Genomic DNA, 57,671 nt, shown 5'->3' with positions numbered 1-57,671 from the left:
AAAGTGTTGAGTTCAATGATGAAGCCGCTGCTGTCAAGACAACAAAGTTAATGAAGGCTGCTGCCCACTTGATACCAGCCATTTGGAAGACCGTTACGAACGGTGATTCATTAACTGGAAGTTTTTGCCATGGGAAGATAGCCATGAGGGCAATGAGGGCACCCACATAGAAGATGACAATACGAATCGGAATCTCCTTTATTGCCTTTGGTAAGACCTTACGTGGATTCGCTGTCTCAGAAGTTGTAATCCCTACAAATTCGATGGCTTGATAGGCAAAGAAGACCATTTGGAAGGTCATAACAAAGCTTACCCAACCTTTAGGAAACATCTGGAAGCCGTGTGTAATATTGGCAAGGCTAGCATGTCCAGCAGGCGTTTCAAAGTTGGTTGCTACCATGAAGATACCTGTTGCGATAAGAGCAAGAATGGTGATAATCTTGATCATCCCAAACCAAAACTCAACTTCCCCGAAAATCTTAACCGCAATCAGGTTAACCGAGCTCAGGATAAGCAAGAAGATAATCTGAATCTGCCAGGCAGGCCAACTTGGGAACCAATATTGGACATAAGTTGATACGGCCGTAATTTCTGCCATTCCAAGGAAAATAAGTGATACCCAGTAAGACCAACCCGAGAAGAATCCCCAGCCCTTACCAAGGTATTTGGTAATAAAGTTGATAAAGGTGTGCTGGTCAGGATCCATATAGAGCATCTCACCGATTGCTCGCATCATAAGATACATGAAGATACCAGTTAGTATATATACTAAGATGATTGAAGGTCCTGTTAGGGAGAGAGAACGCCCTGCCCCGAGGAAGAGACCTGTACCAATCGTACCAGCGATGGCAATCAGCTGGACGTGACGGTTTTGAAGACCACGTACCATCCCATTCTCAGTCTGGTTGTCGTCGTCTTTATGATGTTGCTTTTGCGACATTTTTTTCACTCCAATTCTATTGAGCACGACTCATTGAATCATGCCATTTTTTAACATAACTTATATTTTACCATTTTTGAAATAATTGGTCAATTTTTATACAGAATATTCAGAATTTTATACTTCAAAACAAGGGCTTGGAAAACTTCCAAACCCTTGTTCATCGTTATTATGATTCAGGATCATCGAGACTACGGCCATGCAAACCTTTTTCACGTTGTATTTGACGTAGTTTTTCAGGTGTCACATCGTTACCCTCTTCGTCAACCACTTTAATTCCTTCGATATGGTGACGAACTGAGCGACGATAGCCCTCAATGTATTCTTCACGAAGTTTTGCTTGCTCCACTGCTTCTTCTGGAGTCAAGCCTTCTGTTTTTTTCTTTTTGGCAAGCTCATTGATACGAGCAATTTTTTCAGGTGTCATAATAAAACCTACCTTCTACCTGTCATCAGTAATTATTTTGTGTTCAATTGGTTGAAAGCTGCAACAGCGTTGGCTTTAGCTACAAGACCTGCAAGAAGGGCCAAACGGTTGTTTTTAACTGCCTCATCTTCTGCCATAACCATAGTATTGTCAAAGAAAGCATCAATGACTGGGCTAAGAGCAAAGAGTTGAGCCAATTTGTCACTAGCTGAACCAGTCAACTCTAGCTCTTCAATCGCTTTAGCAAGAGCTTTTTCTTGATCATTTTCAAAGAGACTAGCATCGACTGCTACTGAAGCATCTGCTTTTTCTGCCAAGTTGAAGGCACGAGAGAGTGATTCAACAGCTGCTTTGTAACCATCAGCCTTAGCAGCTTCTGAGAGGGCATTAGCTGCTTCAAGCATATCAGCCACGACAAAGTTTGAACCAGCAAGAACGGCTTCTTTGATATCTTTTGGTGTGCGTCCCATCATCTTGTCCACACGCGCTTTGATGAAGTTGATGACTTCTGCTTGATTGTCATATGAAAGACTATCAAATGAAAGGGCGTAAAGGCTGTCGATCAACTCATCCATAGGGATATGCCAGCCAAAGGCATCCAAGATACGAACAATCCCTTGTGTTGCACGACGAAGCGCATAAGGGTCATTGGAACCTGATGGAATCAAGCCAACTGAGAAGAATGAAAGGAGGGTATCCAATTTATCTGCAAGCGCAAGGATAGCACCAACCTTAGTCTCTGGAAGGGCTCCGTCTGCTGAATCAGGAAGGTAGTGCTCACGGATAGCTGTCGCAACCGCAGCATCTTCACCTGCAAGGAGGGCGTATTTTTCACCCATAATCCCTTGCAATTCATCAAACTCTCCGACCATACCCGTCAAGAGGTCAAATTTGTAGATTTCAGCTGCACGAGCGACGGCTGCCGTTTCTTCTGCAGTCAAACCAGCTTGCTCAGCCAATGACGCTGCAATAACACCAGCACGGGCCATGTGTTCTGAAAGAGAACCAATTTTTTCATGGAAGGTTACGTTCGCCAATTTAGCAACGAGGTCTCCAATCTTAAGTTTTTGGTCTTCACGCCAGAAGAATTCACCATCTTCAAGACGTGCAACCAATACTTTTTCATTTCCTCGGATAACATTTTCCAAATGCTCAGCGTTACCATTACGGACTGAGATGAAGTTTGGTTTAAGTTTACCATCAAGGTCACGTACAACAAAGTAACGTTGGTGCGTTTCCATTGAGGTCACCAAAACTTCTTCTGGAACATCCAAATACTTAGTATCAAAACTTCCCATGAAGGCAGTTGGGTATTCGACCAAGTTCAAGACTTCATTCAAAAGTCCTTCTTCGATTTGAACTTGAACACCTTGTTCTGCTTCGATAGCTTTGATTTGCTCACGAATCATGTTTTCACGTTCTTTGCTATCCGCAATCACGTAAACGGTACGAAGGTCTTCTTCATAAGAATCCGCATTGGTGATTTCCACTTCATGTCCAAGGAAACGGTGTCCACGGCTCACACGACCTGACTTGATATCCAAGAAATCAAGGTCAAGCGCTTCGTCGCCCAAAAGAACTGTCAAGGTGTGAACTGGGCGAATGTATTCAAATGTGTTGTTAGCCCAGTGCATGCTGACAGGGAAGGTCAATGAAGCAAGTACTTCTGGAACGCCAGCCAAGACTTCTTTAGCTGGTTTTCCAGCTTCATGCTTAGTGACATAAACGTACTCTTCACCTTTGACTTCACGGAATTCGATATCATCAACAGTCAAACCTTTCCCACGGACGAATCCTTGAGCCGCTTTTGAGAAGTTTCCATCTGCATCCAAGGCGATTTTCTTAGAAGGTCCTTTAAAATCTTCGGTCAAATCAGATTGTTGATCAGCCAAACCAATCACACGGACTGCCAAACGACGTGGTGTTGAGAAGGTTTGAATGCTTTCGTATGAAAGACGGTTGTCATCCAAGAAGGCTGCCATTTTCTCACCGAGTTGTTTTTCACTTGGTGTGACAACGTAGGCTGGCAACTCTTCAAGTCCAAGTTCTACTAATAAGTTTTTTGTCATGTTTTTTCCTTTACAAAATTCTTCTTGTTGATAGGCACCTTAGGTACTGGGGACGTTGCTAACTAACTTTGTGAGGCTGTAGGGAAATCTTCTGTCTTCTCCACATCGATTTCCAATAGTCTCATCAAAGTGGATTTAGCCAACTGATTTTTGAACCTAACGTTTCAAAAATCCCCATATACCAGTACGGCGGTGCCTATCCCTTTAGCAAGTCTTCGACTTGCCTCTGGGTAGCCATGTGGGCTCACTTTGTTTGCCCATTTTCCATTCTTATAACTCTTTTTTATTCTTCCTCTTCTGCTAGGAGTTTTGCGCGTGTGGCTTCGTCGAGAAGTGGGTAACCAAGTTTCTTACGTTCTGCAACAAAGGTTTTGGCTACGACACGGGCTAAGTTACGGATGCGGGCAATATAACCGGCACGTTCTGTAACGGATACAGCACCACGAGCGTCAAGCAAGTTGAAGGTGTGTGAACATTTCAAAACGTAGTCATAGGCTGGGTGAACAAGGCCCAATTCCAAAGCACGTCCTGCTTCTTTTTCAAATTTTTCGAAGTTTTCAAGAAGCATATCTTGGTCAGAAACTTCAAAGCTGTATTTTGAGTGCTCGTATTCTGGTTGAAGGAAGATTTCTCCGTATTTAACGCCTGGAGCCCACTCGATGTCGTAAACAGAATCTACTTCTTGGATGTAAGAAGCCAAACGTTCCAATCCGTAAGTGACCTCAGAAGTTACTGGACCAGTTGCCAATCCACCAACTTGTTGGAAGTAGGTGAACTGAGTGATTTCCATACCGTCAAGCCAAACTTCCCAACCAAGACCAGCTGAACCAGTTGATGGGTTTTCCCAGTTATCTTCAACGAAACGGATATCGTGTTCCAAAGGATTGATACCCAATTTTTCCAATGACTCAAGGTAGAGTTCTTGGATGTTTGATGGTGATGGTTTCATAACCACTTGGAATTGGTGGTGTTGGTAAAGACGGTTTGGGTTTTCCCCGTAACGACCATCCGCTGGACGACGAGATGGCTCTACATAAGCCGCATTCCATGGCTCAGGACCAATGGCACGAAGGAAAGTGTAAGGACTCATGGTTCCCGCACCTTTTTCATTATCATAAGCCTGCATGAGCATACAACCCTGGTCATTCCAGTATTGTTGCAAAGTCAAAATAATTTCTTGAAATGTTAATTTCTTAGACATTAAATACTCCTTGATTTAAATGATTTCTTGCGACACGAGTCTGCCTCGTCGATTTTACGAGGCAAGACGAGTTAGTACTGCGTTTAGCTCAGGCACCCTAGTGCTGAGCGTGGGGCAGTCCGACTATAAGGAGGTCTCTACCACTGACGCAGTGGAAAGTCAATTTTTTAGACATTATTTACTCCTTATTCATAAAGTTTCTTGTGACTCAGGATACAAAAAGAACCGTGTCTCTGCTCCTAAGTCAAACGACCTAGGGGCGTCAGAAACGCGGTTCCACCCTAATTTATTACTTCATTTTATCTGTTTGTCTTCAGCTATTTGCTGAGAGAAAGCGCCACTTGCCTACTTTGCTCTACTTGGCTTCCACTGTCCCAAGCTCGCTAGAAAAACGCCATAAGCCCTTCTTTCTTGTCAGTATTATAGCAGAAATAGAGAAACTTGTAAAATAAAATTCTAATCCTTCTTACTAATCCCCATTTCCTGACAAACATGTGCATGGGAGTCTTCATGGAGAATATCATTATCAAGAATTGAGGCTTCTCGAAGTTCTTCGGCCTTTTTCTTGTCCCGATGGGTCAAGTCTTGATTGGGATCATAAGCTTTCTCAACGATAGACAAGAGATGATTTCGAATTTCCTTTTCCTTACGAATCTTAGCTTTTTTGCGGTAGCTAGCCACAACCAGCACGATCAACATCAGCATCCCCAGATAACCGATAATAGGATACATAATCGCTACCAGTTGACGGAAGCCCATGAAGGAAATAGCAAAACCAGCAAGGGCAAATGCAGCCACGAAGAACTTGAAGCGTTTCTCACTACCTGCTGAAAAGCGTTTACCAAGGGCATAGTAGAGACTAAAGACGGTATTAAAAATCAAGCCAAAGATAACTAAGGCGTAGAGCGTCGCAAAGATAGGATTCACTTCCTTAGCAATAGCCAACATAGGAACATCTGAGCTAGCAATCTTATCACTGTTAGCAAAGAGGATCAAGGTTGTGACGAAGAAAATCACACCAACCATAAATCCTCCCCAGGCTCCACTCTTTTCGGCTTCATTGATTTTGAGAATAGAGCCACCCATGACAAAGGCCATGGCTATGGCTGACATGACACAAACGGCAAAATAATTAACCACAGACAGCCAAATACTTGGGAAGGGAGATTGAATGGTTTGCGACACCTTATCCATCTCAGCAAAATCCCAATGACGTCCTAAAACATTGGTCACGAATATCATGGCAATCATAACCAAAATCATAGGGGTAAAAACTCCAATAACACCTATGATTTTTTTGAAATCTAGGAAACTCACAAAGATTGTCAGAGCTGTACACAGGAAGGCACCTACCCAAATCGGAAAGCCGAACTGTTGGTTTAGGTTAGCCCCTGCCCCCGCTGTCATAACAAAGCCAAACAGGAAACAAGTGATAATCAAAGCGATATCCAAAATACGGTAGATAACAGGATGACTGATTTCTGCCAGGACTACTGAGTGATTGTCTGAGCGATAATAACTTCCCAGAGCAATCATGAGTCGCCCAAAGCCAACATGCAAGATTCCTAGAACTATGACACCTATCAGTCCCCAGGCTCCAAAACTAACAAAATACTGTAAGAGGTCCTGTCCTGAAGATACCCCTGCACCAATCATTACACCAACATAGGCCAGGGCAATGCTCCAAATACGTTTTGACATATTACCTCCTGTAAAATACAAAGTATTTCTATTTTACACTACTCTAACACCTTTGTAAAAATCAATAAAAAACAGCACCTTCATAAGAAAGTGCTACTCATACTCTTATTTTTCCCAACCTTTTCGTCCATCAACAAAGGTTGCCTGTAATTCCAAGGAGTCATCTAATACAATAAAATCAGCTGGTAAACCTGCTTTTAGGCTTCCGCAAGTATTTTCAAGCCCAACCGATTTAGCTGGAACACTAGTGGCCATTTGTAAGGCTTGAGCAACTGTCACAAGTCCCCAATCAACCACATGTTTGACACCGTCTTTAAGTTGTAAGATAGATCCAGCTAGATTACCACCTTCTTTGAGGCGGGCGGTACCATTTTCAACAATAACAGGAAGTTCGCCTAACATATAGTCGCCGTCCGGACAGCCTCCCGCTGACATACAGTCTGTAATTAGGGCAACTCCTTGAGGTGTCTTTTGCTTGATAAGAACCTTACAAGCTGCAGGGACCACGTGATGACCATCTGCAATCAGTTCACCAATAGTTTCAGGACTATCGAAGGCTGCACCAACCATACCTGGCTCACGGTGGGTAAAGCCACGCATCCCGTTGTAGACGTGAACCCAAACGGACGCCCCGGCTTCCACTGCTGCCATGGCTTCTTCATATGTGGCATTGGAATGACCTAGAGCAATAGTCACGCCTTGCTTGGTTGCTTCTTGGATAAATTCAGCTACTCCCTCACGTTCAGGGGCAAGAGCCAATTTAATCAGTTTTCCTTGAGCCGCCTCCTGCCATTCCTTCAATTGTTCCACACTTGGATTGCCCATATACTTAGGATTTTGAGCTCCCTTGTAGGTTTCAGTGAAATAAGGTCCTTCAAAGAAGAGCCCTTGAATTTTGGCACCAGTCTCCTTACCAACCGTATTAGCTGTTGTTTGGCAAATAGCCTTCAACTCTTCAAATGGCGCTGTTAAAGCTGTCGGTAAGAAGGAGGTCACACCTGCTGAAAGCAAGGCCTGACTCATGCCTAGAAGACTTTCCTCAGAATTATCCATGACATCATAACCCGCAAATCCATGAATGTGAGTATCTACAAGACCCGGAGAAATCTGATAATCACTGTAATCTAGCACCTCTGCACCTTCTGGTACATTTTCCGTCCAGTCACCAAAACGGCTATCCTCAACCGCTAGGTAGCCACCTTCCTTGATTTTATGTTCAAAATAAAAACGTTTGGCTGAAATATAATAGGTCATAGGACCACCTCTCATCATTTTTCTATGTTTTTAATACGCTTTCATTATAACAAAAAAGCCGAGAAATTTTCTCGACTTTCTCTATTAAATCACACCTTCTGTAACCTTTTCAACAAGGTTAATCGCATGGTCTGCGATACGTGTGTAATGTGAGAGGTAATCAACATAGTTGATACCTGCTTGCGCAGTACACTCACCATTGTTAAGACGTTTGGTATGTATTTTACGCAATTGTTTTTCAAGTTTTTCCAACTCTTCATGGCGAAGGATGACTTGACCTGCAAGTACCTTATCGTCATCTACAACAACACGAATACTATCAAGGGCGATACGGTGAGTACGGTTGTAAACATCCGCAAGCTCAGCCTTGGCAGTATCAGAAAATTCAATTCCCTTATTATGAATGTGTTGTGAAAGGTTTGCACTTGCAACTGCAAGGTCACCAATACGCTCCAAGTCACGAACAGAGTCAAGCACACTTGCCAACACTTCATTTTCAGAAACGCTTAGAGATTCGTTAGAGATGTCAATCAAATAAGTTGTCAACTCTTCATCAATACTATTAACTGCTGTTTCATACTTCTCAACCTTATCGAAGTATTTTTCATCTCCCTTAGCAAAGAAAGCATAGGAAGCTTCCAAAGACTGGATGGCGTACGATGCCAAGTGCACCAATTCTTTCTTAGCATTACCAAGGGCGATAGCTGGTGCTTGTGTGATAAGCAAACGGTCCAAGTAGAGTGCTTCGTACTTGTTAATCTCATCTTCACCAGGAATAATCTTAGTCACAAGGTAAGCCAAGAGTCCGATGAATGGGAATTGAACAATAGTATTTGCGATGTTAAAAGTACCGTGAGCAAAGGCGATAGTCATCTCAGGTGTCAAACCCAGCACAGACTTAAACCATTGAATCAAGGCTGTGAATGGTACCAAGAGAATCAAACACAAGACCGTCCCAATGACGTTGAACAGTACGTGAGCCCCTGCCACACGTTTAGCTGCAATGTTTGAACCAAGAGCAGCTAGAACCGCTGTGATAGTCGTCCCGATATTATCCCCAAAGAGGATTGGAAGGGCACCTTGCAGGTCAAGCAAACCACCTGAATAGAGACTCTGAAGAATACCGATGGTCGCTGCTGACGACTGAATCAACATGGTCAAGCCAGCACCGATGATAACCCCCATGACTGGGCGATCACCCAAGGTTGCCAGGTAATCCTTAAAGACTGTAACTGACTTCAAAGGCTCAACCGCATCTCCCATAAGGTTAAGGGCAAAGAAAATCCCCCCTACACCAAACAAGATACGACCTAGGTTATTGAGCTTCTTATTGCTTGTAAAGAAGAGAAGCGCAGCTCCCAGGAAAATCACTGGAAGGGCATAGTCACCAAGCTTGAAACCAATCATGAAGGAAGTTACGGTTGTCCCGATGTTTGCCCCCATGACAATACCAATAGCCTGACGAAGACTTAAAAGCCCTGCCGAAACCAGACCGACGACAATAACGGTAACCCCTGAACTCGACTGAATCAAGGCCGTCATGACAATACCAATCAAAACCCCTAAAAACGGGTTACTGGTATACTTATCGATGTAAAAACGCAACTTATCTCCGGCTGCTTGTTGAAGACCATCTCCCATGTACTTGATACTAAAAAGGAAAAGCCCCAAACCACCGAGGAAAGAAAACGCAATATCTTGCCAATTTACTGACACATTTTTGTCCTCATTATTTAAAATTTTTCGGTAAAACCGACCTTTCTATTGTATCGATTTATTAGGGAATAAACAAGGCTTTTCCACAAAATAATAGAAAGATCAGAAGAAAATCTGACCTTTCTAGATATCTCAATTAATCCACTTGAACATAACGGCGAACACCACTATAGCTGATGTAAGAAATCCAACTATGACCATCTTGAGTAACCTTCATATCAAAGTTAATCTGATCACCTGCTTCTAAGTAAAATTCAACTGGAGCCTTATCACTAGGAGTATTTTTGACAGCCGTACGTTTGGTAAGCTTGTAGCTGCCAGATTCTGCTATACCACCATCAATTGGAAGTTGATTGTCAGTAACTGTCACGTCTTTAGGTAGCGTCATATTATCTGATTCTTTTAAGTAGACCTTTGTTCCTCCAGTACTGGTTACTTGAATGGTATCTTGTTCGTAGCTTGGACCAGAAATAGCTGCTTTTTTAGAGACAAAGCTAATATCTCCAACGATACCAGAGGTGTCCCCCCTATCTCTTGAGAGGGTAGCATCATACTTACCTGAGCCCTCTTGATAATCATCTTTCGGGTGTACATAATTATGAACTGTCGCTTGGCCTTGTGCAGTTATATCTCCTACTAGGCTAGTATTGTCAAAGACCAAACGACTGCCATCACTAGACTTCCAAGTTCCGGCAATACTATCAAACTGACCACGCGCTACCGCACTCACATCCATATCTACAGTGGTCACTTGCGTATCCGTTTTAGCTTGAGCTTGGCTGCTAGATTGACTACTTGAAGCTTGACTATCACTTGAGCTCTTTGGCGCTTGGGATTGACTGGCTGAAGACTGACTCTCGTTTGAAGATTTAGGAGCCTGTGACTGACTGCTTGAGGGAACTGATGAACTATTTGAAGATGATGACTGAGTCTGACTACTGCTTGAACTTGGTGCAGAAGACTTTTTACTATTTGGTGCACTTGAAGATTCAGTATTTGAACCAGAAGACTCCTTGACTTTAGCACTAGGCTTGCTGGTCTTACCACTATCTTTATTGGATGATTTAACTCTACTTGATGAGGTCACCTGGCTACTCTTAGGCGTCTTATCTGCTGAACTCGATTCCTTATGGCTGGAACAGGCCGTCAACAAAGCCATTGAGGAAAGGGTAACCATGGAAAGCACGATTGCTTGGGAAAATTTGTTTTTCATAATTATTTCCTCATTTCTAGTCTATCGTAAAAAGTAAAGATAGGACCTATGTCACAAGGCAACATCGGGTTCTCTCTACTTTTAAGGAACAATCTTTTCTACACTTTTATTATATCACTTTCTAATGTAAACGCTAACATATTAGGGCTGTAAATTCTAAAAAAGAGATGAAAATCTCTTGAATCCTTGTGATATAATGGAGACAAAAATTGAAAGTTATATCATGACAATCTATCTTCTAGCACAAGTATTCTCAGCCATCGGTGCCCTATGTGTCGCCATATCTTCTTTTGCAAAATCAAAACATAAAATGCTGGTCTGGCAAATTACCGACTACATTTTTACTGCTATAGCCAACCTCTTATTGGGGGGCTATACCGGTGCTTTAACCATTAGTATTTCCATCATTCGTAATAGCTTGATGGTCAAAAAGAAGATGACCAAGGCTATCTTGACCATCCTTATCATTATTCAAATCATTGTAGGAACCTATCTCAATCAACTTGGACTTATTGGCTATCTGCCAATCATCTCTTCAGTCTCTTATAGTTTAGCCATTGCCATCACACGAAACCTTCAGTGGCTTCGCTGGGTCATCATTGAGAATATGTTACTCTGGCTAATTTACGATTTGACCATTAAGGCCTACCCAGCTGCCGTCACTGATGTCACCATCACACTGACTACTCTTGTTGCCATTATTAAAAATCGAAAAACCTTTAGCAGATAGAAGCTAAAGGTCTTTTTCTTATAAAGCCCAAGTACGAATAGCGTGGGCTACGCCTGCCTCGTCATTTGTCAAGGTCACATACTTACACAACTCTTTAATATCGTCACTAGCATTACCCATGGCAACACTTTGACCGACGAATTTAAGCATTTCAAGGTCATTAGCAGCATCACCCAGAGCCATGATTTGATCTGGAGCAATTCCAAGTTTTTCCGCTAAATGCTTAAGTCCACTGGCCTTAGTTGCCCCCTGTGGCATGATTTCAAAGATATAGTCTTGGCTACGAACTGTGCTATAGCTTTGACTAAGTCTATCTTGCACAGCGTTTTGGAAGGCGTCCAAAGGTTCAGAATCAGCCATATACATGGCTTGGAAAATCACTTGGCCTTCCACAAAGATCTCTTCCAAACTTCTAGCCTTCGCTTCTGTGAAAACAGTGCTAGCATCATATGCTACTAGCTCAGGCACTTCATCGCCCACAACATAGTAAGTCTTCTCACCAGTAAAGGTTAGAGCCACCTCTGGAAAGCCTTCGCAAGCCTGCAAGAGTTCTTCCATCTCAGAGCGAGATAAACTTTCATATTGAAGCAAGTTCCAATTTTTTGTCTCATAAGTTGAACAACCATTGTTCATGATAATGTACTCTTCTTCACTCAGTCCTAATTTCTCAAAATGGGGAAGAATACCTGAACGTGGGCGTCCTGTACAAAGGACAATTTTGATACCTGCCGCAGCTGCTTCTTGAATAGCCTTAATATTCTCTACAGGAATCTCTTTTTGGCTATTTAAGAGCGTCCCGTCCATGTCAATTGCAATGAGTTTCACTTGGTTCTGATTCATTTTACTCTCCTTCGACCCTAATAAGTGTCATAAATGGTTAACTGGTATTGTTCAATGATGCTGTTTAATTTGTCGCCATAGGTTGTGTCCGTAGCGTAGACCCCTGTTAGGGCAGCTGTCGCATCCTTATAATTCTTAGTATTGGAACGGTGCACCCCTACATAGTAGCTTCCCTCAAGGAAATCCACATAGTCCTGTAAAGAATTTTCCACAGAGCCATAAGAACGAAAAGCCGCATCAATATAGTAAGGATTACCCTTACCATCATCCTCCCAAGTCGGTAGGGTCACACTTTGACCATTGTAATCCCCCTTAATCCCAAAGAAGTTATAGGACGGCTTCTGACTCAAAGTAGATTGTCCAGAGTCGGATTCCAAGATGGCCTGAGCTATCATAACAGATGCATAAAGATCATTTCTAGCTGCCAAATAGCGCGACGTCTCTCCAATCTCGGCAATAAAAGCAACTGTCCTCTCATCTGTAGATGTCATGTTCTTTTCCATAGTCAACTTTGGAAAATTTAAACTAGCTAGGAGTCCCAATAAGGCAAATAGGCCAATAAAAATCAGACTCCACTTTTGGAAAAATTTAGGAAAGAGCAAGAAAGACTTCTGTTTCTTTTTAGTTTTCTTAGGTCTAGCTTTAGACTTACTTTTCTTTTTTCCTTTTGCCAATTGGTCACCCCCTCAATCATACTAACTCCTCTAAGTATATCAAAATTCACTAAAAAAGACCCAAACCAACCGGTTTAAGCCTTCATTATATTAAATGGCGTCTCCACCACGTTCACCAGTACGAATGCGGATAACATCATCAATAGGAACAATAAAAATCTTCCCATCACCAACTTCTCCTGTCGCCACGGCGCTCCGAATGGCATCAACAACTTCGTCAACCGCCATATCCTTAACTACAATTTCAACCTTAACCTTAGCTAATAAGGTAGGAACAATGCGCTGTCCACGAACAAACTCTGCAAAGCCACGTTGATTACCATAACCCAGAACTTGACTTACAGTCATCCCCTTGGCCAAACCACTACCAGTCAAGGCATTTTTCAAATCTTCCAATTTATCCGAACGAATAATCGCTTCTACTTTTTTCATCTGTATTCTCCTACGAATCTAAGCCCATAAAGGTTGGATAGGCTGTTTCCTTGTGTTCACAGTCATCAAGACCAATAGCTTCATCACGGTCACTAACACGCAAAGGCATATAATGAGCAATTACTTTAATAATACCATAGGTCACAAGAGCAGACCAAATAGCTGTAAAGATAATAGCTAAAATAGTCACTATAAACAGATGCGCCTTTCCATAGATCAAACCAATATTAGCCTTATCTAGAGCTAAATCTGGTGTCGTAAAAATCGCAGTAGCCAAACCACCAAAGATTCCTCCAACGCCGTGGCAACCAAAAGCATCCAAAGCATCATCATAGGCAAAACGTTTCTTCAAGACAGAAATAGCATAAAAACAAATCGGACTAACCATAAGACCAATTAGAATCGCACTCCAAATTGAAACAAAACCAGCCCCAGGTGTGATTGCAACCAGACCTGCCACCAAACCGGTTGAACCACCAACCAAGGATGGATGTCCTGTGACATGTTTTTCAATTGCCAACCATGAAAACATGGCTGCAGCTGCTGAAACATGGGTGGTCACTAGCGCGTGAACTGCCAAGCCATTAGCAGCCAAGGCTGATCCTGCATTAAAGCCAAACCAACCAAACCATAAGAGACCCGCTCCCAATAGAACAAAAGGAACATTATGAGGACGGTGTTCTAAAATGGCAAAATCACGACGTTTACCAACAACGATTGCCAGAACCAAGGCCGATACACCAGAGGTAATATGAACCACATCACCACCTGCGAAGTCAATCGTCCCCCATTTAGCAAGGAGCCCTTCGTCCCAAACCATATGTGCAAATGGATAGTAGACAAGAAGTAACCAAAAGACAACAAAAATGGCTAAAGGCGTAAAGCGCATCCTTCCTACTACTGAACCCGTCAAAATCGCCACACAGATAATCGAAAACATCATCTGAAAAGCAGCAAACAGCATATCAGGAATGGTTAGACCACGACTTGAAGCCGTTTCAGACACGCCATTTAAAAAAAGGTGACTGAAATTACCGAAGAAGTTCCCATGACCGCCAAAAGAAAGCGAGTAGCCAGCAACAATCCACAAGAGGGAAGCTATAGCTAAGGGAAGAACAGACATCATCATGGTATTGATAACATTCTTACGACGTCCAAGCCCACCATAGAAGAAGGCCAAGGCCGGTGTCATCAAACAAACCATGGCTGAACAAATCAATATAAAGGCACTGCTACCTGTATCCATGAAACCACTCCAATGCGTAAATTATTTTATGTCAGATAATATAACACAAAATTACGAGGCATACAAGTTTATTTGCGGAATTTTTTGATAATTCTTTCTTTTCTAACATCTTATGTTGCCACAAAAAAAAGAGCCTCTTAAACCCCATGAAAAAGGTTATAAAGCTCTTGTCTGTTCATTTTTCGCTCTTTAGCAACGGTTTTTATAGCCTGATTAGGTTTCATTCCAGAGGCAATTAAAGCTTCTATAGCCTCTACCGGGGTAACATTTGATGTTAGATTTTCTTCCTTATCATTTTCAGAAGCTCCAGCCACAATCAGTAAACATTCACCCTTGAGAGGATTACTAGCAATATAATCTAAAACTTCTGAAATAGATCCTCGTTGGTACTCTTCATAAAGCTTGGTCAATTCTCGAACTAAAGTTACTTGACGGTTGCCATAGACCTCATGCATATTTTCAAGAGTATCCGCCACACGGTAAGGTGACTCGTAAAAAATCTGTGTCTCAGGATAAGATACTTTTTCTTTAAAGAAATCAATCTGCTGTCCTTTTTTACGGGGTAGGAAGCCATAAAAAATATGAGGTTGAGGTGCTAAACCACTGGCAATCAAGGCTGTAATACCAGCCGATGCTCCCGGTAAGGCCACCACTGGAATATCCTCTGCAATGGCAGCTTTGACCAAATCATGCCCAGGATCCGAAATAGAAGGCATCCCCGCATCAGAAACCTGAGCCAAAGAAAGACCTGACTTCAAGCGCTCCAGTAAATCTGGAATTTTCTCATAAGCATTGTGCTCATGAAAAGAATACTGCTTCGTTTCAATCTCAAAATGCTTGAGCAAGAGACCCGTATTGCGCGTGTCCTCCGCACAAATAAAATCCACCTCTTTCAGGATTTGCACACTACGAAAAGTCATATCCTGCAAATTCCCAATAGGTGTGGGAACCAGATAGAGGGTACCGTAGCTAGATTGCCCCTTAAAACTCTTTTGAACCTGCATGTTTAGTCTCCGTACAACAATTCTGCACAGAAGCCACAAGCTTCATTATTATCACGACGTTGGCCGTAAAAATCTGGACAAATATGGAATCCATCATCATAAATAGCCTCGAGGTTCACCTTACCATGAGACATTTTAGTCCCTGTCTCCTCTTGAACCACTTGACTCAAGTGCTCACGCAACTTGTCGTTTTCCAACTTGAGGGCCGTATTTTCATCAAGAATCCCTGAGAAGTTCGCCTTAATTGCTTCCACTTCTGCCAACATCGACATCAAATTTTGTGATAATTCCTCGAATTTATCATACAATTCACGCTTTTCCATTTAGCTGAACTTCCTCCACTCCATAAGTTAGGGGCGCACGCCCTTTTTCAAATACAACCTTAATGGTCCCTGCAATTACATCAATGGCAACGACCTGACCTGTGCCATCCTTGGTTTCAATGTCATCACCCAAGTCAGGATAACTAGCCTTGCTATCTCGGTAAAAGTCATCTTCATAACTGAGACAACACATAAGTCGACCACAGACCCCATTCATCTTACCAGAATTCAAAGATAAACTCTGATTTTTAGCCATCTTAATCGATACTGGTGGGAATTCACCCAAAAAACTAGAACAACAAAGTGCTCGGCCACAAGGTCCTAGGCCACCATAAATCTTTGATTCCTCACGACTCGAAATTTGGCGCAACTCAATACGTGTCTTAAAGTAAGAAGCCAAATCTTTGAGCAATTGACGAAAATCTACCCGTTTTTCAGCAACAAAACTGATTAGCACATAAGAGCAGTTTAGCGGAAAGACAATGTCAACCACCTTCATTTCTAGCTGATTTTGAGTAATTAAATCAGCTACTACTCCCATACTCTTTTCAGCCTTCAAAAGATTTTCATCATATCTAGCGAAATCTTTCTCTCCTGCCAATCCTTCAACCCGATTCAAATCCGCAGGCAAACTAACCTCAGGAAAATCTGTGTTTTCCATGACAACCTGGGCTAGGCGTTTATCTTTTTTCTCCAAAACGACTACAAAGTCATCTTTGGCATAATTTTTATCAGGAACAACATATTCTACTGCTCCAGTTTCTTCAAATTTTATTCCAATGACTTCTGTCATGATAATACCATATACTCCATCGCATTTTGAAAGCTGACATTAGCTAGCCACATTTTTCGTGCCTCATAAACTAAGCCTAACCATCGTCTTACTTGTGGATTTTGTATATCCTTCCCCAATTGATAAGTTAAAAAAGCCCAGACCATCTCTTGTTCCGACTTTTCACTACACTGGACAGCCAGTTTTGCAACATCCAAATAAAGCAGGTCCTGATTAGATAGCAGGGACTGTGTGAAACGCTCTACTGTATTAATCAGATCAAGAATCCTATTATCCTTAGCTAAGTCTAAAGCCTGAACATCATCTTTGGCAAAATCCGCCAACACTTTGGCTTGTGTCAACAACAAGCCTTCCTTCTGCAGCAATTCTTCCAGATAAGCCCGATTCTTAGGAAAATAAAAGAGTTGAGCTCGACTTTTAATCGTCGGTAACATACGACTATCATCAGCTGTCAAAAGAAAAATATAAATCTGACTTTGAGGTTCTTCAATAAACTTTAATAGACTATTGGCAGCATTGACATGCATCTTATCTGCATCACGAATGATAAACACCTGAGCCTGCCCCTCAAAACTCGATTGACTAAACTCTCTGGTCAACTGACGAATCGTGTCCGTCTTAATAATCTGTCCTTGTGGCTCTACTAATTTAACATCAGAAAAGTCCCCCTGTGCAATCAAGCGACAGGGACGACAATGACCACAAGGTAGACTATTCTCAGGAGTCACACAAAATCGACTCTGTGCTAGCCAAATAGCCATGTCGAGACTTCCAAAATCACCCGAAAACAAATAAGCATGACTCAAACGATTTTCCCTGATAATTTGTGAAAACTCTTCAAATAGTTTGCTTTGACTTTCAGCTAACTTCATCTTGCTCCTTATAAATAGCCTTTAATTACTTTCCAAGCGTCCTCTACAACATCTTCAAAAGCCTGTGAGGCATCGATTAGCTTGATACGTTCTGGTTCAGCCTGTGCTAAATCTAAATAACCTTGACGTACACGCTGATGCAAGTCAAGCTTCTCTAAATCCAACCGATTGACTTCACGTTCACCGCTGGCTGCAATGCGGGCCAAACCAGTCTCAGAATCCACATCAAACAATAGAGTCACATCAGGTTTATGCCCATCAGTCGCATAGGCATTTAACCAGGCAATCTCATCCTGATTCAAGCCACGACCAGTACCTTGATAAGCAACTGATGAATCAATAAAACGATCCATGATGACCATGTTGCCTTTTTCAAGCTCTGGTAAGACCTTCTCAACCAGATGTTGACGGCGAGCCGCAATATAGAGCAAGAGCTCTGTCTTAGCATCCATAGCCGTATTATCCACATCCAAAATAACCTCTCGGATTTGCTCTGCAATAGCCACTCCGCCTGGTTCACGTGTCGTCACGACTTGATCTGGATAAACCTCTCTTAAACGAGGCAAAAGAGCCTCCAAAACTGTAGTCTTTCCAGCACCGTCTGGCCCTTCAATTGAGATTAATAACCCTTTTGACATGATACTTCCTTCTGATTTTTTTCATCTTCTATTTTATCAAATTTTAGCTTAAAAGCACAATCTCAATTGAAATATAGGTTATCTAAAAGGATAAGAAAAAAGATTCCTAAAAATCTCTTTTTACTATCTTAATACTTCTGACCATGCCGATTGCAGGTTTCGAACCTGTGACCTACGCGTTACGAGTGCGTTGCTCTACCAACTGAGCTAAATCGGCTGACACAGTCATTCTAGCACTATGTCCTAAAAAGTCAAGTTCTGTATGAAATTTAGAAAAAAGAACTTGGACGAACCAAGCTCTTTCTTTTCTTACAATGATTTGTAAAGTTGACTTGCATTTTCAACAGTGAAACCATATTCTTTAAAGATACGGTCACCAGGTGCTGAGGCACCCCAAGTATCAATAGTAAGTGTCTTACCTGCAAGACCAACGTATTTGCCCCAACCAAAGCTAGTTCCAGCTTCGATAGCCAAACGTTTTGTCACAGCTGCTGGAAGAACTTCTTCTTTATATGCAACATCTTGTTCATCAAAGAGATTTTGTGATGGCATTGAAACAACACGAACATGCACGCCTTCAGCTTCAAGAGCCGCTTGAGTATCAAGAGACAATTTCACTTCAGAACCAGTCGCAATGATGATACCATCAAGGTCACCTTTAGCTTCTGAGATGATGTAAGCCCCTTTATTGACACCAGTTTCAGCATTTTCAGCTGTACCCTCAAGGACTGGCAAGTTTTGTCGTGTCAAAACTAGCATTGTTGGACGTTCAGTCTCAGCCAAAGCACGTTTCCATGCAGCATTAGTTTCATTACCATCTGCAGGACGGATAACGTTAAGGTTAGGCATTGAACGCACACTTGCCAATTGTTCGATTGGTTCGTGAGTAGGTCCATCTTCACCAACTGCTACTGAGTCGTGTGTCATAACATAAGTTACTGGCAAGTTTTGAAGAGCTGCCATACGTACTGCTGGAAGCAAGTAGTTTGAGAAGACGAAGAAAGTACCACCATAAACACGAGTACCACCATGAAGAGCAATACCATTCATCGCTGCAGCCATAGCAAACTCACGCACACCAAACCAAATATTACGTCCAGCATAGTTGTCTGCTTGGAAATCAGACTCAGCCTTAACCATAGTATTGTTAGAAGCTGAAAGGTCTGCTGAACCTCCCCAGAATGAAGGAACTTGTTCAGAAATCTGTTGGATAGCTTGTTGACTTGATACACGGCTAGCTACTGCTGAACCCAATTCATGAGCATTCAAGTTAACGTGTACAGGTTCATTTGCAAAGGCAGCCTTGTATTCAGCAGCCAATTCTGGGTAAGCAGTTTCATATTCTGCAAATTTAGTTTGCCAAGCATTTTCAGCAGCTTCACCACGGAATTTAATACCAGCTTCAAAACGACGAGCAACTTCATCTGGAACTGTAAATGCCGGTGCATCATAACCGTAAACACCTTTTGCGTGATCAATGCCATCTTGACCGATTGGAGCACCGTGGACAGCTGATGTTCCTTGTCCTTCAGCTCCATAACCAATGATTGTCTTAACTTCAATGATAGATGGTTTATCTGTCTCAGCCTTAGCTTCTTCGATGGCTTTAGCAATAGCTTCCAAATCATTACCATCTTTGACAAGAATGTGTTGCCAACCATAAGCTTCAAACTTAGCCTTAACATCTTCTGTGAAAGCCATTGAAGTTGGTCCATCAAGTGAGATATCATTTGAATCGTAAAGAAGTACCAACTTACCAAGTTTAAGGTGACCAGCAAGACTGGCAGCTTCTTGAGAAACACCTTCCATCAAACAGCCATCGCCATGTAGGGCATAAGTATAATGGTCAACAATATCAAAACCAGGTTTGTTGAATTTAGCAGCCAAATGCGCTTCAGCCATGGCCATACCAACAGCATTAGCAATCCCTTGACCAAGAGGTCCTGAAGTAGCTTCAACACCATCAGTATGATTAACTTCAGGGTGTCCTGGAGTCTTAGAGCCCCATTGACGGAAATTCTTCAAGTCGTCCATTGTCACATCATAGCCAGAAAGGTGCAATAGACTATAAAGCAAGGCAGAACCATGACCAGCAGAAAGAACAAAACGGTCACGGTTTGTCCAGTTACGGTTAGTCTTTGGATTAACATTCATCACATGGTTCCAAAGCACATAAGCCATTGGCGCTGCACCCATAGGAAGACCTGGGTGCCCAGAATTCGCAGCTTGAATTGCCTCGATCGAAAGTGAACGAATAGTGCTGACCGCCATTTGGTCAATTGCATCAAAAGTCATGATTCTAACTCTCCTTTTTGGAAAAAAATGCGGAGCATACAGACTATTAGCGTCTGAGCTCTAGTTATACTATTCTAATTATAGCATATTATCTATCTCTTTGGGCAATCCAATTCTATTTGTCAAACCCTAAACCTATAAAATAGAGCACCTAAAGCGTTCGTTTTTACAAACCTGCACCATTTGTCTTATCCCAAGCAATTATTTATAAAGCTATTCATCAAAAAACAAAAAAGCCGAGGAAAACCCCGACTTTATGTAAAATCATTTAACGAAGTCAAGCAATGCCAAGAAGCTTTCAGCTTCAAGTGAAGCACCACCAACAAGAGCTCCGTCAACGTCTGGACAAGCCATGTATTCAGCAACGTTTTCAGGTTTAACTGATCCACCGTATTGAACACGTACTTTGTCAGCAACTTCTTGACCAAAGTCAGCAGCTACAACGTCACGAACAACTTTACACATTTTTTGTGCGTCGTCTTGTGAAGCTGATTTACCAGTACCGATAGCCCAGATTGGTTCGTATGCGATAACTGTTGAAGCTACTTGTTCTGCAGTCAATCCAGCAAGAGCAGCTGAAACTTGAGCACCTACGAATTCTGCTGCTTTACCAGCTTCGTAAGTTTCAAGTGATTCACCACAACAGATGATTGGAAGCATACCGTTAGCAAAGATTGCTTTTGCTTTTTTGTTGATGTCTTCATCAGTTTCGTGGAAGTAGTCACGACGTTCTGAGTGACCGATAACAACGTAGTCAGTACCGATTTCTTTCAAAACTTGTGGGCTAGTTTCACCAGTGAAGGCACCAGCATTTTCAAAGTAAGTGTTTTGTGCAGCAACTTTAAGGTCTGAACCTTTAGCAGCGGCAAGTACAGCTGTCAAGTCAACTGCAGGAGCTGCGATACCAGCTTCAACAAGATCTGATGAAGGAAGTTTTGATGCTACAGCTTCAACGAATGCTTTTGCTTCTTCTGGATTTTTGTTCATTTTCCAGTTACCAGCGATAAATGGTTTACGTGACATTTAACATACCTCTTCTTTTATTTATTTACTCGTTTATTTTATCACAAATCCCTTACTATTACTAGGATTTTAGGAAAATTCCGAAAACTCGACTTGCTTTATGACTTTTTATCACTATCAAAACTTAGCTTAAGCACCTTAAACAGTTAAAAAGTATAGAATCACAAGTATTTTTAAACACCAAAAAGAGCCGAGTAAACTCGACTCTCTCAATTATTGTCTGACGAATAATTGTATTGGGAACTTAATATTAATTAAGCTTCGATTTCAGATACGATACCTGAACCAACAGTACGTCCACCTTCACGGATAGAGAATGTTGTACCTTGTTCAACGGCGATTGGGTGAATCAACTCAACGTCGATAGTCACGTTATCACCAGGCATAACCATTTCAGTACCTGCAGGAAGTTCGATTGAACCTGTTACGTCAGTTGTACGGAAGTAGAACTGTGGACGGTAGTTGTTGAAGAATGGAGTGTGACGTCCACCTTCTTCTTTAGAAAGGATGTAAACTTCACCTTTGAATTTAGTGTGTGGGTTGATTGAACCAGGTGCAGCCAATACTTGACCACGTTCGATTTCATCACGTTGGATACCACGAAGAAGGACACCGACGTTATCTCCGGCAATACCTTCGTCAAGTTGTTTACGGAACATTTCAACACCAGTAACAACTGCTTTTTGGATTTCTTCTTTAAGACCAACGATTTCAACTTCGTCATTGACACGAACAACACCACGGTCGATACGTCCTGAAGCAACAGTACCACGACCAGTGATTGAGAATACGTCTTCGACTGGAAGCAACAATGGTTTGTCAGTGTCACGTTCTGGTTCTGGAATGTATTCGTCAACAGTGTTCATCAAGTCCATGATGATGTCTTCGTATTTAGAATCACCTTCAAGAGCTTTAAGAGCTGAACCTTGGATAACTGGAATGTCATCACCTGGGAAATCGTATTCTGAAAGAAGGTCACGGATTTCCATTTCAACCAATTCAAGCAATTCTTCATCGTCAACCAAGTCAACTTTGTTCATGAAGACGATAAGGTGTTTAACACCAACCTGACGTGAAAGAAGGATGTGCTCACGAGTTTGTGGCATTGGTCCGTCAGTAGATGCTACTACAAGGATCGCACCGTCCATTTGAGCGGCACCAGTGATCATGTTTTTAACGTAGTCCGCGTGTCCTGGCGCGTCGATGTGAGCGTAGTGACGTTTTTCAGTTTCATACTCAACGTGTGCAGTGTTGATTGTGATACCGCGTTCACGTTCTTCTGGAGCAGCGTCGATTGAAGCGTAGTCTTTTGGTGTGTTAACTGCGCTAGGAAGACGACGAGCCAATACAGTTGTGATAGCAGCTGTCAAAGTAGTTTTACCGTGGTCAACGTGTCCGATTGTACCAATGTTAACGTGTGGTTTACTACGATCGTATTTTTCTTTTGCCATTTAGGAAAAGCCTCCAATAAAATATATTTTATAGATAGACAGTAGGCAATACAGTCTAACTTTACTCTACTATTCTATCAAAATGTCATAGAATTGCAAGTATTTTATATAGTTTTCAGTTTTTCTTTAGAGTAATTACAAATATTACTTTCAATAATTCTATTTCTACTGCTCCTATTAGTTTTCACTATCTTCATACTACTGCCTAACACCATCTAACGAAAAAAGAAGCCGTATTAACGACTTCTTCTTAAAGGTACGATTTTTTCATCTTGATTTTCCAATTCTTGAGTCTGAGATAACTCATCCTCAATCGCTTGAACAATATTATCACGCTTTTCATTAGCAGCGATGTTCAAGACAAAGGCTATCCCAACTGAAGTCACTAAAAGAGAGTTACCTCCTTGCGAAAGGAAGGGGAAGGTAACCCCTGTTGATGGAATTAGCCCTGAGATTCCTCCGATGTTAACGAAGACCTGCATTAGCATTAAGGCACCTACACCCAATGCCATCATAGAGTTAAAAGGATTTCGTGCCTTGACTCCCACAATCATAATACGAAGAATGAGGAAAAAGAGAAGGGCCAGAATCAAGCCAGCTCCGATAAGACCTAACTCTTCAATTACAATTGAAAACACAAAGTCTGTTGTAGCTTCTGGGAGATAACCAGTTTTTTCAATCGAATTTCCAAGTCCAAGACCGAACCAGCCCCCATTACTCATAGCATAGTAGGAATGAGATAGCTGGAGACCAGATCCAGTCAAATCCTTGAACGGATTAAAATATGCTGCAAAACGCTTGGCAACATAACCGAAGATAGGTACCTTAGCCATGGTTTGAACCCCAACCAAGGCAATTAAACCAAGGAAGGCTGATGAAATCCCTACAATGCCGGCAAATAAGGCCGTGAACCAACGGTAGCCAACACCAGAAATTGAAAACATCACTACTGTAGTCAACACAATGATAGCCGCATTACCCAAGTCAGGTTGGATAGCAACCAAACCAATCATTACAAGCAAATAAACACGCCAGTCATTAAGTTCCTTACCATTTCTAGGAATCCATCTATTCTTCGTCAAGGCTTGATAGTCATAACGTTCTATAGCAGACTGTTTTTTTGAAAAAGTGTGTGCCAAAAACCAGACAACAATGATCTTAAGGTACTCCGCTGGTTGGAAAGACAAGGGACCAAGCACAATCCAACCATTGGCACCATTAATTTCCCTAGTGAAAAATTTGGCAATGACCAAAAGTAAAATCTCAAAGGCAATAACAACACCCAAAAGCTTATCTTTCCTGAGAAAGTTCAATTTCAGTCGGTAGATGAAAAAAATAGAGAACAAGGATACCAACCAAAAGGCTCCTTGGTTTATAACAGATGCGAAGGGATTGGCTCCCAAGGCTACTAAACGAGCACTTGTTGTTGAATACACTACTATTAAACCAACTATGGATAAGATTAAATAAGGTATCAAGATGGTGTAATCTAAAAGATGCTTCTTTTCAATTTTCATATCTTTAAAAAACTCATACTTTCTATTACGTTACTCTACATTTTCTCTTAAAATATAAAGCTAACAGCTTATATTATAACACTTTGATACCTTAAACTAAAGTAAAAGCTAAATTAACCGTTTTCAGGACTGGAAATTTGATTTTTTATCTTACCTTCAGATAGGTTTTACAATGAGCTTTCTTTGATAACTTTGCTACTTCTCATGTTTTCTTTTACGATAAATAAAAAACGGGACCAAAGTCTCGTTTTTTGTTGTCTTATTTTGTACCGACACTGATACGATTAAGTGCTCGACGGAGAGCAACCTGAGCACGTTGAACTTCATCAATACGGTCAGATTTAGTTGCTTCTTCCAAGTCACGTTCGGCACGTTGCTTGGCACGTTCGGCACGAGAAACGTCAATGTCGCGTTCACGTTCTGCTGAATCGGCAACGATAGTAATAAAATCATCTTTAACTTCGATGATACCACCGTTTACGGCAATCCAATCGACGTGACTCTCGTCATCCACACGACGAACCTTGAGTTCATCCACTTCAAGTGGCGCAATCAAGTTAATATGGCCTGGCAAGATACCAATTTGACCATCTTTAGTAACCGCGTGGATAAAGCTGGCATGGTGGTCATATTTCAGACCATCCGGAGTTACCACTTGTACGGTCATTTGTGCCATATCTTCACCTCATTAGTAGCCCATAGCTTTAGCTTTAGCTACTACATCCTCAATTGGACCTACGCTACGGAAGGCATCTTCTGGAAGATTGTCATATTTACCTTCAAGGATTTCTTTAAAGCTACGAACGGTTTCAGCAACTGGAACATAAGAACCTGGTTGACCTGTAAACTGTTCAGCAACGTTAAAGTTTTGTGACAAGAAGAATTGGATACGACGAGCACGTCCAACCAATGTTTTTTCTTCGTCTGACAATTCATCCATACCAAGGATAGCGATAATATCTTGCAATTCACGGTAACGTTGAAGCACACGTTGAACTTCAGTCGCAACAGCATAGTGTTCTTCACCAACAATTTCAGGTGAAAGGGCACGTGAGCTTGATGCCAATGGGTCAACGGCTGGGTAAATACCCATTTGTGTCAACTTACGTTCAAGGTTGGTTGTAGAATCCAAGTGAGCAAATGCTGTAGCTGGCGCTGGGTCAGTATAGTCATCGGCTGGAACGTAGATGGCTTGGATTGATGTAACAGAACCTTTTTTAGTTGATGTGATACGTTCTTGCAATTGACCCATTTCAGTAGCAAGTGTAGGTTGGTAACCAACGGCTGATGGCATACGACCAAGAAGGGCAGAAACCTCAGAACCTGCTTGAGTGAAACGGAAGATGTTATCGATGAAGAGAAGCACGTCTTGACCTTCGACATCACGGAAGTATTCCGCAATTGTCAAACCAGTAAGAGCAACACGCATACGTGCTCCAGGTGGTTCGTTCATTTGACCGAAGACCATGGCTGTTTTCTCAATAACGCCAGATTCTTTCATTTCCCAGTAAAGGTCATTACCTTCACGTGTACGTTCACCAACACCTGTAAACACGGAAATACCACCGTGCTCTTGGGCAATGTTGTGAATCAACTCTTGAATAAGAACGGTTTTACCAACACCGGCACCACCAAAGAGTCCGACTTTACCACCTTTAAGGTAAGGGGCAAGCAAGTCGATAACTTTAATCCCTGTTTCAAGGATTTCAGTAGATGTTGACAATTCATCGAAAGTTGGTGCTTTTTTGTGAATTGGTTCACGCTCTGCATCTTCTGCAAAAGGTGCTTCCAAGTCAATGGTATCACCAAGGACGTTAAAGACACGTCCAAGGGTATCTTTACCAACAGGAACGCTGATTGGACGACCAGTATCCAGAACTTCTAGTCCACGAGTCAATCCATCAGTAGATTCCATGGCAATGGTACGAACCACACCTTCTCCAAGTTCAAGAGCTACTTCGAGCACGATACGTTTAGACTTTTGTTCATCAGTATAAACGACCAATGCATTGTTAATCTCAGGGAGTTTATCACCAGCTGCAAACGCTACGTCTACAACAGGACCAACAACCTGAGCAATTTTGCCTGAGCTCATTGTTTTCTCCTTATGATAGTTTTTTGGATGACAATCATCCCTTTTTCATGTGTGTCTAATTAAGACAAATCTCTAGCTATTCAAGTGCACTTGCACCACCAACAATTTCAGTAATTTCCTGAGTGATGGCAGCTTGACGCGCACGGTTATATTGGATTGTCAAATCGTTAATCACATTCTTAGCATTATCAGTGGCTGTCTGCATTGCAGTCATACCCGCTGCGTGCTCAGCTGTTTTGGCATCTACGATAGCACCGTAGATAAGACTCTCCGCATATTGTGGTAAGAGTTGATCCAAAATAGTGTCACGATCTGGTTCCAATTCAAACTTGGTCAACACATGACCTTCTGATTCATTGGGATCCAAATCAGCGATAGGAAGCATTTGTTCCACACGAACTTCGCTAGACAAACTGTTAACATGGTGGTTATAGCACACATAGAGTTCATCAAAAAGTTCATTTTGATACATTCCTACAGCTTTAGAAATGATTTTTCCGACTTGATCAAAACTAGGTTGATCTTCAAGGCCACGAAGTTCAAAAGCAACATTCATGTTACGAGCCTTGAAGAAATCTGAACCTGTTCCACCAATAGAAATGATAGCATATTCATCTTCAGAATCATGGTCACGTCTAATCATGTCCAACACAGCTTTAAGAATTGTTGAGTTATAACCTCCAACAAGTCCTTTATCTGAAGTAATGACAATGTAACCTGTCTTACGAACTGGGCGTGCATCCAACATTGGATTTGACGAACCATTAATCAATTCTGAATGTAGAAGATCTGTTGTGATCTGTCTAATTTTTGAGGCATAGATTTGGAAATCTTTAGCAGCTTGCTCAGAACGTGTCAATTTTGAGGCAGAAACCATCTGCATGGCTCCTGTGATTTGACTCGTTTTCTTAGTTGAAGCAATCTTTGCTTGGATTTCTCTTAGAGAGCCTGCCATATGCTGTCCTCCCTATTTCTATTTGTATTCTGACTGATCTTTGAAAGCTTGGATAGCTTCATTAAGTACAGATTCCTCAGGAATATCCTTAGTTGTACGAATAGTTTCAAAGATATCCTCATGGTGACTATCAAAGTAGTCATAGAGTGCTTCTTCAAAATCCAAGATTTGATCAACCGGAACACTATCCAAGAAACCATGTGTCAAAGCGTAAAGGATAACAACTTGTTTCTCAACTGGAAGTGGTTTATGAAGCGGTTGTTTCAAAACTTCGATTGTACGACGACCACGGTTCAATTTCGCTTGAGTCGCAGCATCCAAATCTGAACCAAATTGCGTAAAGGCTTCAAGTTCACGATATGAAGCCAAGTCAAGACGAAGTGTACCAGCAACCTTCTTCATCGCTTTAATTTGTGCTGATCCACCTACACGTGATACGGAAGAACCCGCATCAATGGCTGGACGAATACCTGAGTTAAACAAGTTTTCTTGCAAGAAGATTTGTCCATCTGTGATTGAGATAACGTTTGTTGCGATATAAGCTGAGATATCTCCGGCTTGTGTTTGGATGATTGGCAAGGCAGTAATTGAACCACCACCAAGATCATCTGAAACTTTAGCTGAACGTTCCAAAAGACGTGAGTGGAGATAGAAGACATCCCCTGGGTAGGCTTCACGACCTGGTGGACGACGGAGAAGCAATGAAAGTTCACGGTAGGCCACGGCTTGTTTAGACAAATCATCATAAACAATCAAAACGTGTTTTCCGTTATACATGAACTCTTCAGCCATTGCAACACCAGCGTAAGGCGCAATGTAAAGCAATGGTGATGGTTGTGATGCAGAGGCAGTCACAACGATTGTGTAATCAAGAGCACCGTGTTTACGGAGAGTTTCTACTTGTGTACGAACTGTTGATTCTTTTTGACCAATAGCCACATAGATACAAATCATATCTTGACCTTTTTGGTTCAAGATAGCATCAATGGCTACTGAAGTTTTACCAGTTTGGCGGTCTCCGATGACCAACTCACGTTGACCACGTCCAATTGGAACCAAAGCATCAATGGCCTTAAGACCAGTTTGCAATGGCTCAGAAACTGATTTACGTTGCATAACACCTGGAGCAGGTGTTTCAACTGGACGGAAACCTGTTGTTTCGATGTCACCAAGACCATCAACTGGTTGCCCAAGTGGGTTTACTACACGACCAATAAGGGCTTCACCAACTGGAACTTCCATGATTTTTCCAGTACGTTTAACAATATCGCCTTCACGAATTGCTACGAAATCCCCCAAGATAATGATACCGACATCATTAGATTCAAGGTTTTGGGCCATACCATAGGCACCATTTTCAAATTCGAGCAACTCACCACTCATGGCATTATCAAGACCACGAGCACGTGCGATACCGTCACCGATATAGGTAACGACACCAGTTTCAGTGACGTCAAAGTTTGGCTGGAAGTTTTCAATTTGCTTTTTAATTAAAGCGCTAATTTCTTGTGCGTTAATTGCCAAAAGTCACACCACTTTCTATTTCAAATTCGTTTTAAAGGTTTGCAATTGACTGCGAATTGACGTGTCAACAACCTTATTTTTTGCTTTGATGACGAATCCTCCGATGAGGTCCTCATCAATTTTTTCTACTAAACGACGTGTCTTAATCTCAAATTTTTGTGAAACAATCGCCAAAAGTCGGGCTTTTTGTTCCTCAGACAAGGGACTTGCTGATGTCACTGTGACATCGTAAGTATTGTCTTCTTGATCAAAGAGCTCAAGGACCAATTTCAACACATCATAGAGAATGTTGGCACGGTCATTGAGTAAGATTACCTCAAGAAAATTGTTCATATACACTGAACAAGACTCTTGAAACAAGCTCAAACTTTCTTTTTTAGCTTCACTTGTCACATTTTCCTGCGACAAGAAGGTTTTTAGATTTGTTTCAGCAAAAACTGTTAGGATTTGCCTTACTTCTTCTTGGATTGTTGACACGGCGTCTTGTTCAAAAGCGACTTCTACCAGACTTCTGGCATACTGCTCAACAAGAGCTTGTGTTTTCTTATCCATTAAGCATCTCCTAATTGATCAAGATAGCTATCAATCAAGTCAGATTGCGCTTTAGCATCAAGGTTTTGTTTCATAACTTTTTCCGCCAAGAGGACAGTCAAGTCTGCAACTTCACCTTTAACTCCAGCAAGTGCTTCCACACGGCTTTGGGCGATGTCTTGATTTGCTTTTTCTTTCAAGCGTTTAGCTTCATCATGTGCTTCTGCAATGATTTTTGATTCTTGAGTTTTACCAGTTTCCTTGGCCCCATCAATAATTTGAGCTGCCTCAGTGCGAGCACCTGCCAACTCATCTTGACGTTTTTGTGCCAAGCTTTCTGCTTCTTGACGAGCATTTTCAGCACTATCAATATCTGTGGCAATTTTCTTTTCACGAGCAGCAAAGATTCCTGTAATTTGATCCCATGCGAATTTACGGATGAGGTAATACAAGAGAAAAACTGAGCCGAGTGTGATAATGATATTACCAAGTGTCGTACTATTAATCAGTAATGACATTTCATTTCTCCCTTTCTTAATTATTCTTCGTTGACTTTATCACCAATATAGTTTGAACTTAGGATAATAAAGACATAGGCTTGGATAAAGCCGATAAAGGCTGAAAAGGCAACCCAGACAAGGTTCAAAGCAAAGGATACTGGTGCTGCAAAGGCAGACCAGGTCATCAATTGAAGAATCAAGCCAGTAAGTACCTCACCAGAATAAATATTACCAAACAAACGCAAGGCCAATGAAGCAAGGTTGGTTAATTGTTCCAAAATGTTCATTGGGAGCATAGCTGGGTATGGTGAAAGGTAGCCCTTTAGATAGCCTTTAAACCCTTTTTTACGGATCCCCTCAATATGACTAATGAGGGTAATAATCAAAGAAAGAGTGATAGTAACACCGAAGTTCGATGTTGGAGAAGTCCAAAAATTGTAATGCTCACTTTTTACAGACACAAGCAAACCTAAGTTGTTTGCTGTAAAAACAAAGGTGAAAATTACAAACAAGAGCAAACTATAATTCTTCGTGAATTTCCCAAGACTTTGAGAAATGGTACTGTTCACAAACTCATAGATGAACTCAAGCACATTTTGTTTTCCCTTTGGTTTAATGGTCATCTTACGACTTGACCAGAAAACCACTCCAAAAACGATAATTACTGTCAAGAGAGACATGGCAAGGACAGTCAAGTCAAAATCAATCCCAAATAATGAGACGGTTGGATTACTTGTAGTTTCCACTGCTCATCCCTCCTTCATCTTTTATTTGTCTATTAGACAATGTAGCTAAGGGCAAACAATACGAAGAAGGTACCTTCGATAAAGGCAACACCAGTAAACATCAATGTTTGAAGTTTGCTAAACATCTCAGGTTGGCGAGCTGCAGCTTTAGCGATATTGGCAACGAGGATACCCTCACCAACAGATACACCCATAACGGCCAAACCGAGGGCTAAGATAGTTAGATTCATAGTAGAATTCTCCTTTTTAATTATTTTTACCCTGCTATTTTAGTCCTATTTTCCACGAAAGTCAATGAATTGACGGTTTTTTAGACGTTTTCACTGACTTTGCCTAACGTTTTCATTTTACTTACACAAGCGTTTACTTTTAATGAAAAACTTTCTGTTTATTTCATAAAAACAAGCCTAACTATGGTAGGTTAGACTTGTTTGGGAAATTTATGAAAAAAAGAAAGTTTCACTGTCTGACTCAGCGTCAGAGGTGTGAGATCTACCGAACCATGTTCAGCAATACTTATTAGGATGGTCATAGTATAGCTTGAGTTACTTAAAGAAAGCTGAAGGGGGGAATTATTTATAAAATATGAAAATAATTATTTATTCTTCGCCACCCATCCGATAGCATCTGATGGAGGATTATCAATATCAATCCAGATAAACTCTATACCAATTTCACCGTTTCTGAATTTGCTGAGACGAATACCATTGATTTCTAATTCGTCTAAACGTTGGGCCGTTAGGATTTCTCGTTCAGCAAGTTGAAAGACCCCTCTCAAAATCCAATTCCCAAGAATATCCTGTTTATCTATAGACTGGATTGCTTTCCCAGATTCTTGGTTAATATAGGCATCAATAATATCTCCAGATGGTAAAAATTTCAACTTAAACGTTCGATTTTCTTTTGAAAGAGCGAGCTCCTTTGTTCCAGGTTTAAACGTCCCAATATTCTTTCCAAAAAAATCTGGTCTCTCGGCATGAAAATGGTTTGATTCTGGGATTGGAATATAAACCTCGCTCACAGGTCGGTAAACCAACTTTTCAATACTCTTGATTAAATCTTGATTATTCTTTGAATAAGCAAAATCTACTAATTTCTCACGAATAATCTTCATTTGATGTTTTTCTTCCTTAGTCTTCCAACTCTTTAATAAAATCTCCTCTAATGAATATATCGCAAAAGCCATTTCCTCTGAGGATAACTCGTTTTTAAAGCGATTCTGAAATTTTATAATACGTGGTAAACGGTCTTTCTTAGCTAACTTAGATCCGCCATTAAAGCCATTAAAACCAGAATTTTCTTCTACATTCCCATTTTTATCTGTGATTACCCAAGAAACAGTTTCTAAAATATCAGGAGCTTTCTTATCTGCTGTCAATAAATGAAGATTCTCAAAAAGATAAAAGGGGTCTTCGACATACTGTACATCCCAAGTATCGACAATAATTTCCTTATTATTAAAAGTCATATGTAGCTGACTATCTGCAGCAGTATACTTGTAATCATGATGACCGTCAGTAAACCTAAAATTCGTTGGATTTTTCAGATTGGTCGACCCTTTGATTTGTAAGTTATCCAAATCAACTGGTAAATAAGATGTCTCGCCCACATGAATTTGAGGGACGCTACCTTTTGGTGTCGGCATTAATACATGATACACAGCCTCCACATGAGTTGAATCTGACTTAAAACCCTTAATCAATGCTTTGGAAGATTCAATTCGTTGATTCCGTAAAGTTGCAATTTTTCGAGCTAATTTTTCATATCGCTCATAATTTTCCCTGTCTGCACTTTCTTTATCAGGAGAAATCTCAGCATAAAAAGTAATTTCACTTAGTAATTCATTCCAAGACTGTGAGTCTTTCTTAAACTGAGCAATCTTTTGGTCGCCTGAATTAAGACCAAATGATTTGATTCCGACGAGATATTTGTGCTTCTCATCAACGACAACCGAAGCATCATAGGAGGTATTTGCAATATCCTCTCCAACTGCTTGAAAAGCTCTTTGAAAAACAGTTTCCTGAAATTTAGAATTAACAATTGGAGCTACAAAATCTTCGGTGCTATTCTTTTCATCTGCTTCTGCTTTTTGTGAAAAGGCCTCACTCAGACTAGCAAAATTGGTAATGAGAGTCTTGTATTTTTCTTTTTGTTCTTGTTTTAAGTGTTCCCACATCAATCAATCCTCACTTCTTGCTTAAGTATATCAAAAGAAGACTAGATTTTCACTAGTCCTCTTTCTTATATAATTCGTTAAATAATGATGTAAAATGCTAAATTGCTACGATTTTCAGATAACCTAACATAATTTTAGCTGGAAAAAACGAAACGTATAGATTCATTATCTATTTATGGACAGCATATAAAATTCTTTACTTCTTTTATTACGAATCAACGATCTATACTGTTCATCAGTAATAACTTCAAGATTGCCATCATATTCTTCGTAAATTTTTTTGTATGCTTCTGCTTCATTATTTACAAAATCTTTAACATACGACTCGCCTTCAAATTGTCCATTCATCTTGATATAGATAATTGCGATATTTCCTGAACGGTTATGGTGAGATTTACCTATCCCCTTGTTTAAAGCCTTGGCAACATTTTCCGCAATGCGTTTAATTACAGGGACAACTACACTATTTCCAGCTTGTTTATATAGTTGACCATTTGAAACACCCTCAGGTAACTTAAAGGTCTTTGGATAACCTTGTACATTGAAGGTTTCCTTTGGTGTTAATTTACGAATCTCACCACTGTCTGTCAGAATCAACGGAACGTTATGTCCACCTGTTCCCATATTAGCTGTTAAAGTAGGAACAACGCCGTTTTTATTTTCACGGACATACTGACGGCGCCATTGGTAAACTGTATCCTGACTAGTCACACACTCTTTTAATTCATCATAGAATCTTTGCTTACCTTCTCGGTAATAGAATGCTTCACCAGGTGTCGCACCAAAATCAATCACATCACTCAGAGAAGTTGTCAAATTGACTTCTTCAGGAAATTCAAAAATATCATAGGCTTCTTTAGTATCAAAGCCAACAATATAGATACGCTCACGGTTTTGTGGGATATTTCCGTAGTCTTTCCCATTGAGAACCTTCCACTTGATGAAGTAGTTGTTCTCGGTCAAGGCTTCACGAATAACCTTGAAAGTATTGCCATGATCATGCCCGACCATGTTCTTGACGTTTTCGATGAAGATAGCACGAGGTTTTCGTCCCTCAATCATGCGTAGCAATTCGAAGAAAAGATCACCACGATCATCATCAAAGCCCTTGCGATAACCCGCAATACTAAAAGCTTGACAAGGAAAGCCTCCCATAATCACATCCACACGTTCAGCTGGAATGTCCTTTGGTTGAACATAGTGAATATCACGACCATCCAAATAGGTATCTGGATGGTTCAACTGATAGGTCTCACGCGCATACTTATCAAATTCATTGGCATACACCACTCTGAACTCGTTGGTTTGTTCAAATCCCAACTCAATTCCCCCAACACCTGAGAAGAAAGCTGCAATATTATACTTCTCAGATCGGTTCGAACTTACAGAATTTGTCATGTAGTAACCTGCTTTCTAAAATGTTGACTTTTCTAGTATAACATAAATAAGAAAATAAATAGGAAAGTAAGGAAATAAATGTCAAATCATAGATTAAACTCTTTCTTAATATTAACAATCGTAATTAAGAATGATGACTCTAATAGTTTAACTTCCGCATAGTTAAACTATTCTTTCTTAAAAAGAATACCTATTTCCATTAGCAGGTGAGACGGATTTATTTTTGGAAATTGTATAGAAAAATAATCTGGATTATAGGGTGCTTATTACTTTTCATTCTCCTATCTACGGAAAACTAGCAATTTATATATCTACCTTTTAATTGATTATACCAAAAAACACGGCATGAATCCGTGTTTCTGAATTTAATAAATCAATTTGTTTATTTCATTGAGGGGGCAAACGATTAGCTTATAGAATTATGCTGCTGTGTTGACGTTAGATATAGAAAGTTCAGATGCATGGGATCTTTTTACACACATTCTTAGACTTTTATTTTAATTCTTTTGAACGATTAAATAATCCTATTAAGTTCGTTGTATCTGTAACTTTTTCAGGGAATACTGATTTATAAGGCATATTTTTTTGTCGAAAAATTAAATATTTTGCTTTTTCTGCTTTACCGTATAAACTTTTTGTAATTGTTTTTATATCAGTATTCCATTTGTATTTATTTTCAATTATTTCTTCACATTCTATTGAAAGATCAAAGGAAGAATCGATAAGGTTTTCTGCATTATCCTTTACGTCAGAAAAGCTCCAAATTGCTTTAACTATAACTTTTACATTTAAATTTTTCAATCCCTTTTCCTTTAATTCAGTTGAGCAAGGAAAATATTTACCATGAATATCTTCTTCTGAACCATTAATAAAATAATGATGGAGAGCATTTTTTAGTGAGGTTCCTCCCATGATATTATCGACCAATATCACAATTTTCTTAATTTCTCTTTCGTTATAGTAAAATTTATTATTTTCAAGACGTACTTTGCTTTGGTCGAAATCGGTTTGTGTGATTGGTTGCTTTCCGCCTAATGATATGGAGATTTCACCAATGTAATTATCCAGAGTTGTATCTTGCATCTTTTCTTTTCTAAATACAAGATTGGAATCTTCACTAATCATTTCCTCTATAGATTCATACCATCTTTCAACTATATCTTTATATTCTAAAGCACAGCCAGTATAATGCCTATTTAATACCAAATCTAAAAAGCTATTGATCTGTTCAGATTTCCACCCCATAATTACAAAGTGCCACAGTAACTTATACCACAATATGCTTTCAGCTTCTTCCATAGGGCTTACACTGAAAACGTCATAGTTTATTCTGTCTAACTTAATAGCGGCTATTAGATCAATTATAGATTTAAGGGAAGTATCACTTTTACTTTTTAGTACTTCGTACGTTAAATAGTATTTTTCTCTTGTTTGATTGAAGTTAATTAACTTTTTAGCAACTGCAGTCAATTGTCTGTCATAATATAAAACACTATTTTGCTCATCAAAAAAGCCTTCTTTAATGCTCGACGGCACGTTTAAATTATCTATATCATATGAATTTAATATATTTTTTTCAATATCTTTGATTACAACTTCTTTGCCATTTACTTCAATGCATTTTTCTAATCCACGATTAGATATTTTAAACTGACAGAATTCCCCTTGGATATCTTCGAGTCTATGTTTATATAAATAACAGACATCAGAAAAACAATCAGGAGCATAGATTTTATATGGAAAAATTAGTTTCATCTCATCATTCATTATACTGTCGATTTCGTTTAAGTTAAAAACATTGTATTGAATAAAATCTAAATAATTTAAAATTCTGTCTTCGTTGAAATATCCACCCTTCTCCAAAAACTGTTTAAAAAAAGAGTTTTGTAAAAAATCTGACTCTGAGATTTCATCGGATTCTAAATTTATAAGTCCCTTATTCAAACTAGTAAGTTCACTAAAAAAGTCTAGTGTAAGAATATCAAATTGTTTTCTACTAAAAATTATAGACTGCCTTAAAGAGTATTGCTTATCGGAATCATTCAACAAATTATAAAAACCCTTTTCATTATTATTATATTTTTCATATTTTTTGCTAGCAGGTACAGGTATCAGGATTTTTTCGTCTAAATGTCCGTATGGGTTTAGAAACTCATACTTATGTGTTTGTTCATTTAAATATATAGCATCTTTATAGAAATTATTAAAATGCTCTTTTTTATATAATTTTTTGATGAATTCAAATTTTTCAGAATTAGGTTCAGCTTTTTGCAAAAATTCAGTTAAACTAAAAAACTTTCTTTCACCTGGTAGAGTACGCTCAATGAAGTATGCAATTATATTATTTTTTGAATCTCTCTCTTTTTCAATTGACTCCTCAGAGCCAAAATAAGAATTCTTGGTACTCCTAATTAATACTTTTTCATTATGACGGAAAATCATTGTTCCGTTTTCATTAACATTTTGAGAAGATAATAATTGTTTTCCACCATTACGAATATACTCTAGACATTTTATATTATATTTTTCACTTATTCCATCAATTTTTTTCAATATTTCATCATCATCATTGATTTCATGTTCAACATAAATTCGTAATAAAAAAGATAAATTAAATAAAGTCTTGTCATCAAAACAGTTGGTATGTATAACCTCATTCATAATTTTACCTAAAGGGTATAAAAACTCATCATTTTTTTTAAGTGAAAAAATCCAATCGACATCAGTGATATCTTCTCCCAATAGTTCATACACTTTGGCAGAATTAGAAGTATCGTTATTACTTAAATTATATAACAATCTAAAAAATTCATATTCACCACAGATAAAAGAGTCTTTTTGTTCTGTAGGAATTTGTGTTACAGCAATAGAAGCAATAAGTTCGCTGATTCTATTGATTTCGATTTCAGAAAGTGAATACTGATGTATTTTTAAAATATGGAAAAATGTTTTAGAAATAATTTCCAGTTTCTTTTGTTTATCTTCATCTGAAAGAGACCAATAAATCTCTTTAAACTTCTCTAAGTAAACCTCCTTTACAGTTGAACGTTCATTAATAGAGACTGTATAATATAATTCATCAATAGTCATTATTCAACCTTTCCAAAATAACATTAATTATTCTTTGTTCATAATCATCTGTAGCAATTATTTTTAAAAAATCAATAAAGTCACTAAATTCATCTCTCATAATATCCGATAAACTAATGACTTTATTAAGTTTATAATATAAACTAACTAAGAAAACTTTAAAATTTAGCGAATTTTTAGGGATTTTTTGGTAATCAGTATTTATAAAAAAACTAATTGCTTGCTTTGGATTCGTTAGTATTATTTGATAGAATTTATAAAAAATACTTCCCCTTCCAATTTCTGAACACAGGATATTATAGTAGTTTTTTGATATATAATATCTAAGTAACTCAGTATCAATATGGTCTCCCAATAAAAAATTAGCATTTTTTATATTCCATTCATTATTATTTTTGAAATACTTATCAAATAATTCAAAAATCTGAAATTGATCATCCTCGGATAAATAAGCAACGTCTTCCAAACTTTGTATCATATAATTTTTGTAGATATCATCAAAAAAAGCTTCTTTAGTTCCAGTTGTTAAATTTTTTATCAGTCCATAATTAAATGTTTTTTCTTCATTTAAATTTAAACCGACACTTAAAAAAAGCATATTTATTTCTTTTAAAAGAAAATCCCCGTCATCAATATTTTTATATATAATAAAAATATCATCTACATATCTAAATAATCGAATAATAGATTTATCATTTCTTGACTTATATTCTTCAATGAAATTACTTAAAAGAGTAGAAAGGAAAAATTCTGCTAAAATACGTGCATAGGCTGGCCCCTGTGGCACACCCTTTGTTGTTCCATTTAATTTCATTTGAAGACTTGAATTAAAACTCGATAAAAAATTAAAAATATTCTCTAGCTTTCCTCTATCTTTTTTTGATTTTTTATTAATCATTTCAATTAATTGATCATTAATTGAATGTATATAAATATTATCATAAAATGACTCTAAATCTAACTTCATAATGCTATAATCATCAAAAATATCAAATTTCAAATACAAACTAACATCACTAACATATCTTTTCCATGAGGAATAAAAAGGAAAAAATAAAAATTCATCCGACCAAAAATTTATATTATAACTATAAGAATCGAATTTCCACTTTAATAAATTTACAAATTCATAGCTTAATCTAGTGGTTAATAGCCTGTCAATTGTGGTTAATGATACTAATGTTCGTTCTCTCACTGTTCCATTTTTATTTTCTTTCCTAATATAAGGATAAAAAGTATCTAAATATTCTTGATCATTCCACTGTATTTTGCCATTTATTATTTCTGATGCCCTATTCTCAATTCTTTCAATATCGTAATTAAATATATTATTAAGACCATGAAAAATATGTGGTTCTAAAATTTCATCATTATATTGAAAATAATTCTTTTCTTTTTCCAAAATATAGTGTGTGATTGTTTTTGACTCACTTATTGCGGACGGTAAACTGATTGGTTTTAAAGCTAGATTCTTTGAAATGAATTCAACCACGGTTAGATTACCATCAATATAAACCTCTAAATTTTCCCTATATAGGTCATATAGATAAAACATTGTAATAGGGTATAGACTATTCTTCAGCTTTTCAATATAGCTTATGGTTTTTTCAGCATTAAAATTATTTTGACTACTAAAAATATACATCAGTAAATCTTTGCTAAAATGAGAAAAAGTACCTACCAAAACCAATCTGTCTAGATGTGTAATGCACCCATTTTGGACTCTGTCCCATAATTTTAAAAATACAATAGAATCACTAGTTTTCTCAATTAATTCATTAAAGTCTATTTCTATATCATTAAACCTTTGAGTTTTGTATTTTTGATATGTTTGGCTTTCCTCAGCAATTCCCAATGTTTTAAATAGAGAAATACTATTTTTCTTATATCCAGAAATTATCTCTTCTTGTTTTTGAAAATCTATTTCTTTTTTACTAGAATTTATATCTTGTATCAATGATGAATTTAACTCAGATTTGGTCAAAAAGTATGAATGTTTATTGTTATTTTTTTTATGAGCAGACAAAGGTAATTTTACTGCTTTTCCAAATTTATTTTTTCCATATCGTGTAGCTGGAAACCTATCAATAGCATAAATATCTAACAGTCTTTCCTCATAATGGACTTTATCTAATATTATATCCATTAAGTCATATCCAAGCTGTTTCTCAAAAAAGGAGTCAAAAATAATCCATACATGAATTCCACGACGTCCAGAAAATTCAACTAAATAATTAATATCTAAAGTATCTAAAACTTCACAAAGTGGATTAACCATCAAATTTGCTAATTCCTCAATACTTCCTTTCTCCTCTTGATTTTTTAATATATCAAAATCAAAACAGACCCATTTTATCTGGCTAGAAAAAGGTTTCTGTTGATAAACTGCTAGCGAGGATTTTTTAACAAGCATTTGATGAAATAAAGTGAAATCATAATTGATTATTTGAGGAATATAATTGCCATCGGGCATTTGCATTGCAATTACATTTTGATTGGCAACGAAAAGGTTAAATAATTTTCTAGCTAGTCTATATAAAATGTCATCCATTCAAAATTCTCCTTATATTAAAAAATAAAAATTAGTGTAAGCGTATCTAAAGTCCATTATACCAAAAAAAAACACGGCATTCGGCCGTGTCTCTTTGTTTATTTCACCAATTTCTTCATCTCATCAATACGCACTACTGTCGCATCGTATTTAGCCTGGTAATCTGCTTGTTTGTCGCGTTCTTTTTGAACGACTTCTGGTTTGGCATTGGCTACGAAGCGCTCGTTAGAGAGTTTCTTACCGACCATATCGAGTTCTTTTTGCCATTTGGCCAATTCTTTTTCAAGACGAGCCAATTCTTCTTCAACATTAAGAAGGTCAGCGAGTGGCAAGTAGATTTCTGCGCCTGTGATGATGCTTGACATAACCAAGTCAGGCACTTCGACATCTGCTGCAATTTCCAAGTGTTCTGGGTTTGTGAAGCGTTTGATGTAGTTGACATTATCATTGAAGAAGACATCAAGCTTGCTGTCGCTTGTCTTGATCAAGATAGTGATTGGCTTGCTTGGTGCTACATTCACTTCTGCACGTGAGTTACGGACTGAGCGAATCACATCTTTAAGCGCTTCAACGCCGGCTGCTGCTTCTTCGTTTTCAAATTCTGGACGAACCACTGGGTATTCCGAAGTCACGATTGTTCCTTCAGAGATTTGACCGTAGATTTCCTCAGTCACAAATGGCATGATTGGGTGAAGGAGACGCAAGATTTGATCCAAGGTGTAAAGAAGAACAGAGCGTGTGATGACTTTTTCGTCCTCATTGTCGCTGTACAGCACTTCCTTAGTTAACTCAACATACCAGTCCGCAAACTCATCCCAGATGAAGTTGTAGAGGATGTGACCAGCCACACCGAATTCAAACTTGTCAAAGTTTTCAGTGACTTTTCCAATAGTTTCGTTGAGGTTGTGGAGAATCCAACGGTCTGTCACGTTACCTGCTTGACCAGCAGCCACTTTAGCCACATTTTCACGCGCTGCATCCAAGGTTAAACCTTCATTGTTCATGAGGATGTAACGAGAGATGTTCCAGATCTTGTTAATGAAGTTCCATGACGCATCCATTTTCTCGTAAGAGAAGCGCACGTCTTGACCTGGTGCAGAACCGTTTGAAAGGAACCAACGGAGGGCATCAGCACCATATTTCTCGATAACATCCATTGGGTCAATACCGTTACCGAGAGATTTCGACATCTTGCGTCCTTGCTCGTCACGGATAAGGCCGTGGATAAGGACATTCTTAAATGGTTGGCGTCCTGTGAATTCCAATGATTGGAAGATCATACGAGACACCCAGAAGAAGATGATATCGTAACCTGTTACCAAGGTTGAAGTTGGGAAGTAACGTTTGAAGTCTTCTGCTTCCACGTCAGGCCAACCCATAGTTGAGAATGGCCAGAGGGCAGAACTGAACCAAGTATCCAAGACATCTTCGTCTTGTTTCCATCCGTCACCTTCTGGTGCTTCTTCGCCAACGTACATTTCACCCTCAGCATTGTACCAAGCAGGGATTTGGTGACCCCACCAGAGCTGACGAGAGATTACCCAGTCGTGAACATTTTCCATCCATTGAAGGAAGGTATCGTTGAAACGAGGTGGGTAGAAATCAACCTTGTCGTCTGTGTCTTGGTTTGCGATGGCATTTTTCGCCAATTGATCCATCTTAACGAACCATTGTGTAGACAAACGTGGTTCAACTGGCACACCTGTACGCTCTGAGTGACCAACTGAGTGAGTCATTTTTTCAATTTCGACAAGGGCACCGATTTCTTCCAATTTCTTAACAACAGCCTTACGTGCTTCAAAGCGGTCCATACCGTTGAATTCACCAGCCAATTCATTCATAGTACCATCATCGTTCATAACGTTGACTTGTGGCAAGTTATGACGTTGACCAACCAAGAAGTCATTAGGGTCATGGGCAGGAGTGATTTTAACAACCCCAGTACCAAATTCAGGGTCTGCGTGTTCGTCCCCAACGATTGGGATTGGCTTGTTCAAGATTGGCAAGATAACATTTTTACCAATCAAGTCTTTATAACGGTCATCATTTGGGTTAACCGCTACTGCAGTATCCCCAAACATAGTCTCAGGACGTGTTGTTGCTACTTCAAGGGCACGTGAACCGTCTTCCAACATGTAGTTCATGTGGTAGAAGGCACCTTCGACATCCTTGTGAATAACCTCGATATCAGAAAGGGCTGTACGGGCTTTCGGATCCCAGTTGATGATAAATTCACCACGGTAAATCCAACCTTTTTTGTAAAGCTCTACAAAGACTTTACGAACCGCTTTTGAAAGACCTTCGTCAAGAGTGAAACGCTCACGAGAGTAGTCTACAGAAAGACCCATCTTACCCCATTGTTGCTTGATAGTTGAGGCATACTCGTCTTTCCATTCCCAGACTTTATCAAGGAATTTTTCACGACCAAGGTCATAACGAGAGATGCCACTTTCAGCCAAACGAGCTTCAACCTTGGCTTGGGTAGCAATACCTGCATGGTCCATACCAGGAAGCCAAAGCGTATCAAAACCTTGCATGCGTTTTTGACGAATAATGATATCTTGCAAAGTTGTATCCCAAGCGTGACCAAGGTGAAGTTTACCAGTTACGTTTGGTGGTGGAATGACGATAGAATAAGGCTTAGCCTTTTTATCGCCTGACGGCTTGAAAACATCTTCGTCAAGCCATTTTTGGTAACGACCAGCCTCAACCTCGGCTGGATTGTATTTAGGTGAAAGTTCTTTAGACATGTGTGTGTCCTTTCTAGTTAATATCTTTAATCAATTTTGGAGGATATGATTTGGAATTCTGATTTATTCCTTTAACTAAATAATTATCATATCCAAATTTAAATTTTTGTTCATATTCCCGACCAAGAGCATCAGTGAATTTAATTTTAAAAATCAAGAAATACAACTGTTTTGCTTGTTGGTTAATCTCACTCAAGCTAAATGAGATTGATTCATTGGGGATAGCAAAATTCTCACTAAAATAATTATAAAAAGCATGAGTAGCTTTTCCAGAAGATGGCGACTGATCAAAATAAATAGGATTCCCAGATAAATCATTATAAACAGGACAAGTCATTATATTGGTTGCTGTACCTCGACCAACATTAGTCAAATAGATTTCAACAATCAGCTGGTGATTAACACTAAAAATACGAGATTTAGTGCGATTTAAATGAAAATAAGGAATTAAATCAGACCGGTTCTGTAAGTTAAATTGCAACTCATCAGTAGATTGTTTATATATTGAAAATTCTTTTTGAAAATCCTGAAATTCATCTAACTTATCTTGAGTTTCCCTTTGGAATAGTTCTTGTTGACTTTCTTTTTTATCTTCCCTCCGATTATTCCAAACTTGTATAAGTATAGGAAGAATAATACTGATAAGCAAGGCTAACAAAGCTATTTTATCACTTGGTTTAGAATTGATCACAAAATTAATTATCTTTTCTATCATATTCCTTTACCTCCCCCACTCACTCTTCAGCAAGCCATATCTCAACTCATCACAGCGATTGCCTTGGGCATCTTTGCGGTCTCGGATGCGAGCTTCAAGAGTAAAGCCAAGTTTCTCAGCGACACGTTGACTTTGGACATTGTAGCCAAAGCAGACCAGTTCAATCTTGTGAAGACCCAAATTTTTAAAACCTAGGTCAATTAAGGCACGCGCTGCTTCTGGTACATAACCTCGGCCCCAATAGTCTGGGTGCAAGGTATAGCCAATTTCAAGCACATCATCTTCGTGTCTATGGTTGAAATCAACGGAACCGATCACTTTATCAGTCCCTTTGACCACAATGCCGTAACCAGCTGGAAGATTGTCCTTTTCATTGCGATTGGGAAGGATATGCTCTAGGTAATAGATCTCGTCTTCCAAGGTCTTGACGGGTGGAAAGCCTGCTGGGTAAGAAACTTCTGGAAGACTAGCGTAAGCATGGATATCTTCTGCATCCGCCACTGTTCGGACTCGTAAAAGAAGACGCTCCGTTTCGATTCGTTCTGGCAATTCAGCTCTTGTCATCCTTCTTCCTCGCTTTCTTGATGAAGCTTCCCATGGGGTCGACTCGATCATCTAGATAGCGATAGACACGCTTATGACCATCACCCATAAAGTAAGTCGGTGCAAAGCGGTCATTTTTAAAATGGCCCTTATCATCCAACAAATCAGATTCAGCCAGACGGTCTAGAATCTTAGCAAAGATATGACAGATACCATCTTCCTCAATAATTCTGTCAACTTCGCAATCCAGAACGACTGGACAAGCATCCAAAATAGGTGCTTGTGTCAGTTCAGAAAGTCGGAAATCCAAGCCAAGTTTAGCAATCTTCTCACGATGACTAATAAAACCAGCCTGTTCCATCTCTAGCATGAGATTTTCGTCAGGGATATTAACCGTAAACTTCTGATAATGTTTAATCTGATCTGCCGCATTTTCCTCGCTACCAACCCCGATGACCAGCCAATCTCCTAGACTATAGGAAGAACTACAAGTCGTCACATTATAGCCATGTGTCTGGTCCTGGTAACCCAAGATAAAAATGGGGAAACCATAATACAATTTACTGGTCTCAAAAGATTGCTTCATGTCACCCTCCTTTGGTAGGAACGTAGACCTCGCTTTCGCTCCGTCTGCATCAATATCTCTAAATTCACCTGCGACCTTCGGTCTTGGTTCTTTAAAAGATATAAAAAATCCCTGCCATAACTATGACAGGGACGAATGTGTATCCGCGGTACCACCCAGTTTTGAGTGGTAACCACTCACAGCTTTTTTGATTCAATTTGACCATCAGCAACCAGCTTTGACATTTGTGCGGATTTCTCAGTACCACCGCTTCCTGTGACAAATGGGCTTCAAAGCACCTCTGAATGGTCTTATTCTATCACATTTTTAATCTCAAGACAAATGAAATTGTGGTGGAAATCTTATTGATTTTTGAATTTGAAAATACTTCCTCTGTCTTACTTTTCCTCACAATTTTCAATGGCTACTATTACCTTTCATGACAAGTTCTAACTTTGCTTGGCTTTCCAAATATCTCTTACGGTAAGTTATTGCCATCGTTTTATACTCTTCGGAGGACATTTTATAAAAATCTGCTTCTTCTTTGTAAGATTCTACAAACTTTTTGTAATAATCGATATCTTTTATCGGATTCTTAATAATCTTATCTATCAACACATAAATCCCTAAAAATACACCACCAAGAATCATCCCAAGAAAATAGGGCGCCACAAGAAATGATTTAATTAACTCCATGAAGTTCACCATCACTTTCCTTCAAAATCCTTCTGAAAATGTTCTTTATGAACTTTTAATTCAAGCCCACAAACATCTTTGAGCTTTTTCCCAGCTGCAACTCGTCTTTGATGTGCTCTTATTAAAACATGTTCGGACTGTGTATGACTAATAAAATAACACAATAGCAGGTAAGTAACTATACCCCCTAACATCATAGTAATTATCCTAACCACCAAGAAAATCATCTCTCTACTCCTCTCTTAAGGAACTTGCTGAAACCATTGTAACAAAACATCGGCTAAAATCGAGACCTTTTTCACAAGAAACGGCTCATTTATCATAAGTAAAAGCATTTATTTTATTTTGAGTACATAAATGATGGTATTATATATATTTCAAGACAGATAATCTACATTCTAGATAACTTTATTTTCTATTAGAAAAATCCCTGTCTTCCGACAAGGATTTCATCTTATTTTTCTTCCTTAGCTCTTTCTTCTTTTAGCCATTTTTCATAGCTTTCGAGTAGATTGATAGCCATTTGGGTTGCCAAGGCTAGTGAGAAGGCTTCTGTACCTTCAGTTGTTTCGTCTTGGACTTCCAATTTACTTTCTTCGTAAATGGCTTTGAGAGCCTTATTGCTAAGCGTGTCTTTAAATGCTTGGAATTCTTTCATGGTCAAAGCCTCCTTGATTCTACGGCAACATCTACAGCTACTGTTACCGTTTTCACTTTAAGTTTACACCATTTCAGAGAAATTGCAAGGATTTTCCTTAATAATAAGGAGAGCTTTCACTCTATCTGCGACCTACTGAGCAGGAGTCGCAGCCCCTGTGAGATACTCAGTCGTATAGGCTACGATAGCTCCCGAATCAGCATTTACCGCGTATTTATAACGTAGACCGCTAGCAGCATAGTCAAAGCTGATATTGTAGACCTTACCATCTCCTTCAGTCTTCAATTCCGTTTTCAAGTTTGTCACAGAACCTTCAGCTAGGCCAGCATGGTTAAGAGCTGTTGTTTGCGCAGTCTCTTTTGATACAGCTGTCTCTTCCTTGCTTTCACTAGGTTGAGTCTCGTCTTTAGGTTCTTCACCTTTTTGAGCGTCATCCTCATCCTTAGTTGTTGGATGGTCACTCTTATGTTTCAAAATAGATCCTGACTGACCATCAATTGTATACTCAAAATGGTTGTCTGACGTTGTGAAACTAATCTCATAACTTCCGTGAAGCCCAGAACGTGCTTTCGAAACTGTTGATTGAGAAATCTCAGAAGTTTTGACACCTGCATTTTTGTAAGCAATGTCTGCCGCATCTTGTTCTGACAAGCGATAACCTGAACCGTTAAAAATAAACAAGGCTGCAGCGATGGCAACTGGGATAGCGAGCAAAATCAGATAGCCCACTAGCTTTTTCATTTTTCGCATAAAATTCTCCGCTATTTTAATCTAATACTACTATTATATCTTAAAGTTCTAAAATTGTCAGATAAACTTGTCTCATTTTTAGGACAACATCATAAAAAGTTCCCGATAGCTATCAGGAACTTCTACGAAATGTTACTATTTGGCCAGTTACAAAGACTAGTATGGCCATCCAGATAAAGAGGAAGCCTTTCAACTCTCCAAAGCTGACCGTCTCACCAAAAATGAGGATGGCTACGAGAAGTTGAATCGTTGGATTAAGATACTGGATGAAACCAATAAGGTTAAGCGGTGCCCTTTTGACTGCTTCTGAGAAGCAAAGCAAGGGAACAGCCGTCACCACACCGGATATGGCTAGGAGAAACATTTCCATGCTCGAATAGGAATAAAATGATTCTGGAGAAAAGAAAACGAGATAGATAGCTACAAAAGGTAGTAGCAAGCCACTTTCTACTAGCATGGCTACGTCACTGGATAGCCTAACCCCTTTTTTGATTAGACCATAGAAACCAAAGCTCAGAGCTAACCCCAATGAAACCATGGGAAGTTTTCCTGTATTGGCAACAAGAACCAATACTCCTATAAAGGCCAATACTACTGCTACCCACATGGTCCTACTCAATGATTCACGAAGAAAAATAAGGGCAAACAGGATAGAAACAATAGGCATAATGTAATAGCCCAGGCTAGCCTGCGTCGCTTGACCATGACCCACAGCATAGATATAAATCAACCAGTTAGCTGCTATAAGAAAACTAGCAAGTAGCATACGAAGCAAGGCTTTCTTATCCTGCCAAAGTTCCACAAGCTCCCCTTTGAAACGTGTATTTTGCTTAGCGACTAGGGCGTAAGTCAACATAGTCACTACAGTAAAAATAATCCGCCATGAGAAGGTGTTGTAAGCCGAAACACCTGCTAAAAGCTTCCAAAAAAGGGATAAAAATCCCCATTGAATATAGGTGGCTAGACCAAAGAGTAGCCCTTGATTTTTTCTAGTCAACGACCACACCTGCTTTGTCCACAGATAGGATGAAGGTTTCACCATCTAAACCAAGACCATCTATTGCCGTTTTAAGAGCCTCAGCCTGATCATTTGGTGTCAAGGTCATAACTGTTGGGCCAGCGCCTGAAAGATAGGTCGCATAAGCACCGTATCGACCTGACAATTCCTTAATAGTCGCAAATTCTTTAACCAATTTTTGACGGTAGCGTTCGTGGAACATATCCCCTTGAATAGCATGTCCCGCCTTAACCAAATCGCCTGCAAAGAGGGCAGCTATGGCAACGTTTGCAATAGATGATGCAGCTACAGCTTCTTTGTAAGACAGGTCACTTGGAAGAACCCCACGTGAATCAGACGTCTTAAGTTCATAGCTCGGAATGAAGGCTACAAAGGCACACTCTGGAAAGTCTGTCACGATGCTATTAACATGTTCATCCACATAAGAGGCTACAACAAGATTCCCAAAAATAGCTGGGGCAACATTGTCCGGGTGACCTTCAATCTTGGTTGCAATATCAAGTTTATCATCGTCTGAGAGCTGCAAGTCTGCCAATTGATTGGCCAACTCGATTCCTGCGACAATAACAGAACTTGAAGAACCTAACCCACGCGCCAAGGGAATATCTGATGTCATCACCAATTTATGGGGCTGCAAATCAGACTTAACTTGCAAGGCAGTTGAAATGAGGAGGTTATTTTCATCTGAAGGAATATCGCCCAAATCATGTTCGATATGCCATGCATCCACTGGTTCAAGCACCTCGACTGTCAAATATTTAGAAACGGCAACACCCACAGAGTCAAAACCTGGACCAATATTGGCAGATGTTGCTGGAACAGTAATTTTCATAATAATACACCAAAAGGAGGAAAGCCATCAGCGACTTTTCTCCTTGAATACCTTTCTTATACGCACCAGTATGGGATTATCAATTAGTTAGACAAAACTTTCAATGTGTTGACAACTGTGAAATCTTCTGCTGCTTCAAGTTTTTCAGTAACAGCTTTAAGTTGTGTCTTAGACATAGCATGTGTAATCACAACGATACGAGCTGTTGTGCCATTTGCTTTTTGTTGCAAGACTTGTTCAAATGAAATATCTTCTGAGTTGAAGATTTCAGACAAGTGAAGGATTTTACCTTTTTCGTCTGGCGTATCAAGGGCAAAGTAGTAGTTGCTCTTAACATCTGCTGGATTAGCCAATGGCAAGTCACGACGGAACTCATTAAATGGTTTACCAACATTGCCATCTGAAAGACGACGAGCAATACGGATAATATCTGCCAAAACAGATGTTGCTGTTGGTTTTTGACCAGCACCTGGACCGTAGTACATTGATTCGCCAATACCGATAGATTCAACAAAGACTGCATTCATGACATCGTTGACGCTAGCAAGTGGGTGATTTTTTGGCAAGAATGTTGGGGACACTTCTGCTGAGATACCTGATTCTACTTCACGCACATCACCAACCAATTTGATGACATAACCCAATTCTTGAGCAACAGCTACATCATCAGTAGAGATGTTTGTAATCCCCTTGTGAGTCACATCGTCGAAATCAATTGTGGCACCAAATCCAAATTGGCTAAGGATAACAGCTTTATAAGCAGCGTCAATACCTTCAACGTCGTTAGTTGGATCACTTTCAGCATAACCAAGTTCTTGGGCAGTCTTAAGAGCGTCCTCATATGACCAACCTTCGTCAACCATCTTAGTCATCATAAAGTTAGATGTTCCGTTAAGCACACCAAGGATACGTGTCACCTTATCAGACGTCAAAGAGTTAGCCAAAGTACGCAAAATTGGAATACCACCAGCAACAGCAGCTTCATAGTAGAAAGCCACTCCCTTATCTTGGGCAAGAGAAATCAACTCTTTTCCATGAGTAGCAATCAAGTCTTTGTTAGCAGAAACAACGTTTTTACCTGCTTCAAGTGCTTTTGTGATGAAGGTACGAGCTGGCTCGATACGACCCATCAATTCAACAACGATTTGAATCTCTTCATCATTAAGGATTTCGTCAACATTTGTGACAAAATTGTAGTCGTTTCCGGCAGCGATAAGACGATTTTTTTCCTCGTCATCTTTAACCAAAACTTTGGCAATTTCGAGTTGGTCACGTGAGGCTGCAAGAACCTTTTCACCATTTTCCTTCAAGAGGAAAGGAATACCGCTAGCTACTGTACCAAAGCCAAGCAATCCAATTTTAATAGACATTTACGATTTCTCCTTAAAAACATACATTTTTTTAATTGTACCACATTTCTATCGGAATTGACAGAATATTGTTGCCATTTAAGGAGGCAAGTATTCTTTTTACTGAAAATTCTGTGCATTTCCATCCCATTTTTGTTAGAATAATAGCTAGACCTATTTGAAAGGGGATACAATGACTTCTCAAAAGAAAAAAACAACCCAAGCTAACAGAAAGAAACTGAACCTTCTTCTGCTTTTCCTAAATATTGTCCTTCTTGGCTTACTAGCAGTCTTTATGCTTAACCGACCAAATCAGTCGAAAAGCAAGCAACAACAGGCTCAGACCAGTCAGTCTAAGACGACAGCTAAATGGAAAACCTATGACGATCCTGTCCAAATCCCTATCCTGATGTATCATGCCGTACACGTCATGGATCCATCTGAAGCTTCTAACGCCAACCTTATCGTTGACCCAGACCTCTTCGAGGCACAAATCAAGGCCTTGGCGAAGGCAGGATACTACTTCCTAACGCCTGAAGAAGCCTATAAAGCCTTCACTGAAAATGCCCTACCTGCTAAGAAGGTTGTCTGGCTGACCTTTGACGATGGTAACGAAGATTTCTACACCATTGCCTATCCTATTCTCAAAAAATACAAGGCTAAGGCAACCAATAATATTATCACTGGCTTTGTCAAGAAAGGGAACGCTGGAAATCTTACCGTCAAACAAATGAAAGAAATGATGGCTCACGGTATGAGCTTCCAGTCTCATACGGTTAACCACCCCGATTTGTCAACCACTGATAAGGCGACACAAAAGGTTGAATTAACGGATTCTATTGACTTCCTTGAAAATAAACTCAATACCAAGGTCAATACCATTGCCTACCCATCAGGTCGCTACAATCAAACGACACTTGACCTAGCTAAGAAAACTTACAAGTTAGGACTAACAACCAACGAAGGGCTAGCCAGTGCCAAGGATGGTCTTCTCTCACTTAATCGTGTCCGTATTCTGCCAACAACAACAGCTAAAGGACTTCTCAGCGAGATTGATACTGACAATGAATAAAAGAAATCACTTGATTCAAGAATCAAGTGATTTTTATGTTCTAGTCAAATATTTCTGATAGGATAGCCACACCCTTTTCGATTTCAGTATCACTTAGGGTGATTGGTGGCAAAAGACGAATCACATTTGTCCCTGCAGTTAAAACAATTAACCCCTTATCTCGAGCCGACTGGACCAATTCTCCTAAATTACCAGTAGTCTCAATCCCAATCATATAGCCCAAGCCACGTACAGTGGTGACCGTCTCTTTATCAGATAAAGCTGCCTGCAATTTTGCTTGTAGCTGGTTTCCATTTTCAAGGGCAGTATCTAGAAAACCTGGGACCAACATAACTTCAAGCGTAGCTTTGGCCGCAGCCATAGCCAGTTTATTTCCTCCAAAGGTAGAGCCGTGACTTCCGTAAGAAAAGGCTTCTCCAAGAGATGACTTAGCAAGCATGGCACCAACTGGCACCCCATTTGCCAAACCTTTTGCCAGAGTAAAGATATCTGGTTCAATATCGTAGTGCTCATAAGCATAAAGCTTACCAGTACGACCAAGTCCTGTCTGAACCTCATCTACAATAAGATAAATACCCGTCTCCTTACAAAAGTCAGCCAAAGCCTTAACAAAGTCCTTATCAGCAGGTTGAACACCTGATTCCCCTTGAACCAACTCCAACATAATAGCCGCTGTTTCGTCACTAGCTAGGGCCTTGACACTATCTATGTCATTGAAAATAGCATAGCTAAAGTGGGGCACACCTTCACCAAAGCCTTGTTTGATTTTATCCTGACCAGTGGCAGACATGGATCCAAACGTTCGACCATGGAAGGAATTTTGGAAGGTAATGATTTCTTGTTTACCTGAAGCCTTACGGGCAATTTTGATGGCTGCCTCATTGGCCTCTGCACCACTGTTACAGAAAAAAGCCAGATAGTCCTTATCACCAATTAAAAGGTCAGCAACATCCTCTTGCAACTGATTGTGATAGAGATTAGGTTGATGCAAAATCTTGCCCACCTGCTCTGTCAAAGCCTGATTGACATGGGGATGATAGCCCAGATTGGTTACCCCAATACCTGATGAAAAATCCAAGTAGGTCTTGCCAGTTGTATCTGTCGAATAATTGCCCTGAGCCGAAGCAAAATCAATCGCTGCCCGCTTATAGTTTGAAAATAGTTTTGTCATCTCTTACTCCTTGATTATGGTACCGTCTGTCAGGTTATCACCAATAATGACCTGCTCGACACCAGCTTGAACTGTCTGAACAGCACTTTGAATTTTAGGAATCATGCCTCCAGTTATCACACCTGAATCTATTTTTTTCTGAACGTCCACAAAATTCAGATGTTCCAAAATCTGACCATTTTCTAAAACACCCTTAACATCTGTCATAAGGATAAGTTTTTTGGCACCTAGACTAATTGCCACAGCTCTAGCAAGGTAATCGGCATTGATATTGAGTAAATCCCCCTGCTCACTATAGCCTAGGCTAGGAATCAAGGGAAGTTTGCCTTGAGATAGGAGCGCCACTAGGGTTTGATTATTGATGCTTTTGACTTCACCCACAAAACCATAGGTCTCTTGATCTAAGAAATCAGCATGGACAAGGTCTGGCAATTCATCTACAAGCTGATAGGCTGGCAAACCTGCAGTTGTCAGCTCATCCGCTAAGTTTTTCCCAACTATGTCAACCAAAGCTTCTTTGATCAAGGCCATATCTGACTGACCCGTCACACGAAGACCATTGACCTTGTGAATTGGAATATGATGTGCCTCCATCAGCTGATTAATAGCAAAACCGCCCCCATGAACGATAACAATTTTTTGACCAGCCTGCTGCCATTCTGACAGTTTAGCCAATATCTCAGGAGTTAGCTGCTTACTGGCTACTCCACCAATCTTGATTACAATATATTCAGTAGTCATCAGTTAACCCCTTTGTCATAGATAACTTAAGTATGGTAGAGGGCATTAATCTTAACGTAATCGTAAGAAAGATCACACCCCCATGCAGTTCCTTTTTCATGTCCAGCATGAAGATCTACCGTTATTGTGACTTCATCATCATGCATGATGTCTTTCATTTCTTCATCATCAAAGGAAACAGGACTAGAGGCCAACATAACTGGCAGACCGCCAAGCATAATATCAACATTATCCACAGGAACATCCACACCAGCGTAGCCCACAGCGGCTAAAATACGTCCCCAGTTAGGATCTTCACCAAAGATAGCCGTTTTAACCAGGCTTGACCCGACAACGGATTTGGCCATCATACGTGCATCAAGGGCATTAGGGGCATTGACCACATCAACTTGGATGAGTTTATTAGCACCTTCACCGTCCTTGGCAATTTTCTTAGCCAACTCTTGCATCACGAAATTCAACATCTTCGAAAATTTATCGAACTCTGGTGTATCTGGCAAAATCTCTTCGTTGAGTGTACAGCCATTGGACATGACAAGAACCATATCATTAGTTGAAGTATCTCCGTCAACTGTAATCTGATTAAAGGTCTTTTCCACATTTTGGCTCAAAGCCAATTGAAGGGTGTCACTAGAAATATTAGCATCACAAGTGATAAATCCTAGCATGGTCGCCATATTAGGGTGAATCATGCCTGAGCCCTTAGCGACACCAGCCATAGTGACCACATCACGTCCAAAGGTCTCCGTCACAGCAATGGTCTTAGTCGCTGTATCTGTCGTCAAAATCGCCTTGGCGAAATCATCAGCATTCCCATTAACCACTATCTTGGAAAGACCATTTTTCAGCGTATCCATTGGTAGCAACTCACCGATAATCCCTGTAGAGGCTACACCAACCAAATCTGGTTCAACACCTAGCTTTTCAGCGGTCCACTCCTGCATGGTGTAGGCATCCTCCAAACCTTGAGTCCCTGTACAAGAATTGGCTACACCTGAGTTAACAACGATAGCTTTCATTTTTCCAGCCTTTTTAACTGAGGTCTTGGTCACAATTAGAGGAGCTGCAATCACCTTATTGGTCGTGTAAACACCTGCAACACTAGCTGGTTTTTCAGAGACAATCCAACCAAAGTCCATTTTTCTCTTTTTAAATCCTGCATGTAGCCCATCTGCTGAGAATCCCAGCGGACTAGCAATTGTTCCATCGATGACTTTCATATTTTTTCTCCTAACTCTATGCTTTCATCTACAAGTATGACGGTGTCATAAGCAAACCTTCCGTCTCATCCCACCCCTGCATGAGGTTGAGATTTTGCACTGCCTGTCCAGCTGCTCCTTTAAGCAGATTATCAATAACTGAAATAACTGTCAGAACATTGGTTTTTTCATTATAGGCAAAGCCAATATCTGTAAAATTCGATCCGATAACATTGTGCAGTTCTGGCAAGCTGTCTTGAACACGTACAAAGGGTTTATCGCTATAAGCCTTTGTGAATGCTGAAGCTACGTCAGCTACAGTCACGTCCTTCTTCAACTTACAATAAACCGTAGCCATGATTCCGCGATTAACTGGTAAAAGAGACGTTGATAACTGAATCTCAGGCATTTCTGGATTAAAGGTCTGCAAGATTTGAACAATCTCAGGAATATGCTGATGATGATTAAGTTTATAAGTCACGTAATTATCGTGAACATTGACAAAATGACTAGACTCACTCAAAGCCTTACCCGCACCAGTTAAACCAGACTTGGCATCCACAATGACACTATCCGTCTCAATCAGACCAGAAGCAACCAAAGGAATCAGGGCCAACTCTGTCGCTGTTGCATAGCATCCAGGATTGGCAATAAATTTCTTACCCTTCACATCTGTATATTCCGATAATGCATATGTAAATTTATTCAAAATACTCTGCTTGGCAGGTGATTTTTTATACCATTCTTGATAAACATCTGCCGGCAAGCGATGATCCCCAGATAAATCAATAACAGGAAAATCAGCTTGAACAAATTCCTCCGCAAGCAAACTAGCAACTCCTGAAGGTGTGGCAAAGAAAACCAAATCCGCCTTTTTCATAATCTTTTCCGCATCATAAGCTTCAATGTCTAAGTCACAAACACCTGTCAGATAGGGATACACATCAGACAATCGTCGACCCACTTCCTTGGTTGCGTGAATAGAAACAAGTTCCACTTTTTTATGATTATTCAAAATTTTAACTAACTCTAAACCACTATAACCAGTGATACCAACGATTGAAACTTTCATTTATGCACTCCTTTTGTATAAATATGTAACTAGTTTATTGTATTTTTATTCATTTGTCAAGAGGGAAATGTAATTAATATGAAAAAACAAGCAGTCTTTTTCAACTACTTGTTTCATGATTGTTATCTAGTTATTAAATAAATGCAAGTTGGCAATACGATTGACTGCTTCGACTAGACGCTCTGGCTCTACCAAAAGCCCAATACGAACATAAGCATCACCCGCGGGACCAAAGCCTTTACCTGGTGCCACAGCAACATGGGCCTTCTCAAGCAAAAGATCCGCAAAACTCTCACTGGTGTACCCCTCTGGCACAGGCATCCAAGCATAGAAAGAACCTCTGGATGGAAAGGCCTGCCAGCCAATCTTAGCAGTTGCCTGAACAAAAGCATCTCGACGGCTATCATAAGTCGCATTCAGTTGGGCAACAGCCTCCTCAGATTTAGGGTCTAAGAGAGCTGCAATCCCAGCCTCCTGCAAGGCAGGAAAGATTCCCACAAAAAGATGGTCTTGAATCAGATTTAAGGCTTCAATCATTTGCTCATTCCCAGCCGCAAAGGCCAGACGCCAACCAGCCATATTGAAGGTTTTCGAGAAAGTATAGAACTCAATGCCCACATCTTTAGCACCAGGCGTTGATAAAAAGCTAGGATTCTCATAGCCCTGATAACCCAAAGCTCCGTAAGCCAAATCACTCACCACTCCTACTTCGTAGGTCTTAGCCCAAGCAACTAACTTTTCATAAAAAGCCTTAGTCGCCACAGCCCCCGTCGGATTATTCGGATAATTGATATAGATAAACTTAGCACGGCGGGCTGTCTCCTCAGGAATGGCATCCAGATCTGGCAAAAAATCATTTTCAGCCGTCAAAGGAAAGGTTTCATAGGTCACACGGCCTAAACTCACTCCTGACAAGTAATCTGGATAACCTGGGTCAGGCAAGAGCAGGAGGTCACCAGGATTCATCAAAGCTAGAGGCAATTCCACTAGTCCAATTTTAGCTCCACCCATGACACAAATCTCACGCTCCGAATCCAAATCAACCCCATAATGTTTTTCGTAAAAACTAGCAGCTGCTTCCTTAAAGGGACGATTGCCTCGAAACTGTGAATACTTATGGCTAGCAGGATTTTTCGCTGAGACGCACAGCGCCTCAACAATATGGTCATAAGTCGGTTGGTCGGGATTGCCTTGACCGAGATTGATCACATCTGCTCCTTCCGCTACCTTGGCATTAACTTTAGCAACCAAACCTGCAAAAAACTGTTCTGGCAATGCCTTCAATAAGTCAGATTCTTCAAATAACATAAACGCTCCTTAATGATACAAGTCCGTGCGACGATCCTCAAAAACAGGAATCTGACCTCGAACCTTATCTACCTCTTCAAGATTAATATCGGCCGTAAAAATGCCCTCCTCATGCTCCTTGGATTGCAAGACCACATTTCCAAGTGGATCAATAACCATAGAATGTCCTGAAAAGACATCGTCTGGTCCTGTTCCGACACGATTAACAGCAACTACAAAAGCTTGATTTTCAACCGCACGCGCCTTTAACAAAATCTCCCATTGCTGCACACGAGGTTCTGGCCACTGCGCTACCACAAAAAGTACCTTGGCCCCTTGTGCCATCTGTGTTCGCACCCATTCAGGAAAACGAATATCATAACAAATGACACTAGCAGCTGTCACAGCATCAAGCTCAAATACAGACTCCGAAGACCCAGCAGACATGTACTGGTCCTCTGCCATGAGGCCAAAGAGATGGACCTTGCTGTAGGTATTGATTAGGTCCCCAGACTTATTGTAGACGTAGGTCGTGTTGTAGAATTTGCCGTCCTTCTCAATAGCAACGGACCCTCCGATAATAGCCACAGCATGCTCCCTAGCAAAACGAGACAAGAGTTCCTGAGATTCCAATCCATCCTTATCTACAAGCCCATCCAGTTCATCTAAAGCATAGCCTGTATTCCACATTTCAGGAAGCACAATGACATCGGGATTGTCATCAAGCGCCCTTTCCAACATCTCTTTCACGTGCTTTTTATTTTCCACAGGCTGTCCGTGGGCAACATCCATCTGTACCAATGCGATTTTCATAGTAACCTCGATTCTATATTAACCATTATAGCACTCCAAAAGACGTCACAAAAATTGAAAAATTCAATCTCATGATAAAGAAAGGCTATCAAAAAAGGCTGGACACATTATCCAACCTGATTCATTACTTCATTAAGCAATATCAACGTAACGGCGAGCACCGCTCACTGTCATGTATGAGAGCCATGTGTGACCATCTGCTGTCAAAACTTTGTCATAGTTAACACTCATGCCCTTATCATAGTAGGCCAACTCTGGGCTTGAAACCTTAGCTTCTGCCTTGATTGACGCACGACCTGTGAAGGTATAACGACCTGACTCTGGGAGACTTAGTTTTGCAGCTGGTTGACTTGCTTCTGGCTTCGCTGCTGCAATATCAACATAACGACGAGCACCACTTGTTGTCACATATGAAAGCCATTGACGGCCATCGGCTGTGAGAACCTTATCGTAGTTTACACTCATACCCTTGTCATAGTAGGCTAATTCTGGGCTTGAAACTTTAGCTTCTGCCT

52 protein-coding genes and 1 tRNA gene (1 of these 53 cut by a window edge) are annotated in these 57,671 nt (G+C 39.9%); 2 read left to right on the top strand and 51 right to left on the bottom strand.

All coding sequences use genetic code 11. The features are described from left to right. From HMPREF2637_RS06875 to HMPREF2637_RS06840, 8 genes are all read right to left on the bottom strand, one after another. Nucleotides 1-940, bottom strand: the 5' portion of a protein-coding gene (locus HMPREF2637_RS06875; protein WP_064524821.1) for an amino acid permease. The gene continues 452 nt to the left of window position 1, outside the view; the window shows 940 of its 1,392 coding nt (coding positions 1-940); it begins with the start codon at nucleotides 938-940; its stop codon lies beyond the left edge, outside the window. 169 nt (nucleotides 941-1,109) lie between these two features. Further along, nucleotides 1,110-1,367: a DUF896 family protein gene (locus HMPREF2637_RS06870; protein WP_064524819.1), complete on the bottom strand. Its 258-nt coding sequence runs from the start codon at nucleotides 1,365-1,367 to the stop codon at nucleotides 1,110-1,112. A 32-nt stretch (nucleotides 1,368-1,399) separates the two neighbouring features. Next, a complete protein-coding gene (gene glyS, locus HMPREF2637_RS06865; RefSeq protein WP_064524817.1) occupies nucleotides 1,400-3,436 on the bottom strand; it encodes a glycine--tRNA ligase subunit beta in 2,037 nt (678 codons plus the stop codon). 283 nt (nucleotides 3,437-3,719) lie between these two features. Continuing rightward, the gene (gene glyQ / locus HMPREF2637_RS06860; RefSeq protein WP_002886077.1) at nucleotides 3,720-4,637 is read right to left on the bottom strand and encodes a glycine--tRNA ligase subunit alpha; all 918 of its coding nucleotides are present in this window, start codon (nucleotides 4,635-4,637) and stop codon (nucleotides 3,720-3,722) included. A 456-nt stretch (nucleotides 4,638-5,093) separates the two neighbouring features. Continuing rightward, a complete protein-coding gene (locus tag HMPREF2637_RS06855; RefSeq protein ID WP_070839731.1) occupies nucleotides 5,094-6,338 on the bottom strand; it encodes a YkvI family membrane protein in 1,245 nt (414 codons plus the stop codon). 105 nt (nucleotides 6,339-6,443) lie between these two features. Next, the gene (gene nagA / locus HMPREF2637_RS06850; protein WP_048790603.1) at nucleotides 6,444-7,592 is read right to left on the bottom strand and encodes an N-acetylglucosamine-6-phosphate deacetylase; all 1,149 of its coding nucleotides are present in this window, start codon (nucleotides 7,590-7,592) and stop codon (nucleotides 6,444-6,446) included. Nucleotides 7,593-7,676: 84 nt separating this feature from the next. Beyond that, nucleotides 7,677-9,308 (bottom strand): Na/Pi cotransporter family protein, encoded by a 1,632-nt coding sequence (locus HMPREF2637_RS06845; RefSeq protein WP_070839728.1) that lies wholly within the window; start codon nucleotides 9,306-9,308, stop codon nucleotides 7,677-7,679. A 136-nt stretch (nucleotides 9,309-9,444) separates the two neighbouring features. Beyond that, nucleotides 9,445-10,521: an SH3 domain-containing protein gene (locus tag HMPREF2637_RS06840; protein WP_070839725.1), complete on the bottom strand. Its 1,077-nt coding sequence runs from the start codon at nucleotides 10,519-10,521 to the stop codon at nucleotides 9,445-9,447. 223 nt (nucleotides 10,522-10,744) lie between these two features. On the opposite strand from HMPREF2637_RS06840, the gene HMPREF2637_RS06835 reads away from it, so the two are divergent. Then, nucleotides 10,745-11,251, top strand: a complete 507-nt coding sequence (locus HMPREF2637_RS06835) for a YgjV family protein (RefSeq protein ID WP_064525666.1) — start codon at nucleotides 10,745-10,747, stop codon at nucleotides 11,249-11,251. Nucleotides 11,252-11,269: 18 nt separating this feature from the next. Here the strand turns inward: HMPREF2637_RS06835 and HMPREF2637_RS06830 are convergent, their stop codons facing one another. The 36 genes from HMPREF2637_RS06830 to HMPREF2637_RS06650 form a co-directional block, all read right to left on the bottom strand. Next, complete coding sequence (locus HMPREF2637_RS06830; protein WP_037601974.1) at nucleotides 11,270-12,091, bottom strand: Cof-type HAD-IIB family hydrolase; 822 nt, start codon at nucleotides 12,089-12,091, stop codon at nucleotides 11,270-11,272. 17 nt (nucleotides 12,092-12,108) lie between these two features. Beyond that, nucleotides 12,109-12,765, bottom strand: coding sequence for a glucosaminidase domain-containing protein (locus tag HMPREF2637_RS06825; RefSeq protein ID WP_037601972.1), 657 nt, complete (start codon nucleotides 12,763-12,765; stop codon nucleotides 12,109-12,111). A 90-nt stretch (nucleotides 12,766-12,855) separates the two neighbouring features. Further along, nucleotides 12,856-13,197 carry a P-II family nitrogen regulator gene (locus tag HMPREF2637_RS06820; RefSeq protein WP_002886165.1) on the bottom strand — a complete coding sequence of 114 codons (342 nt, stop codon included), beginning with the start codon at nucleotides 13,195-13,197 and terminating at the stop codon, nucleotides 12,856-12,858. 10 nt (nucleotides 13,198-13,207) lie between these two features. Next, nucleotides 13,208-14,443: an ammonium transporter gene (locus HMPREF2637_RS06815; RefSeq protein ID WP_064524812.1), complete on the bottom strand. Its 1,236-nt coding sequence runs from the start codon at nucleotides 14,441-14,443 to the stop codon at nucleotides 13,208-13,210. Nucleotides 14,444-14,580: 137 nt separating this feature from the next. Continuing rightward, entirely contained in the window at nucleotides 14,581-15,447 is an 867-nt protein-coding gene (gene rsmI / locus HMPREF2637_RS06810) for a 16S rRNA (cytidine(1402)-2'-O)-methyltransferase (protein WP_014633487.1), read from the bottom strand. Between the two features lie 2 nt (nucleotides 15,448-15,449). Continuing rightward, nucleotides 15,450-15,770 carry a DNA replication initiation control protein YabA gene (gene yabA, locus HMPREF2637_RS06805; protein WP_002887582.1) on the bottom strand — a complete coding sequence of 107 codons (321 nt, stop codon included), beginning with the start codon at nucleotides 15,768-15,770 and terminating at the stop codon, nucleotides 15,450-15,452. Beyond that, nucleotides 15,757-16,563 carry a regulatory iron-sulfur-containing complex subunit RicT gene (ricT, locus tag HMPREF2637_RS06800; RefSeq protein WP_060971874.1) on the bottom strand — a complete coding sequence of 269 codons (807 nt, stop codon included), beginning with the start codon at nucleotides 16,561-16,563 and terminating at the stop codon, nucleotides 15,757-15,759. Before ricT ends, yabA begins: the two co-directional genes overlap by 14 nt. After that, the gene (locus HMPREF2637_RS06795) at nucleotides 16,560-17,435 is read right to left on the bottom strand and encodes a DNA polymerase III subunit delta' (RefSeq protein WP_060971875.1); all 876 of its coding nucleotides are present in this window, start codon (nucleotides 17,433-17,435) and stop codon (nucleotides 16,560-16,562) included. The genes ricT and HMPREF2637_RS06795 overlap by 4 nt, the downstream gene beginning before the upstream one ends. Before the next feature lie 8 nt (nucleotides 17,436-17,443). Then, nucleotides 17,444-18,073: a dTMP kinase gene (tmk, locus tag HMPREF2637_RS06790; RefSeq protein WP_064524810.1), complete on the bottom strand. Its 630-nt coding sequence runs from the start codon at nucleotides 18,071-18,073 to the stop codon at nucleotides 17,444-17,446. Between the two features lie 144 nt (nucleotides 18,074-18,217). Next, nucleotides 18,218-18,290: transfer RNA gene (locus HMPREF2637_RS06785), tRNA-Thr, on the bottom strand. 92 nt (nucleotides 18,291-18,382) lie between these two features. Beyond that, nucleotides 18,383-20,368: a transketolase gene (gene tkt, locus HMPREF2637_RS06780; protein ID WP_070839722.1), complete on the bottom strand. Its 1,986-nt coding sequence runs from the start codon at nucleotides 20,366-20,368 to the stop codon at nucleotides 18,383-18,385. Nucleotides 20,369-20,632: 264 nt separating this feature from the next. Continuing rightward, nucleotides 20,633-21,391 (bottom strand): triose-phosphate isomerase, encoded by a 759-nt coding sequence (gene tpiA, locus HMPREF2637_RS06775; protein WP_002885895.1) that lies wholly within the window; start codon nucleotides 21,389-21,391, stop codon nucleotides 20,633-20,635. A 254-nt stretch (nucleotides 21,392-21,645) separates the two neighbouring features. Continuing rightward, a complete protein-coding gene (gene tuf / locus HMPREF2637_RS06770; protein ID WP_002890213.1) occupies nucleotides 21,646-22,842 on the bottom strand; it encodes an elongation factor Tu in 1,197 nt (398 codons plus the stop codon). A 236-nt stretch (nucleotides 22,843-23,078) separates the two neighbouring features. After that, nucleotides 23,079-24,359 carry a cell division peptidoglycan polymerase FtsW gene (gene ftsW, locus HMPREF2637_RS06765; RefSeq protein WP_064523859.1) on the bottom strand — a complete coding sequence of 427 codons (1,281 nt, stop codon included), beginning with the start codon at nucleotides 24,357-24,359 and terminating at the stop codon, nucleotides 23,079-23,081. A 259-nt stretch (nucleotides 24,360-24,618) separates the two neighbouring features. Next, on the bottom strand, nucleotides 24,619-25,035 hold the full coding sequence (locus tag HMPREF2637_RS06760) for a F0F1 ATP synthase subunit epsilon (RefSeq protein ID WP_002890211.1): 417 nt from the start codon (nucleotides 25,033-25,035) through the stop codon (nucleotides 24,619-24,621). 12 nt (nucleotides 25,036-25,047) lie between these two features. After that, a complete protein-coding gene (atpD, locus tag HMPREF2637_RS06755; protein ID WP_002890209.1) occupies nucleotides 25,048-26,454 on the bottom strand; it encodes a F0F1 ATP synthase subunit beta in 1,407 nt (468 codons plus the stop codon). A gap of 76 nt (nucleotides 26,455-26,530) precedes the next feature. Then, a complete protein-coding gene (locus HMPREF2637_RS06750) occupies nucleotides 26,531-27,409 on the bottom strand; it encodes a F0F1 ATP synthase subunit gamma (protein WP_064523856.1) in 879 nt (292 codons plus the stop codon). An 18-nt stretch (nucleotides 27,410-27,427) separates the two neighbouring features. Beyond that, nucleotides 27,428-28,933, bottom strand: a complete 1,506-nt coding sequence (gene atpA, locus HMPREF2637_RS06745; protein WP_037601955.1) for a F0F1 ATP synthase subunit alpha — start codon at nucleotides 28,931-28,933, stop codon at nucleotides 27,428-27,430. Between the two features lie 15 nt (nucleotides 28,934-28,948). Further along, on the bottom strand, nucleotides 28,949-29,485 hold the full coding sequence (locus HMPREF2637_RS06740) for a F0F1 ATP synthase subunit delta (protein ID WP_002885901.1): 537 nt from the start codon (nucleotides 29,483-29,485) through the stop codon (nucleotides 28,949-28,951). After that, nucleotides 29,485-29,982: a F0F1 ATP synthase subunit B gene (atpF, locus tag HMPREF2637_RS06735; protein ID WP_002886161.1), complete on the bottom strand. Its 498-nt coding sequence runs from the start codon at nucleotides 29,980-29,982 to the stop codon at nucleotides 29,485-29,487. Before atpF ends, HMPREF2637_RS06740 begins: the two co-directional genes overlap by 1 nt. Nucleotides 29,983-30,002: 20 nt before the next feature. Further along, nucleotides 30,003-30,710, bottom strand: coding sequence for a F0F1 ATP synthase subunit A (atpB, locus tag HMPREF2637_RS06730; RefSeq protein WP_048676208.1), 708 nt, complete (start codon nucleotides 30,708-30,710; stop codon nucleotides 30,003-30,005). Between the two features lie 32 nt (nucleotides 30,711-30,742). Then, nucleotides 30,743-30,940: a F0F1 ATP synthase subunit C gene (locus HMPREF2637_RS06725; RefSeq protein WP_002890193.1), complete on the bottom strand. Its 198-nt coding sequence runs from the start codon at nucleotides 30,938-30,940 to the stop codon at nucleotides 30,743-30,745. 365 nt (nucleotides 30,941-31,305) lie between these two features. Next, a complete protein-coding gene (locus HMPREF2637_RS06720) occupies nucleotides 31,306-32,886 on the bottom strand; it encodes a hypothetical protein (protein ID WP_064523853.1) in 1,581 nt (526 codons plus the stop codon). 165 nt (nucleotides 32,887-33,051) lie between these two features. Further along, a complete protein-coding gene (locus HMPREF2637_RS06715) occupies nucleotides 33,052-34,284 on the bottom strand; it encodes a DNA cytosine methyltransferase (protein WP_064523850.1) in 1,233 nt (410 codons plus the stop codon). Nucleotides 34,285-34,776: 492 nt separating this feature from the next. After that, nucleotides 34,777-37,374 carry a hypothetical protein gene (locus HMPREF2637_RS06710; RefSeq protein WP_064523847.1) on the bottom strand — a complete coding sequence of 866 codons (2,598 nt, stop codon included), beginning with the start codon at nucleotides 37,372-37,374 and terminating at the stop codon, nucleotides 34,777-34,779. Next, nucleotides 37,364-39,925 (bottom strand): TOTE conflict system archaeo-eukaryotic primase domain-containing protein, encoded by a 2,562-nt coding sequence (locus HMPREF2637_RS06705; protein ID WP_064523844.1) that lies wholly within the window; start codon nucleotides 39,923-39,925, stop codon nucleotides 37,364-37,366. The genes HMPREF2637_RS06710 and HMPREF2637_RS06705 overlap by 11 nt, the downstream gene beginning before the upstream one ends. A 98-nt stretch (nucleotides 39,926-40,023) precedes the next feature. After that, on the bottom strand, nucleotides 40,024-42,675 hold the full coding sequence (locus HMPREF2637_RS06700; protein ID WP_064523841.1) for a valine--tRNA ligase: 2,652 nt from the start codon (nucleotides 42,673-42,675) through the stop codon (nucleotides 40,024-40,026). A gap of 13 nt (nucleotides 42,676-42,688) precedes the next feature. Then, a complete protein-coding gene (locus tag HMPREF2637_RS06695) occupies nucleotides 42,689-43,390 on the bottom strand; it encodes a hypothetical protein (protein WP_064523840.1) in 702 nt (233 codons plus the stop codon). A gap of 6 nt (nucleotides 43,391-43,396) precedes the next feature. Continuing rightward, nucleotides 43,397-43,954: a GNAT family N-acetyltransferase gene (locus HMPREF2637_RS06690; protein WP_064523837.1), complete on the bottom strand. Its 558-nt coding sequence runs from the start codon at nucleotides 43,952-43,954 to the stop codon at nucleotides 43,397-43,399. Next, the gene (locus tag HMPREF2637_RS06685) at nucleotides 43,941-44,519 is read right to left on the bottom strand and encodes a flavin reductase family protein (RefSeq protein WP_064523834.1); all 579 of its coding nucleotides are present in this window, start codon (nucleotides 44,517-44,519) and stop codon (nucleotides 43,941-43,943) included. Before HMPREF2637_RS06685 ends, HMPREF2637_RS06690 begins: the two co-directional genes overlap by 14 nt. A 396-nt stretch (nucleotides 44,520-44,915) precedes the next feature. Then, nucleotides 44,916-45,194, bottom strand: coding sequence for a hypothetical protein (locus tag HMPREF2637_RS06680; RefSeq protein WP_141760026.1), 279 nt, complete (start codon nucleotides 45,192-45,194; stop codon nucleotides 44,916-44,918). Between the two features lie 454 nt (nucleotides 45,195-45,648). Continuing rightward, nucleotides 45,649-45,852 (bottom strand): hypothetical protein, encoded by a 204-nt coding sequence (locus HMPREF2637_RS06670; protein WP_002886082.1) that lies wholly within the window; start codon nucleotides 45,850-45,852, stop codon nucleotides 45,649-45,651. Nucleotides 45,853-45,984: 132 nt separating this feature from the next. After that, nucleotides 45,985-46,602 carry a PepSY domain-containing protein gene (locus tag HMPREF2637_RS06665; protein ID WP_002890178.1) on the bottom strand — a complete coding sequence of 206 codons (618 nt, stop codon included), beginning with the start codon at nucleotides 46,600-46,602 and terminating at the stop codon, nucleotides 45,985-45,987. 112 nt (nucleotides 46,603-46,714) lie between these two features. Beyond that, on the bottom strand, nucleotides 46,715-47,599 hold the full coding sequence (gene rarD / locus HMPREF2637_RS06660; RefSeq protein ID WP_064523829.1) for an EamA family transporter RarD: 885 nt from the start codon (nucleotides 47,597-47,599) through the stop codon (nucleotides 46,715-46,717). Continuing rightward, nucleotides 47,592-48,452: a homoserine kinase gene (thrB, locus tag HMPREF2637_RS06655; protein ID WP_064523826.1), complete on the bottom strand. Its 861-nt coding sequence runs from the start codon at nucleotides 48,450-48,452 to the stop codon at nucleotides 47,592-47,594. The genes rarD and thrB overlap by 8 nt, the downstream gene beginning before the upstream one ends. 83 nt (nucleotides 48,453-48,535) lie before the next feature. Then, the gene (locus tag HMPREF2637_RS06650; RefSeq protein ID WP_002890168.1) at nucleotides 48,536-49,822 is read right to left on the bottom strand and encodes a homoserine dehydrogenase; all 1,287 of its coding nucleotides are present in this window, start codon (nucleotides 49,820-49,822) and stop codon (nucleotides 48,536-48,538) included. 172 nt (nucleotides 49,823-49,994) lie between these two features. On the opposite strand from HMPREF2637_RS06650, the gene HMPREF2637_RS06645 reads away from it, so the two are divergent. Beyond that, nucleotides 49,995-50,873: a polysaccharide deacetylase family protein gene (locus HMPREF2637_RS06645; protein ID WP_064523823.1), complete on the top strand. Its 879-nt coding sequence runs from the start codon at nucleotides 49,995-49,997 to the stop codon at nucleotides 50,871-50,873. Between the two features lie 40 nt (nucleotides 50,874-50,913). Here the strand turns inward: HMPREF2637_RS06645 and HMPREF2637_RS06640 are convergent, their stop codons facing one another. The 7 genes from HMPREF2637_RS06640 to HMPREF2637_RS06610 form a co-directional block, all read right to left on the bottom strand. After that, entirely contained in the window at nucleotides 50,914-52,044 is a 1,131-nt protein-coding gene (locus HMPREF2637_RS06640) for an acetylornithine transaminase (RefSeq protein ID WP_064523820.1), read from the bottom strand. Nucleotides 52,045-52,047: 3 nt separating this feature from the next. Further along, complete coding sequence (gene argB, locus HMPREF2637_RS06635) at nucleotides 52,048-52,785, bottom strand: acetylglutamate kinase (RefSeq protein WP_064523818.1); 738 nt, start codon at nucleotides 52,783-52,785, stop codon at nucleotides 52,048-52,050. A 26-nt stretch (nucleotides 52,786-52,811) separates the two neighbouring features. Beyond that, nucleotides 52,812-54,005: a bifunctional ornithine acetyltransferase/N-acetylglutamate synthase gene (gene argJ, locus HMPREF2637_RS06630; protein WP_064523815.1), complete on the bottom strand. Its 1,194-nt coding sequence runs from the start codon at nucleotides 54,003-54,005 to the stop codon at nucleotides 52,812-52,814. A 28-nt stretch (nucleotides 54,006-54,033) separates the two neighbouring features. Continuing rightward, nucleotides 54,034-55,056, bottom strand: a complete 1,023-nt coding sequence (gene argC / locus HMPREF2637_RS06625; protein ID WP_064523812.1) for an N-acetyl-gamma-glutamyl-phosphate reductase — start codon at nucleotides 55,054-55,056, stop codon at nucleotides 54,034-54,036. A gap of 126 nt (nucleotides 55,057-55,182) precedes the next feature. Beyond that, complete coding sequence (locus HMPREF2637_RS06620; RefSeq protein WP_064523809.1) at nucleotides 55,183-56,364, bottom strand: pyridoxal phosphate-dependent aminotransferase; 1,182 nt, start codon at nucleotides 56,362-56,364, stop codon at nucleotides 55,183-55,185. A gap of 9 nt (nucleotides 56,365-56,373) precedes the next feature. Further along, nucleotides 56,374-57,156: a carbon-nitrogen family hydrolase gene (locus HMPREF2637_RS06615; protein WP_064523806.1), complete on the bottom strand. Its 783-nt coding sequence runs from the start codon at nucleotides 57,154-57,156 to the stop codon at nucleotides 56,374-56,376. Nucleotides 57,157-57,288: 132 nt separating this feature from the next. Beyond that, the coding region (locus HMPREF2637_RS06610; RefSeq protein ID WP_176745617.1) for an SH3 domain-containing protein at nucleotides 57,289-57,671 on the bottom strand (383 nt) is incomplete at its 5' end.

Origin of the sequence: Streptococcus sp. HMSC065H07 (assembly GCF_001837325.1) — a bacterium.
Taxonomy (GTDB): domain Bacteria; phylum Bacillota; class Bacilli; order Lactobacillales; family Streptococcaceae; genus Streptococcus; species Streptococcus salivarius_H.
This window is presented reverse-complemented; position numbering and strand designations above follow the sequence as displayed.

What these genes read in the sequence shown, in the direction of transcription:
- HMPREF2637_RS06870 (WP_064524819.1), bottom strand. Translation starts at nt 1,367, where the DNA reads ATGACACCTGAAAAAATTGCTCGTATCAATGAGCTTGCCAAAAAGAAA.
- glyS (WP_064524817.1), bottom strand. Translation starts at nt 3,436, where the DNA reads ATGACAAAAAACTTATTAGTAGAACTTGGACTTGAAGAGTTGCCAGCC.
- glyQ (WP_002886077.1), bottom strand. Translation starts at nt 4,637, where the DNA reads ATGTCTAAGAAATTAACATTTCAAGAAATTATTTTGACTTTGCAACAA.
- HMPREF2637_RS06855 (WP_070839731.1), bottom strand. Translation starts at nt 6,338, where the DNA reads ATGTCAAAACGTATTTGGAGCATTGCCCTGGCCTATGTTGGTGTAATG.
- nagA (WP_048790603.1), bottom strand. Translation starts at nt 7,592, where the DNA reads ATGACCTATTATATTTCAGCCAAACGTTTTTATTTTGAACATAAAATC.
- HMPREF2637_RS06840 (WP_070839725.1), bottom strand. Translation starts at nt 10,521, where the DNA reads ATGAAAAACAAATTTTCCCAAGCAATCGTGCTTTCCATGGTTACCCTT.
- HMPREF2637_RS06835 (WP_064525666.1), top strand. Translation starts at nt 10,745, where the DNA reads ATGACAATCTATCTTCTAGCACAAGTATTCTCAGCCATCGGTGCCCTA.
- HMPREF2637_RS06830 (WP_037601974.1), bottom strand. Translation starts at nt 12,091, where the DNA reads ATGAATCAGAACCAAGTGAAACTCATTGCAATTGACATGGACGGGACG.
- HMPREF2637_RS06820 (WP_002886165.1), bottom strand. Translation starts at nt 13,197, where the DNA reads ATGAAAAAAGTAGAAGCGATTATTCGTTCGGATAAATTGGAAGATTTG.
- HMPREF2637_RS06815 (WP_064524812.1), bottom strand. Translation starts at nt 14,443, where the DNA reads ATGGATACAGGTAGCAGTGCCTTTATATTGATTTGTTCAGCCATGGTT.
- rsmI (WP_014633487.1), bottom strand. Translation starts at nt 15,447, where the DNA reads ATGCAGGTTCAAAAGAGTTTTAAGGGGCAATCTAGCTACGGTACCCTC.
- yabA (WP_002887582.1), bottom strand. Translation starts at nt 15,770, where the DNA reads ATGGAAAAGCGTGAATTGTATGATAAATTCGAGGAATTATCACAAAAT.
- ricT (WP_060971874.1), bottom strand. Translation starts at nt 16,563, where the DNA reads ATGACAGAAGTCATTGGAATAAAATTTGAAGAAACTGGAGCAGTAGAA.
- HMPREF2637_RS06795 (WP_060971875.1), bottom strand. Translation starts at nt 17,435, where the DNA reads ATGAAGTTAGCTGAAAGTCAAAGCAAACTATTTGAAGAGTTTTCACAA.
- tmk (WP_064524810.1), bottom strand. Translation starts at nt 18,073, where the DNA reads ATGTCAAAAGGGTTATTAATCTCAATTGAAGGGCCAGACGGTGCTGGA.
- tkt (WP_070839722.1), bottom strand. Translation starts at nt 20,368, where the DNA reads ATGACTTTTGATGCAATTGACCAAATGGCGGTCAGCACTATTCGTTCA.
- tpiA (WP_002885895.1), bottom strand. Translation starts at nt 21,391, where the DNA reads ATGTCACGTAAACCATTTATCGCTGGTAACTGGAAAATGAACAAAAAT.
- tuf (WP_002890213.1), bottom strand. Translation starts at nt 22,842, where the DNA reads ATGGCAAAAGAAAAATACGATCGTAGTAAACCACACGTTAACATTGGT.
- ftsW (WP_064523859.1), bottom strand. Translation starts at nt 24,359, where the DNA reads ATGAAAATTGAAAAGAAGCATCTTTTAGATTACACCATCTTGATACCT.
- HMPREF2637_RS06760 (WP_002890211.1), bottom strand. Translation starts at nt 25,035, where the DNA reads ATGGCACAAATGACCGTACAAGTGGTAACTCCGGATGGTCTGAAATAT.
- atpD (WP_002890209.1), bottom strand. Translation starts at nt 26,454, where the DNA reads ATGAGCTCAGGCAAAATTGCTCAGGTTGTTGGTCCTGTTGTAGACGTA.
- HMPREF2637_RS06750 (WP_064523856.1), bottom strand. Translation starts at nt 27,409, where the DNA reads ATGGCAGGCTCTCTAAGAGAAATCCAAGCAAAGATTGCTTCAACTAAG.
- HMPREF2637_RS06740 (WP_002885901.1), bottom strand. Translation starts at nt 29,485, where the DNA reads ATGGATAAGAAAACACAAGCTCTTGTTGAGCAGTATGCCAGAAGTCTG.
- atpF (WP_002886161.1), bottom strand. Translation starts at nt 29,982, where the DNA reads ATGTCATTACTGATTAATAGTACGACACTTGGTAATATCATTATCACA.
- HMPREF2637_RS06725 (WP_002890193.1), bottom strand. Translation starts at nt 30,940, where the DNA reads ATGAATCTAACTATCTTAGCCCTCGGTTTGGCCGTTATGGGTGTATCT.
- HMPREF2637_RS06720 (WP_064523853.1), bottom strand. Translation starts at nt 32,886, where the DNA reads ATGTGGGAACACTTAAAACAAGAACAAAAAGAAAAATACAAGACTCTC.
- HMPREF2637_RS06715 (WP_064523850.1), bottom strand. Translation starts at nt 34,284, where the DNA reads ATGACAAATTCTGTAAGTTCGAACCGATCTGAGAAGTATAATATTGCA.
- HMPREF2637_RS06710 (WP_064523847.1), bottom strand. Translation starts at nt 37,374, where the DNA reads ATGACTATTGATGAATTATATTATACAGTCTCTATTAATGAACGTTCA.
- HMPREF2637_RS06705 (WP_064523844.1), bottom strand. Translation starts at nt 39,925, where the DNA reads ATGGATGACATTTTATATAGACTAGCTAGAAAATTATTTAACCTTTTC.
- HMPREF2637_RS06700 (WP_064523841.1), bottom strand. Translation starts at nt 42,675, where the DNA reads ATGTCTAAAGAACTTTCACCTAAATACAATCCAGCCGAGGTTGAGGCT.
- HMPREF2637_RS06695 (WP_064523840.1), bottom strand. Translation starts at nt 43,390, where the DNA reads ATGATAGAAAAGATAATTAATTTTGTGATCAATTCTAAACCAAGTGAT.
- HMPREF2637_RS06690 (WP_064523837.1), bottom strand. Translation starts at nt 43,954, where the DNA reads ATGACAAGAGCTGAATTGCCAGAACGAATCGAAACGGAGCGTCTTCTT.
- HMPREF2637_RS06685 (WP_064523834.1), bottom strand. Translation starts at nt 44,519, where the DNA reads ATGAAGCAATCTTTTGAGACCAGTAAATTGTATTATGGTTTCCCCATT.
- HMPREF2637_RS06680 (WP_141760026.1), bottom strand. Translation starts at nt 45,194, where the DNA reads ATGGAGTTAATTAAATCATTTCTTGTGGCGCCCTATTTTCTTGGGATG.
- HMPREF2637_RS06670 (WP_002886082.1), bottom strand. Translation starts at nt 45,852, where the DNA reads ATGAAAGAATTCCAAGCATTTAAAGACACGCTTAGCAATAAGGCTCTC.
- HMPREF2637_RS06665 (WP_002890178.1), bottom strand. Translation starts at nt 46,602, where the DNA reads ATGCGAAAAATGAAAAAGCTAGTGGGCTATCTGATTTTGCTCGCTATC.
- thrB (WP_064523826.1), bottom strand. Translation starts at nt 48,452, where the DNA reads ATGAAAATTACTGTTCCAGCAACATCTGCCAATATTGGTCCAGGTTTT.
- HMPREF2637_RS06650 (WP_002890168.1), bottom strand. Translation starts at nt 49,822, where the DNA reads ATGTCTATTAAAATTGGATTGCTTGGCTTTGGTACAGTAGCTAGCGGT.
- HMPREF2637_RS06645 (WP_064523823.1), top strand. Translation starts at nt 49,995, where the DNA reads ATGACTTCTCAAAAGAAAAAAACAACCCAAGCTAACAGAAAGAAACTG.
- HMPREF2637_RS06640 (WP_064523820.1), bottom strand. Translation starts at nt 52,044, where the DNA reads ATGACAAAACTATTTTCAAACTATAAGCGGGCAGCGATTGATTTTGCT.
- argB (WP_064523818.1), bottom strand. Translation starts at nt 52,785, where the DNA reads ATGACTACTGAATATATTGTAATCAAGATTGGTGGAGTAGCCAGTAAG.
- argJ (WP_064523815.1), bottom strand. Translation starts at nt 54,005, where the DNA reads ATGAAAGTCATCGATGGAACAATTGCTAGTCCGCTGGGATTCTCAGCA.
- argC (WP_064523812.1), bottom strand. Translation starts at nt 55,056, where the DNA reads ATGAAAGTTTCAATCGTTGGTATCACTGGTTATAGTGGTTTAGAGTTA.
- HMPREF2637_RS06620 (WP_064523809.1), bottom strand. Translation starts at nt 56,364, where the DNA reads ATGTTATTTGAAGAATCTGACTTATTGAAGGCATTGCCAGAACAGTTT.
- HMPREF2637_RS06615 (WP_064523806.1), bottom strand. Translation starts at nt 57,156, where the DNA reads ATGAAAATCGCATTGGTACAGATGGATGTTGCCCACGGACAGCCTGTG.